The organism is Limimaricola sp. G21655-S1 (assembly GCF_027213785.1).
GTDB lineage: Bacteria > Pseudomonadota > Alphaproteobacteria > Rhodobacterales > Rhodobacteraceae > Limimaricola.
Genome location: NZ_JAPWGO010000018.1, coordinates 1 through 55,363, shown reverse-complemented (window position 1 = coordinate 55,363; position 55,363 = coordinate 1). Strand labels below are relative to the sequence as shown.

Below are 55,363 nucleotides of genomic sequence, written 5' to 3'. Positions count from 1 at the left end.
CCGCCCTGAGGGCCATCGCCGCGGTCTGGATGCTGTCGGCACCCTCTGGGGCAAGGATCTGCGCGCCCAGCAGCCGCTTGCTCCCGGCATCCGCCACCAGCTTGATCAGTCCGCGCGTGTCGCGGGCGGACAGCGCGCGCGGCACGGCGTCGAGCGGCAGAACCGAGGTGACCACCTCGTGCCCGGCAGCCCGCGCCCGTGCTTCGCTCAGCCCCACGCCCGCCACCTGCGGGTCGGAGAACACCACCCAGGGCATCGTGCCGTTGTCATAGCTGCGCGCCTCGCCCGCTACCGCGTTCCGGGCGGCGAGCTTGGCGCCATAGGCCGCCATGTAGACGAACTGGTCGCGCCCGGTGACGTCGCCCGCGGCCCAGACATCCGGGTTGGCGGTGCGCATCCGCGCGTCGACGACGATTCGGCCCCGTGCATCCATTTCGATCCCGGCCGCGTCGAGGTTCAGCCCGTCGCTGTTCGGCACCCGACCGGTGGCGAGCAGCAGTTGCTCGGCTTCGAAGCTTTCTCCAGCGGTGGTCGTCAGGCGTACGCTGCCACCGTCGCGTGCCACGCTCTCGTAGCCACTGACCCGCGCCAGGCGGATGCCTTCTCCGGACAGGTAGCCCTCCAGCGCCTCGGAGACCTCGGGCTCGGCTTCCGGTAGCACGCCGCGGCGGCTGATCAGCGTCACTTCGACACCGGCACGGGCGAAGAGCTGCGCCAGTTCCACCCCGATGTAACCCGCGTCGAGGACCAGCATGGAGGCAGGCAGCGTGGTCAGTTCCAGCGCCGAGGTGCTGTCGAGGGCGTCGACCGCCTCGATACCGGGGATCGCCGGCACATGCGGGCGGGCGCCAGTCGCGATGACGATCTTCGCCGCCGGGAAGGCATCGCCGTCCACGGTGAGCCCGCCCGCATCATCGAACCGGGCGCGGCCCTCGACGTAGTCGATGTTCTCGTGCCGGGGCAGCACGTCGGCGTATTTCGCCGCGCGCAGCTCCTCCACGAGCACCTGCTTCTGCGCCACCGTCGCGGCCCAGTCGGTGACGCCGGCCCCGGCCTCGATGCCGTCGAACCGGTTCGCGGTGCGGGCATGGTGCAGGCTCTCCACCGCGCGGATCAGCGCCTTGGAAGGCACGCAGCCCACGTTGACGCATGTGCCGCCGATGGTCCCGTCGCCGATCAGGGCAACCCGCGCCCCAGCTCCTGCGGCGGTGATGGCAGCCGAGAACCCGGCCGAGCCGGCGCCGATGACGGCAAGGTTGTAGGCACCGCCCTTGGGGGTGCAGCAATCTCTCATGGCAGACTCTCTCAGTTGGTGCTTTGGCGCCGCCAGAGCGCATAGAGGGTGATGCCGACGAACACCGCGAGCGCTGGCAGCAGCACGTAGTCGACCCAGCCCAGAAGCGCCGACAGCCCGACCGCGCCCAGCAGGACCACCAGAATCGGCGTGAAGCAGCACAGCGCCACGATCACAGTGCCGATCAGGCCGAACCTCAAGAGGCCGGTTCGGGCGGGGTCGGAGGCAGGATGCTCATTCTCGGATCTCATGACCAAGCCTTCGCCATAAGGCGGGCCGGTCCTTCGGATGCGCCTACTTGCCCAGCCTGCCGCTGCCTGTTCTCATGTCCAGATGTCATCGCTGCGCCCTTGATTGCTGCGTAGTGACCGGCAATGTAGGGTCTGTAGCCACTACAGGATCAAGGGATTTCTCGATGCCATCCGGTCACGGCGATGCGACTGTGTTGAAGCGCTCGGAACTCGCGCAGCACACCGGCTGCAATCTCGAGACCATCCGCTACTACGAGAATGTCGGGCTGATGCCCGATCCGCCGCGCAGCCCCTCTGGCCACCGGCAATATGGAGCGATGCATGTCGAGCGTCTGAGTTTCATCATACGCGCCCGGGAACTCGGCTTCACCATGAAAGAAATCCAAGGCCTGCTGAGCTTGGTTGATCGAGGCGAACACACCTGCGCTCATGTCGAAAAGATGGGGCGCCATCACCTCGAGGTGGTCCGGGCAAAGATTAGCGATCTTCAGGCCATCGAGACCATTCTGTCTGAAACGATCTCGAGCTGCACTGGAGCGGGCACGCCGGACTGTCCTCTTCTTGATGTGCTCTCGCTCAAGAGAATGACGCCTTAAACAGGGTCATTTTTCCACTTCCGGACTCCCCACTCCTCCTTACCCGAGCGGGAACTCCGCCCTTAGGCTGCTGTCACAGGCCAAATCGTACCGGACCGGTCCCCTATCCTTCAGCCCAACCTCCATTCGAAAGGGCTGGAACAACCACGGCGCATGGAGAATTTGCCTCGGGAAAACGAAGGGCGCAGTGTGGATAGCAGTCTTTCCATCAGTAGACCGGTGCTGACTGCCGCCGTTCGGGCCGTGCATTTGAGGCCCTGAGCATCCGGCAGCGCCAGTCGAAAAGCTGCGCTAGCAATGGGGCTTCCCAGTAGCAGCGGGGGTGCCTTCCTCGGCCTTTGCTGTGGCCTCTCCAGATATCGGCATCAACTTCAGGCGTGTCTTGCGCGCCGACGGCGATATCGGCCTGGACGCGTTTGTGAGGTCGAACGTTCTCGCCATTCTCTCGATGAGGGTGACAGCCTACGTTTCGATCCGCAGAACGCATATTGAAGGGCATGAAAGACATGCCGAGCACTGGCAAGCGCATCTTCTAAAGGCCGACCTCCGGGCCGTCACGCGGGCCCTCCCCTATCTGGTGATCATCGCGCTTTTCACCCCGCTGACACTACCCGCACCGTTGCGGGGCCTCTCGCCATTCGCTCGCTGGCTCCTGCTTCTTAGCTCTTTCGCATATGTCACACAGGCTCCGATGCGCGGACGCGATGAGGACGAAAAGGTAGAGTGGGTTTCGAAGGACAATCGATTGGCGGCGTCCGCATCGGGGCCAAACCAAAGTCTCCCGTCGTCTGTGGGCGCTATCCGATGCGCGCACGCGCGCACCAGCGGATAGAGCGATGGCAATGGAGCTCGCCGCCCGAACCTTGCTGAACGACCCAATCGACTCCACTCGATAGCCCTCCCGGGTGCCGCGCGAGATCAGCCTTGTTTGGCGCGGTGTCGGTGGTCAGCAATGAAGATCAGCGCGACAGGCCGAGCTTCGAGGATCGTCCCGCCAAGTTCGAGATCGAGGCAATCCTTGATCGATCGCATGAGAAATGGCCTGAATACGTGCGCTCCCATCAGAAGCGCATCGCGGCGAATGGCGAGGCTGCCAGCGGCTGAGCACGACATCTCGGGCGGCGCTCCTGAAGGCGTCGTGCCTTTGTCACCTCGTTCAGGCGTGGTGGTCCATCCCGTGCTGGTCCGGCCGATACGGGTTGCCCGCCTTCGGGTAGAGGGAGACCTTCGTGCCCAAGGGGACCTTATCGTAAAGCTCGATGATGTGGTCGTTCACAAGCCGAGCGCAGCCGTTTGAAACCGCCTGACCGATCGTCGAGGGCTGGTTGGTGCCATGGATACGCAGATAGGTGTCCCGGCCGTCTACGAAGAGATAGAGCGCCCGTGCCCCGAGCGGGTTGTCGAGACCGCCGGGCATGCCGTCCTCGGCGTATTTCTCGTATTTCTCGGGCTCGCGCCGCACCATGGCCGGGGTCGGCTTCCAGCTCGGCCATTCCTTCTTGACCTGAACGACGTAGCTGCCGGCGTGATAGAGATCCGCGCGCCCGACGCCGACGCTGTAGCGGATCGCGCGGCCTTCGGACAGCGTCCAGTAGAGCGCGAACTCGTCCGGCATCACGTGGATCTCGCCCGCGGGAATGCCCGATGCGATCTCGACCTCGCGTGGCAGGAACTTTTCGGGCAGCGCGCCCCCCGCATGCGCCTGCGCCAGGCCCGGCAATGCAGTCCCGGTCAGACCGAACCCCGCCATCCGCGTCATAAACTGTCTTCTCTGCATACCACTCGCCTCGTGATTGGTCGCCTGTGACAGACCAAGAATATTCGGGCCGATTCGGTTCGGCCAGTTCGATATCGCAAGGATATCTTTCCGATGATCGGCGCGAACGGGTCAGCCCTCGTCCGACAAGGGTGCCTTGCCGCCCATCACCTGGAGCATGAAGGAGCCGGAGGCGGTGATCGTCAGGAAGCCGTGGAATGCCTCGATCCCGGTGATGAAGCGCAGGTGGCCATCCGGGTTCAGATCGCCGCGGCCCAGCGTGGTGAAATTGACCAGCGAGAAATAGAAGTAGTCCATGAGCGTCGGGTCGGGCGCATCGGGTGAGGAAGGCTTCAAGTCGCCGATCTGCAATCCCTGCACCGCCCAGACAAAGGCGAAGGTGTAGATCAGCGCCTCGATCACATGCGCCACGGTGATCGCGCCGATCGTCAGGGAGAGATGACGGCCCCGGGCATTGGCCGGGCCGGATGCGATCGCATCCGAGACCTGCTTGAGCGTGACATAGTGAATGGCGCTGCACAGCGCCACGACGACGGCGGATATCACGATGGCCAGGATCATGCGACCTCGACGGCATGGCTTGTCGGATCGTATCGCGGATCAGTCACGCGCCTTTTCGAGCAGAGCGACCATTTCGCGGAACTTGGTGCGCTGCTCGTCCGGATTGCCCGAAAGGATCGCGGCTTCGAGGCAGTGATTGGTGTGATCCTCGATCAACAGCCGCTCGACCGCCTTCAGCGCTGAACGTACCGCCGCGGTCTGGGCCAGCACATCGACGCAGTAGCGGTCCTCCTCGACCATGCGCGAGATCCCCCGGACCTGACCCTCGAGCCGCGCCAGCCGCTTCTGGATCGCCGCCTTGTTCTGCTTTTCCTGCATGCTCATCGCCTCCAGCCAAGCCTTCTGCCTCCGGCCCATGGAACCATACGCCATCCGACCGGTTCCGAACATACCCTATGTGGGTATCTCGACGATATATACCCCACTGGGGTATACTTAGGCATCGGGGCGCCGAGTCGGCGCTTTCGGAGCAAAGGAGGACGCGCCATGGACCACGATTGCCATGCGCATGCGCATCACCACGACCTGCCCGGCGACCGCACCGCGACCGATCCGGTCTGCGGCATGTCGGTCGATGTCGAGACCGCGAAGCATGTGTCCGAGCACGAGGGCGAGACCTTCTATTTCTGCTCGGCCAAGTGCCGCGAGAAGTTCGACACAAGGCCCGAGATCTTCCTCGATCCCGCGCTGAAGGCCGCGCCGACCGAGCGCGAAGACGTGATTTACACCTGCCCGATGCATCCCGAGATCGAGCAGGTCGGTCCCGGTTCCTGTCCGATCTGCGGCATGGCGCTCGAGCCCAAGGGCATTCCGATGACCGAAGGCCCGAGCGAGGAATATCTCGACTTCCGCCGCCGCTTCGTACTGGGCGCGGTGCTGACCGTACCGCTGGCGGTGATCGCGATGGGGCGGCACTTCGCACCCCATGCCTTCGCCATCATCTCTGCGCCGATGCTCGACTGGATCGAGTTGATCCTCGCCACGCCGGTGGTGCTCTGGGCGGCGCTGCCGTTCTTCGAACGCGGCTGGGCCTCGATCGTCCGCCGCAGCCTCAACATGTTCACGCTGATCGCGCTCGGCGTCGGCGTCGCCTATGTCTACTCGGTCGTCGCCACCGTCGCTCCACAGCTGTTTCCGCCGCAGTTTCGCGGTCACGAGGGCGAGGTCGGCGTCTATTTCGAGGCGGCGGCGGTAATCGTCACGCTGGTGCTGCTGGGCCAGCTTCTGGAACTGCGCGCGCGCGAACGCACCGGGGGGGCGATCCGCGCGCTTCTCGACCTCGCGCCCAAGACGGCGCGGCTGGTCGACGCGCAGGGCGAGCGTGACGTGCCGCTCGACATGGTCCGATCGGGCGACCGGCTCCGGGTGCGGCCGGGCGAAAGCGTGCCGGTGGACGGCGTGGTGGTCGAAGGTCGCTCCTCGATCGACGAGAGCATGATCACCGGCGAGCCGATCCCGGTCGAGAAGGCGGAGGGCGACCCGGTCACCGGTGGGGCATTGAACCAGACCGGCAGCTTCGTGATGCGCGCCGAGAAGGTCGGCGCCGAGACGATGCTCAACCGCATCGTCGCCATGGTGGCCGAGGCGCAGCGCAGCCAGGCGCCGATCCAGAAGCTCGCCGACAAGGTGTCGAGTTACTTCGTCCCGGCGGTGGTCGGTGTCGCCCTCCTTGCCTTCGTGGTCTGGAGCCTCTTCGGCCCCGACCCGGCCATGGCCTTCGCGCTGGTCTCCGCCGTGTCGGTGCTGATCATCGCCTGTCCCTGTGCCCTGGGCCTCGCCACGCCGATGTCGATCATGGTGGGCGTCGGCAAGGGCGCTGGACACGGCGTGCTGATCAAGAACGCCGCCGCGCTGGAGCGCTTCGCCGCCGTCGACACGTTGGTGGTGGACAAGACCGGCACGCTGACCGAGGGTCGCCCGGCGCTGGTCGAGGTGGTAACCGAGGGCATGGCGGAGGAGGAGTTTCTCGGCCTCGTCGCCGCGCTCGAAGCGCAGTCCGAACACCCGCTGGCCCGCGCCATCGTCGAGGGCGCGAACGAGCGTGGCATCCCCCTGCCCGAGGTCGAAAGCTTCGACAGCATCACCGGCAAGGGCATCTCGGGCCGGGTCGCGGGCCGCGACGTCGCGATCGGCAATGTCGCGATGATGCAGGAAGCGGGCGCCGACACGGCATCCCTGTCCGAGCGGGCCGATGCCGCGCGTCGCAAGGGGCGGACGGCAATCCTCGTGGCCGTCGACGGTCGCGCGACCGGGCTGGTCGCGGTGGCCGACAGGATCAAGGAAACGACGCCCAAGGCCATCGCGGCGCTGCACGAGGAAGGGCTCAGGATCGTCATGCTGACCGGTGACAACGCGGTCACCGCCCGCGCCGTGGCCTCCGATCTCGGCATCGACGAGGTGATCGCCGAGGTGCTGCCCGCCGACAAGCAGGCGGCGATTCGGCGGCTGCAATCGGAGGAACGCGTCGTGGCGATGGCCGGCGACGGGGTGAACGATGCGCCCGCATTGGCGGCCGCCGATGTTGGCATCGCCATGGGCACCGGCGCCGACGTCGCGGTCGAGAGCGCCGGCATCACGCTTGTCCGCGGCGACCTGACGGCGCTGGTGACCGCCCGGCGGCTGAGCCGCGCCACGGTCCGCAACATCAAGCAGAACCTGCTCTTCGCCTTCCTCTACAACGGCCTCGGCGTGCCGGTGGCGGCAGGCCTGCTCTACCCGTTCACCGGGCTGCTGCTGTCGCCGATCATCGCCGCCGCGGCGATGAGCCTGTCCTCGGTCTCGGTGATCGGCAACGCGTTGCGCCTGCGGGCGGCGCGGGTCGGCTTCGAGACGAACTGAACCAACCGGGGCGCCGCCGGGCCACCGGTCCGGCGGCGCCCCTTCGTATGTAAACGGACCCTCCCCGGTCCGGCAGTAAAAGGAGAGTTTCCATGTCCTACTGGCGCTTCGCCGCGATGATCGCGACCTCGACGGTGGTGATGTTCGGGCTGATGTACATCAACACCTACGCCTTTGAGCACGTCTTCTTCAGCGAAACCCGGACCTACATGGCGCTCCTGATGGGTGCGGCGATGGCGGTGATCATGCTCAGCTTCATGCTGTCGATGTATTCGAGCAAGGCGATCAATGTCGCGATCTACGCGGGCGCCGTCGCGGTGTTCGGCCTGACGCTCTGGCTCATTCGTAGTCAAGAGACGGTGGACGACACCAGCTACATGGCGGCGATGATCCCGCACCATTCGATCGCGATCATGACCTCCGAACGGGCGCAGATCGAGGATCCGCGCGTGCGCAAGCTCGCCGACGAGATCATCGCCGCACAGCGCAAGGAGATCGGCGAGATGCGCCACCTGATCGCCGATATCGAGGAGAACGGCATCGCTACGGACCCGGCGCTCGGCGAATCCGAAGCGCCCGCCGAGGAAGGCACCGTCGAGGAGGCGTTGGGCTCCGCGCAACTGGCCGGCCTCGACCCGGCGGGATTGAGCCCCGAGGAGATCGAGACCGCGCTCGAACGCGACGCGACCTGCGAGTTCCGTCGCACGAACGAAGGCGAGCCGGTCCTCGCCATGGCGGGCGAGAACGGCGCGATCAAGCTGTCTGGCGTGCTGATCCCGCTGGCCGCCGGTGGCCCGATCGCCGTTGAGACGCTGGAAGACGGCGCGCGGTTCGCGGCCGAGGGCGTCGATGTCTCCGTCATGCCCGACCCGGGCGCCGACTGGACCGACACCGATGGCAGCCTGCGCCGCGCCGAGGCCGAGATGACCTTCCATCTCGAAGAGGGCCTGCGGGTGGGCTATCGCGGCTTCCTCGACTGCTCTGCCTGATCCCGGCAGAACTCCGCTTCCCCCATTTGCGCTATCACGCCGGACCTGACAGGGTCCGGCGCTTTCCCGACATCTGAGCGAAAGGACCGCCCATGAAGAGCCTGATCACCGCCCTCGCCCTCGTTCCCCTCGCCGGTGGGGCCCTCGCCGGGCCGGGCCACGGCTCCGCCCGAGGCATCGGCGAACCGGGTGATCCTTCGGAGATCGACCGGACCGTCGAGATCGCCATGGACGAGATGAGCTATACCCCCGCCTCGGTCGAGGTCACCGCTGGCGAAACGATCCGCTTCGTCGTGAGCAACGAAGGCCGGTTGATCCACGAGTTCAACCTCGGCACCCCCGACAGCTGGGCCGCGCATGAGGACGAGATGCAGGCGATGATGCAAAAGGGCATGATGAGCATGCGCCGCGTCGATCACGAGAAGATGCAGGAGATGGGCATGGCGCATGACGACCCCAACAGCGTGCTGCTGGAGCCGGGAGAGAGCGCCGAGATCGTCTGGACTTTTCCCGAGGACGGCCGGGTCGGCTACGCCTGCAACGTTCCGGGCCATCTCGAAGCCGGCATGAAGGGTGAGGTCGAGCTGGACGCGAGCTGACACGATCCCGGGGCGGTGAGGTGCCCGCGCGGCCCGGCCCGCGCGTCCGAGCGAGCAGGATGGCTTCGGCACCGGCTGGGCGCCCTGCCCCGGTTGATGCAGATCAATGCGACACTGGCCCTGTCCCCTCATGGTTCGTGGTGGAAACGAGCCATGGAGACCAAGATGAACCGCATTGCATTCGGCCTGGCCCTGATCGCGGGCCCGGCCTCCGCCGATCCGGAGGGCTATGGTCACGGGCACATGATGGGCTGGGGCGGCAGCGGCTTCGGCATGGTCTTCGGCCCGGTGCTCTGGCTGATCGTACTTGGCCTCGTGGTCGCCGGGGTGATCTGGCTGGTCCGGCGGCTCGACGACGGCGCCGGACCGGGCCGGAAAACCGGCGCGCGTGCCGAACTCGACATGCGTTTCGCCAAGGGCGAGATCGACCCGGAGGAATACGCCTCCCGCAAGAAGCTGCTGAGCGACGCCTGACCCGTGGCTGCCGGTGCGCGGAGAAGAAAGACGGCCGCCCTGGGGCGGCCGTTCAACATTCAGGCTTTGGCTTGGAAGGCCTACAGCTGATGGCGGCGTGTACCTACCGACAGATCAATGGGCAGCGCCGAGGGTGGTTGCCGCTGTGCCATGGTCCGGCACCGAATGATCGTGGTCGTGACCGTCGTCATGCACATCGCCGTGCATCGTCGCCGCCGCGACGCCGTGATGACCGACACCAATCGGCAGGCTGCTGGCATAGCTGCGCAGGGCGAGGTGAAAGACGGTCGCAAAGACGACGCCCAGCAGGATCATGAAGACCCAGTTCCGGCGGTGCAGGACATAGCCCTGACGGATCGCGAAGGCGAGCGAGGATACGAAGATGCCGATCGGCGCGATGTAGCTGGCGAAGACCGGGGTATCGTAGAAATGCTGCGCGGCCCCGGAGACCATGCCGATGCCGAGCGCGAGGAGCAGCGACACCGAGACGTATTTGAGGACGCTGTCACCGAGGATGCCGGTCTTGAAGAGCACCTCGTTGAGGTAGGAGCCGAAGGCGAACAACACCGCGCCGATGGCCATCAGGACAAGCGCATACTGGCGCATCTCTTCCTGCGCCGCGTGCACGATGGAGCCCGAGATCAGGCCCATGCCGAGGAACATCAGCAGGTAGGAGAAATAGGGTTTGAACACGTTCCAGGGCGTGGTGAAGGTCACGTCGCCCGGTTGAGCATTGATCGACATCTGGTCGAAGCTTTCTCTGAGATTGAGGTTTTGGTTCGGTCCCCGCGAGCATGCCGGGACCGGGATCGTTCTGCATGGCGCCGTCCTGCGGGCGGTGGCCGGCCCGCGCCAGCGCATGCCGGTTGGCACGGCCAAGCCGGCCGACCGCTCGCATCGGACAGACGAGAGCGCGGCCACCCGGAGGGAATGGCCGCAGCGGGCCCGCTTCAGTTCGCTGCGACGGCGAACTCGGTCATCATCCCGCTCGCGAGATGCGGCATCTGGTGGCAGTGCAGCATCCAGCGTGCCGCCTCGCCGGCATCGAGCGCCACGGTGACCGCAGCCATCGGAGGCACGTAGACCGTGTCACGCACCGCGCCCGAGAAGCGCTGGCCACCCGCCTCCACGACCTGGAACACGTGCCCGTGCAAATGCATCGGGTGACCCATGGACGACATGTTGTGGAAGGTCAGTTCGACCCTTTCGCCGGTGACGGCCGGGACCGGCTGGCGCTCGGCCCACGTCTTGCCGTCGATGGTCCAGACATAGGGCTGCATCTGCCCCCCCAGCATCACCATCTGCCGCCGTTCGGCGGCGCGCTCGGGCAGCGGCTGGGTAGCGCGCAGCGATCGCTCCTGCCCGAGATCCAGATCGAAGGCCGGCGCCGCGGTAGGTGCGGTGCCGTGTATCTTCTCGACCTGCGCCCCGGAGCTCGCCAACACGATCCCGGTGCGTTCGCGCGCGCCCTCGCGCAGCGCGAGGATCGGGAAGGCCCCGCCCGAGGACAGATTGATCTCGATGTCGAGCCGCTGCGCCATCGCCGCGCCGAAGCGACGCCCGGAGATCGGCTGCACGGCATGGCCGTCCACCGCCACCAGCCGCGCCTCTACCGCGCCGGTCTCGATCCAGAAGCTCGTCGCGGCGGCTGCGTTGATCACCCGCAGGAGCACCCGCCCGCCCCGCTCGACCTGCACAAGCTCGGGGTCCGAGAGCGTGCGATCGTTCGCCAGATAGGCATCGAAGTCGTAGTCGTTGAGATCGGCGGTCATCGCCATGCCGCCATGATCCATTCCGGCCATGGCGCCGTGATCCATCCCGGCCATGGCTCCATGGTCCATCCCGGCCATCGCGCCGTGATCCATCCCCAGCATGCCGCTCATCGCGCCGTGGTCCATGCCGCCCGTCGCGCCCATCCCGGCCATGCCGCCATGGTTCATGCCATGCATCGCCATGCCCGAGGTGATCTCATCCATCACCTGCTCGGGCGATTTGAAGGAGAAGTCGTGCAGGAACATCACCACCTCCTGCCGGTCGGCGGCAAGGTCCTCGGCGCGGCGCACGATCAGCGGCGCGGCGAGAAGCCCGAGCTCCTGAAGCGGCAGGTGGCTGTGCATCCAGTGGGTCCCAGGCAACGGCGCGAAATCGTAGTCGCGGCTCTCGCCCGGGGCGATGGGAGGCAGAGGCAGGTTCGGCACGCCGTCCTGGGCATTGGGCGGGATCTGCCCGTGCCAATGGATCAGCGTCTCGACGTCGAGTTGGTTCTCGAGCCGCACCGCGAAGCGCTGGCCTGGATCGAGCGCGAGACCGGGCCGGTCGTCCGGACCGAGCAGCCCCATGACGGTGGCGGCGCGCCCGTCGATATCGAGCGTGCGCGTCGTCGCACGCAGAAGCAGCGGCTCCAGAGCCTGTGCGCGCCCGACGACGGGCATGGTGGCATATGCGGCCGCGGCCGCGCTGGTGGCGAGGAAGCCGCGACGGGAAAGGTGATGGGTCATATGTCTGAAGTCCTTGCGGCGCATGGGCCGCGATGCGGGAGCGCCCGATCAATCGGGGGCGGTGGCGCGGGACTTCAGGCGTTCTGTGGAGGATGCCAGGGCGGCATGGGCGCCTGGCCCGCCATCAGGATCGGAGCAAAGCCCGTCTCGACCGCTGTCCGTCGGGTCAGGCTACGATAGCCCTCGGGGCGCAGGGGGCGCAATCGTTCGGCAAGGCATAGCAAGGCACACTCGGCCGATCCGGCCTCTTCCGGAGGCGGGTCACCGTGCTCGGGCATCGAGAGATGATACGCGCCATGTCCCTGACCCTCGCCAAGGGCGGTCGCGGCCCCTGCCCCCGAAAGCGCGACGGACAGCATCAGCAGCCCTCCGAAGAGGACCATCAGGAGCCGGGGAATCACATGTCGAGGTCGCATCTTGAAAGGAGAAATGGCAGGTTCCGGCCCGGATACAAGGGGCTCGCATCCGGGACGAAGCCGCGGCGGCGCTTCGCCGCCAAGGGATCACCTTCCGGCCGTCAATCGATGCCGTTCTCGCGCTGCAAGGCCCGCACGTAGGCGACGACGTTCGCCACATCCGCATCGGTCAGCCCTTCGACCGGAGGCATGTCCCCGAAGTCCCAGTGATGCGACCGCACGCCGTTGCGCACGGCGGCAAGGAAGGCGTAGTCGTCATGGTGGCTCGGCTCGTAGGTCTTGTGGACCAGCGGCGGCGCCACGCCGTTCTGCCCCGCGGCATTCTCGCCGTGGCAGTCGGCGCAAACCGCCTCGAAGGCGCGCTTGCCCATCTGCGCCTGCTCGGAGAGCTCCGCCGGCAGCGCCACCCGGACGATCGCCGCGCCCTGCGGGATTTCACCGGTGTCGGTCGGGCTCATGGAATGGCCGGCCATGTTGCTATCGTCCGGACTCGATACGACCCAGAGCAGGCCGCCGGCAAGGAGGACGCCCATGGCGCCGAGAATGATCGTCTTGTTCATCGCTTCGTCTTTCGAATGGAATGGGCCCGGCGCGCTCCGAGGGCGCGCCGGCGCGTCAATTTCGGTGCGGTCAGCGCAGCTGCGCGACTTCGTCGGTCGCGGGCGTCACGGGCCGGGGCGTGGGGTCGAGCAGATAGGCCGCAATGGCGCGGCGGTCGCTCTCGTCGAGGAAACCGGTGCCCTGCTCCACCACCTCGGCCATCGAGCCCCCGAACACATCGCCCGAAGGGGTGATGCCGGTCTCCAGCGCATAGGCGAGCGCCGAGGCGGTCCAGCCGCCCTCGCGCAGCGCCTCCGCCCGGATCGACGGCGCCGCCGAGCCGCCCGGCAAGTCGTCATTGCCACCGAAGGGTGCCGCGTCGAGGCCCCCCATGAGGCCCCGGCCGGCATGGCATGCGCCGCAATGCGCCGCGCCCTCCACGAGCTCTCGCCCCCGGTTCCATGCCTCGGAGCGACCCAGCACCGGCGCGGCATCCGAAGGCCTGAGCGCGGCCGCGCGCCAGAGCTTCAGCCCGGACCGGACGCTGAAGGGAAAGCCGATGTCGCTCTCCGCCCGGGTCTCGGCCACCGCCGGCACCGTCGCCAGCGCGGCCCAGAGATCGGCGATGTCCTGATCCGAGAAGCCCGCATAGAACTCGAAGGGAAAGGCCGGGTAATAGGGCTCGCCCTCGGGCGACACCCCTTCCCGCAGCGCCCGGGCGAGATCGTCAGGGGTCCAGTTGCCGATGCCGTGCTGGAAATCGGGCGTGATGTTCGGCGGCACGAAGCTGCCGAATGGCGTGTCGAGCGGCGCGCCGCCCGCCAGCGCCGGACCATCGGCTGCCGTGTCGGTGTGACAGGCCACGCAGCCCGCCGCCCGCGCCAGATAGGCGCCGCGCCGGGCATCCCCATCGAGGGAGATTTTCGCATCCGCCTCGCCGATCGGCCATGCGCGCAGCCCGGCATAGCCGCCTCCGGCCAAGGCGGCCGCCAGCAGGACGCTTCTGAGCAGACCACGCATGCTCAGCTCCCCGCCCGGTAGCGGCCATGACAGGCCGCGCAGGTCTCGCCGATCCGGCGGAAGACGTCGGGCGCGGCGAGCGTCGCGTAGCCGGGCGCGGAGCTGCCCTCGGCCTTCGCGGCCGTGGCCCCCGGCACCTCCTGTTCCGCGGGTCTGCGCGGTTCGATGCCAAGGAGCTGCGCCACCGAGTATCCGGCGCCTGGGCCGGCTTGGGCCGAAGACTGGCCCGGCATCGCCATACCCTCGTGCCCCGCCATGGAACCGCCCATCGCCATGCCGGCATGGGGATCGGGCGCGGTCAGTCCGTTCGGAGCGGCCTTCACGAGGCCCTCGGCATGGCGGCGCAACTCCTCGGCCAAGGCGTCGAACGTCTCGGGCTCCTGCCAAATGGCCTCCTTCGCGTAGGAGACCCCGTCGGTGCTTCCTTCCGGAAAGAGCCGGGTCATCTCGCTCCCGGCATGCGCCGCGATCGCGCGACCGGCCTCGGCCACGCGTGCCGCGTCATAGGGGGCCTCTCCCCGCATCATCGGCGTCACGTCGCGCATGGCGTCGCGCATCGCGACCATCCCCTCCATGCGTTCGCGCACCACACCCGTCGCGCCGCTATGCGCGAGCGCGGCCCCTGCCGCGACCAAGGTCGCCAGCGTGGCCATCGCCATCTTCTTTCTTGTCATACTGCCCTTGTCGACTGAGTCCGATTGTCCAGATCAGACCTTTCGACGAGGTGGAGGCAGCGCGATGTCGGGGTGTTGCGAAGGCGGTTCCGAGCCCGCGACCCCGAAGGTCATCCGGCCGGCCAGCCGCAGCGGCGGACTGGCAACTGCGCCTTCGTCCGCCGGAACTATGACGCACCGCACGCTGGGATGACAGGCCGTGGATTGAGAAGCCGGGCCGGAGAGAACGGGAACTGCGACGGAGGCGTGCTCCGCGTGTCCGTCTGCCACGTGGCCATGTTCCGGATCGGCAACCTCTCCCAGCCCCACGAGGAGCAGAAGCCAGCACAGGGACAACCCGATGATTTGCCTCAGCAGCATACGAGACGATGCCTTCTGCATGTTCAGCGCTCTGCCACGCTACGGCACCCGGTCGCGGGAGAGAAGCCGACACGTCGTCGGAAGCTGGGAAAGGGCGAGAACGCGCCGAAACTGCAACGCGGGGCATGAGGGAAGCCCGCCCCTCTTTCGAGAACAACAACCCAGGCCATCGCAGCCCGCGTTCCCTGCTGAATGGAGGACCGGCCGTGAATCCGCGCTCGGTCCGGATCCCGACCGCTGCCGCCGCCGAATGCGCTTCTCTGCGGGACGACGATGCCGCGAAAGCCCGCACTGCTGTCGCCCCCAGGCCGACATCGACCTCTACCCCGAGACGGCGCTTCGGCCTTGCAATAACTCATGTCCCCGAGACCCGGATGCGTGCCGCCTGCATGAGTGGTGATCATCCGCTCGGAACGTTTCCGTCCCTGCCCTTTCTCATTGGGACGTAGCGTTTCGCCGTGCCTCTTTTTGCAGCAGGAATTGCGCCCTATTGTCGCCCGATTGGGCAGTAGTTTGACTGCTGAACAGCAGCCATGGGACCGACCGATGAAACTTCTGACCACCGCCTCGGCGATTGCGATAAGCGCCCTTCTGTCCACCTCCGGCATGGCCACCGCCCAATCGGTGACCTTCGAGACCTATGACACCGATGGCGATGGCATGTTGTCCCGCAAGGAATGGGCGCAAGCTTCCGAAATCCGCAGCAAGCGTATTTTCCGGATGGCGTCGCAGGGCGACCGCTTCATCACCGAGGAAGAATTCGCCGAAGCCATCGACGACAGCCGCCTCACCCTGCGGCTCGCGGCGCTGCGGGACAAGGTGGAGAGCGAGGACGACGCGGAGGCGGTGGACGATCTGGAAGATGAGCTCCGCGAGATCCGCGAGATCCGCGACGAGTACAAGGATGCCATCCGCGAGTTGAAGGACGAGATCGCCGACGTCGGTGATGATGACGACGAGGCCCGCCGCGAGCTCGAGGACGCCCTCGCGGAGATCGAGGAGGAGGAGCGCGAGGCTCTGGCCGAGCTGGAGGACGAACGCCGAGGCATCGATCGGGACTTTGCAGAGGCTCTGCGCGAACTCGAGCAGGAGTTGAGGGACGCCGATCCGGGCGACCGCGCCGACGTGGAGGAGGAACTTCGCGAACTGAAAGCGGAAAAGGCCGAAGCCCTCGCCGAGCTTGAGGAAGAGAGCGAAGGCATCCTGAACGAGAAGCGCGAGGCCATCGCGGACCTGACCGAGGAACTTGCCGGGATCGACGAGGACCACGACGAGGCGCGGGCCGAACTCCGCGAGCGGCTTCGTGAATTGAAGAAGGAACAGCGCGAAGCCATCCGGGACCTCGAGGAAGAGGCCGAGGACGTGGAACGTGATCGTGACGAGGACGAAGACGACCACGACGAAGACGACCACGAGGAGGACGACCACGACGAGGACGTCCACGACGAGGACGATCACGACGAGGATGAGCGCGACGAGGACGACCACGACGAGGACGAGCGCGACGAGGATGAGCGCGACGAGAATGAGGACGACGAGGATGAGGACGACCGCGAGGACGCCACTGATGGCTCCGGCGCCAAGGCCGAGAAAAAGAGCAAGCGCGAGCTGAAGGCCGAGAGGCGCAAGCAGCGCAGGGCCAGCGAGGATGAAGACGATCGCGATGAGGAAGACGATGGCGACTCGGACGCCAAGGTCGAAAAGAAGAGCAAGCGCGAACTGAAGGCCGAGAAGCGCGAGAAGCGCAAGGCCGCGAAGAAAGAGCGTCGTAAGCGCGAGAAGGCTGAACGCCGCAACAAGCGCAAGCAGAGGGACAGCGACGACGAATAAGTTGCCATCGAGCCAAACTGACGGCGGCGGCGCTCTTGCGCCGCCGCCGTCGTTCGGGAACGTGCAGCGACGCAGCCATGCGGCAACATGATGGTGAGGAAACGGAAAGGCGCTCACCGGACGGGGGCGCTTTTCGTGCTTCGGCCAAGATCTTCGACACGCTTCAGAGCCGTAGCCCTACCCGGGACCGCCCCGGTCCGGGGCCGCATGCTTCGGAGCCCTGCACGGTCATGCCGGGGAGCGGGTCGACGGTGGCGCCGACGCGTGCAAGGTTGGCGCGAAGCCGGCGCGGTCCGGATGAGAGCCTCGGGGAGATGCGCGCGAAGATGAAGGACAGGGTGGTCGAACTCTATCGGGGCGCGACGCCGCGCGCGCATCGTTTTCGCTATTGGCTGCTCGGCTTCGACATCGTCGCGATCCTGTTCGTCGTGGTCACCTCCTTTACCGCCTATGGCCCATGGGTGCAGGGGCTCGACCTGCTCTTCGGCACGGTGATCCTCGCCGATCTTGCGGCGCGGCTGTGGATCGCACCCCGGCGGTGGCGGTTCCTGTGCTACCCCACCACGCTGGCCGATCTCGTCAGCGCAGTCTCCTTCTTCGCGCCATTGGCGGGCGAGGGCTTTGCCTTCCTTCGGATCCTGCGCACCTTGCGCCTCTTGCACATGTTCCAGACCAAGGACCGGCTCAGGGCCGATTTTCGGTTCTTCCGGGACAATGAACAGCTGCTCGTCGCCGCGACCAATCTCGGCGTGTTCATCTTCGTGATGTCGGGCTTCGTCTTCGCGACCCAGCATCGTAGCAGCGCCGATATCGGCAACTATGCCGATGCGCTCTACTTCACCGTCACGGCGCTGACGACCACCGGGTTCGGCGACATCACCCTCGCGGGCACCGGCGGGCGGATGATCTCGGTCGCGATCATGATCTGCGGCGTCACGCTTTTCCTGCGGCTGGCGCAGGTGCTGTTCCGCCCCAGCAAGGTGCGGGTGACCTGCCAGACCTGCGGGCTTTTCCTGCACGATGCCGACGCGGTGCATTGCAAGCATTGCGGCAACACCATCAATATCAAGACAGATGGCCAGGTCTGACCTCTACCCGATGGTGACGCTCAACCCTGCCGGTCGACCGCCAGGGCGTCGAGATAGATCCGCACCGCGTCCTGCACGTGCCGGAAGCGGTCGCCGCCCAGATGCTTGCCGCCATACCAGCGGGTCACGATGATGAGGTGGTCGTGCAGCCCCTCGCGCTCGAGCATGCGCAGGATCACCATGCCGGCCCCGCTCTCGCCGTCATCGTTCTTCAAGGGACCGTCCGTCGCCAGCAGGGCCCAGCTGTTATGGGTGGCCTTGGCGAATTTCTTGCGGCGTTGCAGCTCCTTCAGAAGCAGCTTGGCCTCGGCGTCGGAGGTGCAGGGCGCGCCCGAAACGGCGTATTTCGAACCACGATCGCTGATGATGTTCTCAAGGACGCGCATGGGTGGGGCGTAGTATGCGGGGACCTCGGGGATCAAGCCGTTTCACCGGCGAGAGCCCGCTTCTGTGGGGCGCGCGGCTCGCCCTTTCGGCGACCGCCGGTGAACTGCTGCGCGACGCGGGCGGTCTCGTGGTGATCGCGTCGCATCCGGGCGACGAGATCCTGGGATGCGCGGCGCTGATCCACGGCGCGGTCCGGGCCGGGCTGCCGGTTCGGGTCATCTGCTTGACGCGCGGCACCGCCGTGGCGGCCCTGCAGGACGTCTCGACCGCTCTGTCGGGCCTTGCGCCGAAAGCGGTCCTGCATTGCTTTGACGAGCGGGAGGGGATGTTGCCCTCGGGCGGGCGGCCATTCGACCTCGTCGCCGCAAAGGTCGCGGCCTGCCTTCCGGAGGAGGCTGCGGTACTGCTGCCTTGGCGCGAGGAGGCGCATCCCGACCGGCAAAGGGGTCATGCCATCGGCCGGGCCGCCATGGGCGAGACGCATCGGGCGCTGGCCTATCCGCTCGCAGGGCGGTTTCAGGCGACCGCGCCGGTGCCGCGCGCCCTGCGTGTTCTCTCGGCGCCGCCGGCGGCGCTCGCCGCCAAGCGACGGGCGCTGGGCCTGCTGTCGACGATGCCGCTGGGGGAGATCGACGGCGACGTGCCACCGCTGCGCGAGCATTTCCTGACCCAGCCCGAGATCTTCATCCTCGATTGACGCGCGAGAACGATCCCGATGCGCGGGGCTCGACCGGTTCACTCCGGCCGGGACACTACGAGATGCACCGAGACATAGCTCAGGCCGAGACGGCCATCCGGCAAGGCATGCTCGGCGCGCCAGCGCGCCTCTGCGGCGCGCAGGGCGCCCCGCCCCCAGCCGGCGCGGGCGTTGCCGGTGACGCCTGTGGCGCGCAGATGGCGCAGCAGCTGCGGCAGGTCGTCGAAACCCATCACCTCACGACGGGCCTCGATCGCGGCGATCCGCAGGCCGGGCGGCAGCAATTCCGGCCAATCCTCGGGGTCGGCATAGGAGAGCGGCGCGGGGGCGCCCAAGGCGGCGATCTCCGCGAAATGACCGCGCCCGAAGCCACCGAGCAACAGGAATCCACCGGGGGCGAGATGCGCGCAGAGCCGCGACAGCAGCGCCCGGGGATCGGCGATCCACTGGATCGTGGCGCCGGAGGCGATCAGCCCGAAACGCCCGTCGAGCGCCAGCCGCTCCACCGGCCCGGCGCGAAAACCCGGGCGCAATTCGGGCGACAGATGCGCCGCCGCCTCGGCAAGAAGATCGTTGCTCAGATAGTCGCCGATCTCGAAGCGGGCGCGCAGCGCCTGGGTCAGCAGACCGGTGCCGCAGCCGAACTCGAACACCCGATCGATGCGCGGCCCTGCCCCCTGCTCGGCCAGCATCTCGGCCAGGCGCGCGGCGCTACGGGCCTGTACCCGCGCCTCGGCGTGGTAGCTCGACAGCCCTCGGCGAAACGCCCGGGCGACACGCTCGCAGGACGGGGTCACGAAAGCACCTCGTCCCAGCTCGTCCAGCCACGAAACGGCGCATGCGGTGCCTCGACCTCGCGCAGCGGCACATCGGCGAAGGCCCGGCGCAGATTGGGGGCCGGAAAGACATGGTCGCGCGTCGCGATCAAAGCCGCGTTCCATGCCGCAGCCGGGGCCGGGCCGCGCGCCGCGACGGCGTCCAACTCGGCGCGCAGGGCGTCGATGTCGGGGGCCGCCACGGGAGGCGCGTCGGCACGGTCGAGAAACGCCGCGAGCGTCGTCTCGTCCAGGCGATCGCGGGTGCGTGCGAAGATCGCGGGCGGGATGCCGAGGCGGCGGTCGACCGGGTTCGGGCTGCCGCAGATCGCGACACGGCGATGGAACGGGTCCGCGCGCCCGGCCTGCCAATGGGCATAGGCCGCCACACCGAACGACCACGCGACGAGGCTGCGCCGCGCATAACCCGATAGCGAAGGCAGCTCGGCGTCGAGATCGCGCCAATCCTCGACGAACAGGACGTCGCGGTCATCGCCGAGATGCCGGAACAGTGCGGCCCCGGCGGCCCAGCCGCCGAACAGCACCACCACCTGCCCTGCCCGCTCCGATCCGTTGAGCCAGCGCCAACGCATCGGCCTAGAGGATCTCCGCGAGGCGGATCATCGCGGCACTCATCTGCCCGACCTCTTCCGGCGACAGGACATACGGCGGCATGGCATAGATGTTGCGCCCGAAGGGCCGCAGCCAGACCCCGGTTTCGCGCGATACCGGATGCGCGCGGTCGGCGCTGACCTCGTGGTCCATCTCGATCACCGCGATCGCGCCCAGCACCCGGACATCCGCGACGCCCGGAAGCGATCTCGCTGGCGCGAGCTCGGCCTCCATCTGCCAGGCGATGCCCGCCACGCGGTCGCGCCATTCGCCATCCGCCATCAGGTCGAGGCTGGCGCAGGCGGCGGCACAGGCGAGCGGATTGCCCATGAAGGTGGGCCCGTGCATGAAGAGCCCCGGCTTACCGGAGCCGATGCGCCGCGCCACTTCGCCCGATGCCATCACCGCGGCAAAGGACAGGTGCCCGCCGGTCAGCGCTTTGCCCAGGCACATGATGTCCGGGGTGACCCCGGCCAGATCGGCCGCGAACAGCGCGCCGGTCCGACCGAAGCCGGTGGCGATCTCGTCGAAGATCAGCAGGATCCCCAGCTCGTCGCAGAGCTTGCGCGCCCGGCGCAGATACTCGGGGTGGTAGAAGCGCATGCCCCCCGCCCCCTGCACCATCGGCTCCAGGATCAGCCCCGCGATCTGGTCGCCATGCTCGTGCAGCAGCCGCGACAGGCCCGCGACGCCGTTGGCCTCGTCGTCCTCGGGCCAGTCCTCAGACATGGTCACCGGCGGCTGCGGTACGAAATACTGGATGTTGAGCGCCCCCTCGAACAGGTGGTGCATGCCGTTCACCGGGTCGCAGACGCTCATCGCCTTCCAGGTATCGCCGTGATAGCCGCCGCGCGGCGTGGCAAAGCGTGTGCGGCCCGGATTTCCGGCGGCGAGCTGGTGCTGCACCGCCATCTTCATCGCCACCTCGACCGCGACCGAGCCGCTGTCGCAGTAGAACACGTGGTCGAGCCCCTCGGGCGTCATCTCGACCAGGCGGCGCCCCAGCTCGACCGCCGGGCGATGGGTGAGCCCGCCGAACATCACATGCGGCAGCCGGTCGATCTGTGCCTTCATCGCCGCCGTGATCGCGGGGTGCCGATGGCCGTGGATCGCGCACCACCAGGACGACATGGCATCGATCATCCGCGTGCCGTCGTCGAGCGTGATCCACGCCCCTTCGGCGCGCTCGACCATGTAGGTCGGACCCGGCGCCATGACGTTGGTATAGGGATGCCACAAATGGCGGCGGTCGAAATCGGCGTCGGTCATGCCGCCTCCATCGCGCGGCGGATCGCGGCCATGTCGATCGCCGCGAAGGCATCCCGCAGGCCGTCGCCATCGAGCGGATCGAGCGGCCCGACCCGGCCCAGATGCGTCACCTCGCCCATCTCGGCGATGGTGCGCTCGACGCGGGGCGCGGACTCGCCCGAAAAGATCACCCCGGCCACCGGCACCCCGGCCCCGCGCAGCGCCGCCAGCGACAGCAGCGAATGGTTGATGGTCCCGAGCGCGGTGCGCGCGACCAGCACCACCGGCGCGCCCCAGCGGGCAAAGAGATCGAGGAAGGTGGTCCGGTCGTCGAGCGGCACCATCAGCCCGCCCGCCCCCTCGACCACCAGCGGCCGGGGGGTGTCGGGCAGCCTCAGCGCCTCGACGTCGATCCGCACCCCTTCGGCCTCGGCCGAGATATGCGGGCTGGCCGGGAGTTCGAGCCGTACCGCCTCTGGCAGCACCGGCGCACCGGCGAGCCGCGCCACGATCTCGCTGTCGGTCTCCTCCTCAAGGCCGGACTGCACCGGCTTCCAGTAATGCGCGCCGAGGGCCTGGACGAGGCCCGCCGAGACCACGGTCTTGCCGATGCCGGTATCGGTGCCGGTGACGACGATCGGTTTCATGCGGCGGCCTTTCGGATGTCGGCGAGATCGGCGAAGAGCGCGTCGATCTCGTCCGTGCTGACATTGGGGGTGATCGAGACGCGCAGCCGTGCCGTGCCGCGCGGCACGGTGGGCGGGCGGATCGCGCGCACGTCGTGGCCGCGCGCCTGCAAGGCTTGGGCCAGCGCCAGCGCCTTGGCATCGTCGCCGATCAGCACCGGCAGGATCTGCGTTCCGAATGCGCCGAGGCCACCAAGTCGCGCGGCCTCATGCGCGTGGGTGATGTTGCGCCAGGCCGCCTCGCGCAGCTCGGGCCGCTCCGCGACGAGCCGCAGCGCCGCGCGCATGACAGCGGCGTCGAGCGGCGATGGCGCTGTCGAGAAGATGAAGTTGCGGGCGCGGTTGACCAGCGTGTCGATCAGCACCGGATCGCCGCAGATCAGCCCGCCGGCCCCGCCGAGCGCCTTGCCGCAGGTGTGCAGGCTGACCAGATCGACCGAAGGGTCGAGCCCGTGCGCCCGGCCCTGCCCCTGCGCGCCGTAAAGCCCGGTCGCATGCGCCTCGTCGACAACCAGCACCGCGCCGTCCTCGGCCGCGACGGCGGCGAGGTCATCGAGCGGCGCGAGATCACCTTCCATCGAATAGAGGCTCTCGCAGGCGATCCACGCCCGGCCGGTACCGCCGGCGGCGCGCCAAGCCCGTAGCGCGTCGCGCGCGGCATCGGCGTCGTTATGAGCAAAGCTCTGCGTCTCGGCCCGGCCGAGCCGCATTCCGTCATGGGCGCTGGCATGGACCAGCGCGTCGTGCAGCACGAGATCGCCCTGCATCGGCAGGCTCGAGAAGATCGCCACGTTGCCGGGAAACCCCGCCCCCATGTAGAGGGCAGCCGGCGCCCCGAAGAACGCCGCCGCCTCTTCCTCCAATGCCGCGTGCTCTACGTCATTGCCGCGCAACAGTCGCGAGCCGCCGGAACCCGTGGCCACGCCCCGGTCGAGCGCCGCGCGCGCCGCCGCGCGCAGCATTTCGGAACTCGCCAGCCCGAGGTAGTCGTTCGAGGAAAAGTCCCGCCCCGCACGGGGCATCAGCGCCCGCCTGCGGCCGCGCGCGCCAAGCGCTTCGAGCGCCTCGGCGTGGCGCGGAAAGCCGGGGCGGCCCCGTGAGGCCGCCGCGCTCATCGCGCCCCGGTCTCGCCCAGTTCCATCGGCTCCAGCCCGAGCCGTCCGAACAGGACGGAATCCTTGTCCTCGCCCGGGTTCTCGGCGGTGAGCAGCACGTCACCCGAGAAGATCGAGTTGGCGCCCGCGAAGAAGCACAGCGCCTGCGTCTCCTCGCTCATCGCGGTGCGCCCGGCCGAAAGGCGCAGATGCGCCTTGGGCATCAGGATACGCGCCAGCGCGATGACGCGGACGAAGTCGATCCCGTCGACCGGCTCGGCATCGGCGAGCGGCGTGTCGGGCATCGGCATCAGCTGGTTGATCGGCACGCTGTCGGGATGCTCTTCGAGATTGGCGAGCGCCAGCAGCATGTCGATCCGGTCCATCTCGGTCTCGCCCATCCCGAGGATGCCGCCCGAGCAGACCTTGATCCCGGCCTCGCGCACGCGGTTGAGCGTGTCGATCCGGTCGGCGAAGGTCCGGGTGGTGATCACCTCGGGGTAATAGCGCTCGGAGGTGTCGATGTTGTGGTTGTAGTAGTCGAGCCCCGCGCCCTTGAGCCGGATCACCTGGTCGTCGTCGAGCATGCCCAGCGTCATGCAGGTTTCCATGCCCATGGCGCGCACGCCCTCGACCATGGCGACGAGCTGGTCCATGTCGCGCTCCTTGGGCGAGCGCCAGGCCGCGCCCATGCAGAAGCGGGTCGAGCCCTGCTCCTTGGCGCGGCGCGCCTCGGAGAGCACGCGCTCGACCTCGATCAGCTTCGAGGCCGGTAGATGCGACCCGTTGCGGGCCGACTGGCTGCAATAGGCGCAATCCTCGGCGCAGCCGCCGGTCTTGATGTTCGACAGCCGGCTGCGCTGAACCTTGTTGGGGTCGAAGTTCTGCCGATGCACGGTCTGCGCCTGGAACAGCAGGTCGTTGAACGGCTGGTCGAAGACCGCCTGCGCCTCGGCGCGGGTCCAGTCGTGGCGGATGGGGCTGGCGTCGGTCAAGGCAGTTCCCGCTCTTCTCGGAAGTGTTGCCGACTTCTAGGCCCCCCTGTGCTGCGGGTCAAACGGGTTCGAGCCGCAGCACCCCGGCGCCCTGCCCGCCACGGCGGCCGATCGCGGCGCTGGGAAAGCCCTACAGCCTGCGCTAGTGAAGCGCGAAGACCCACGCTGCGGTTGAGGAGCACGCGGAGATGACCCCCAGCATCGCCCGGCCATCGCGCACCGCGCCGCTCTATGCCGCCCTGTGGATGATGGGCGCCGTGACGGCCTTCACCTCGATGGCGATTGCGGGCCGGGCCGTGTCGATCGAGCTCGACACCTTCGAGATCATGGCTTGGCGGTCGCTGATCGGCATGGCGATCGTCGCCCTCGTCCTGAGCCTTGGGCGCCGCTGGCACGAGGTAACGCCGCGCCGCCCCGGCCTGCATCTGGCGCGCAACATCGCCCATTTCAGCGCCCAGAACCTGTGGTTCTATGCCCTCGCTTCGCTGCCCTTGGCGCAGGTCTTCGCCTTCGAATTCACCGCACCGCTCTGGGTGCTGGTGCTGTCGCCGCTGCTTCTGGGCGAAAGGCTGACGCGACCGCGCGCCATCGCGGCGATCCTCGGCTTTATCGGGATCGTGATGGTCGCGCGTCCCGGCGCCGCCCCGCTCAGCCCCGCGCTTCTGGCCGCGGCGGGCTGCGCCGTGGGATTTGCCTTGACCTACATGCTGACCCGGCGTCTCACGGCGGAGGCCCCGGTGGCCTGCATCCTATGGTGGATGACCGCGAGCCAGACGGTGCTCGGCTTGGCCTGCGCCGGGGTCGATGGCGCCATCGCCGCCCCGTCGCAGTCGACTCTGCCCTGGATCGGCGTGATCGCCGCGGCTGGTCTCGGCGCGCATTTCTGCATCGCCAACGCGCTGCGCCTCGCACCCGCGACGCTGGTGATGCCGTTTGACTTCCTCCGCCTGCCGGTCATCGCGATGGTTGGGCTGGTACTCTACGGCGAACCCGTCGGTCCGCTGATGCTGATCGGCGCCACGCTGATCCTCGGAGGCAACTACCTGAACATTCGAGCCGAAGCGCGGCGCCCGACTAACGCCTAGGTAGATCCGAAGCAACTAAGCCACGGCGCATCGAAGAGCGCTCGATGGTCGACCCGCTTAGCAGCGGCTTGTCTTACGGCAGAAAAGAAAAATGGCGCACCCGAGAGGATTCGAACCTCTGGCCTCTGCCTTCGGAGGGCGATCCCAAGCCCTTGATGATGAACAGTTATTTCATCTTATCAATGACTTAATGTTCGCTCTGTGTCGCTACATGTCGCCCGAATCGGCTACCGAGTGTCCCAAAATTGTCCCAAGCGCGAGCGTGGGCGATCGCCTCTCTGACTAGTGCCGTGCATCTACGACGTAGAGATTGTCACCTGCCGCTTCGATTACCTCGTCTGGCTGATCTTCGACGACCGTTAGTGTAAGAGCGCTGCAGTCATCGCGGTCTTCGGAAAGCTGGTTCGCATCGCCGGTCAGAAACGCGGTCTTCTGACTGGGACCGAGTGAGGCCCAGAACCCATCAGTCGTGAGAACCAGGCGCTGACCAGCCCCGAATGTTTGGACGGTCTCTTGGGGAACCATGAATCCTTTTGTGCGGAAGCTCCGCGTAAGTAGGTTACGCGACGGTGACCTTGCGAGCTCATCAATCGCTACCGGCGATATGGGGTTTGCCAGGGTGTGTGGCTGTATCAACCATTCGATGTCGGACGCCTCTTGAACCAGTCCTGCAAGACAATCACCGGCGTGGAGAATGCGGGTCGCACCCTGCCTTTCGATAAGTGCTATCACGACGCTCGCCGAGTCTCGCCGATATGTGCCTGACAGTTCCGCGTGGATCACGCGCAAACGTTCGATGATGGTCTCCGGTGTCACGACTTCCGCGACGACGAACCAGTCGACTAGATTGCGCGCCACGTCGCGAGCGAAAGCGCCACTGTCTTTCCCGTTCGAGGAGCCGTCGAGCACAACAGCAAGAACGGCATCGTCACGAAGCCCAACCCCGCAACAGTCGCGATTGTCGTCGGTGCGATTTCCCTGTTCGCTACGCCACTTGATCTCTACGCCCATCTCAGGCACCGCCATCGCAGTTCGCGAGCGCGTCGATACGGTCGCGGACAATGTCGACGCGTCCGGCAGGACCTCTGATGTTCCCTTCCAAGAAATTGTCGAAGTCGGCGTGCTCTTTGAATGCCCGAAGTCTTGAAGCGATAAAGCTGCGCACGTCCTCGTCCGCTTCCTGCACTTCAGCGAGAAGTTCCTCCCGTCCGTCCACGACGATCAAGATATCTTCGAGATCGTGGCTCCCTAACGGGTCGTCGCCACCGCGCCCACCGTAGGCTTCGAGCTTCGTCGCGACAAAGAGTGGCGCAGTCAGATGCTTGATCTCCAACTCACCCGTCAACGGGTGCGAGACTGCTGTCTCGATGCCCCGCGCATACCAGCGGTTCGAGAAACCGAGGATGCTCTCATCGTCCGGCATGAAATCGACGATGAGTTCGCCAAGTCTCATGCGACAGATGACCTCGTCTTCCGCAGAAATCGTGAAGCCCTTCCCAAACAGCTGCTCCTGCAGCTCTGCCCACTCGCCGTAACCGGCCAGGTCGACGATGAGATCGACATCATTTGTAAGTCTCACGTCTTCCAGTGTGATCGGATCGGTGATGAACAGTGCCGTCGTACATCCGCCGACAAACACAAGGCGATCACGCAGATCGTCCCCGATGGCCGCGGCCACGGTTTCGAGCATGTAAAGAAGCTGCCCCTGGACCGTCATTTATTCAGGAGCCTTTGATTGAGCCTATCGACGGCGAGATTGGATTCACGCTGTTTTCCAAGTCTGATGGCGTCGACCAGTGCGAGGTATTCGTACAGGCGCTCGTCCTTTTGGACAGCCTCGGGCACAGACTTGAACAACGGTTCAACCGAAAGCCCGCGCTCCCTACCCTGCGCATAAGCCCATACATAGATGTCTTGGCCGGCACTGATGAGTTGACCTTCGAGCATCGGCGCCGCGAACCCTGTTGGTATGCCGCGCTCGGGCGCGCCGGGTTTCGCCGGAAAGACAAACTTCAGACCATTGGCGATAAACTCGCACAGGTCACGACGATTTGGCTTCACCCGCCGATAGCTGCGATCCCTTATGGCCAGGCCGGATTCTAGGCTACGGTTGAGCGAGGCGCTCACTTCCGTCTTGCTGATGCCAAGGGAATTGCCCAGGCCACGGACCGAGTAAGGCTCTTCGCGACCTGAGGACCAGTCAGGGCTATCAAGAAGATCGGAATCCTCTTGTTCTTGCAGGCTCACTAGCTTGAGCAATATGACAATATCTTGGCTTTTCATTCGCTTACACCATATGTCCTCTGTCCGCGGACTAAGGACAGTAAAGCACATCATGAGTAACCTGTCAAACAGACTGCAGACAACACGCTGAAAATATTAAGTATTCTGGAAATTTGAGAACCGGACATCTACCGAGGTGGCATAGGCGCTCACCGGAGCAAAACGGCGAGCTCAGTCGTCGTCCCTTCTGTAACCGCTACGTCCCCGAGGCCTGCCACGCTGCAATGACGCTTCGGATTCATCTCTCCACTTTTGCGCGCGCTCATCGCCCTCGTCTTCATCGACGTGATCAGCACCCTCAATGAAGCCCCCGGCATCATTAAACTCCACCTGAAGGTTTCCGTGTTCATAGTGCCGCTTCCGGGCATCTTCCCGCGAAGCGTGGAAGTGATTGGCACCCGCACTGACGAGCGCCAATGCCCGATCTTCCCGCTCCAGATTCGCTAGCTTGCGCTCCATCGCCATTGCTTCCCGCTGTTCGATCCGCGCCAGGAAGCGCTCCTTCCGTCCCATCATCTGCTTCTCGCGCTCATGGCGACGCACTAGCGCCTCGCCTTCCCGCTTGTGCCGCTCAATCGGATCGAGGCCAGTTAGCTTCTGCAGCGGCGCAAGTATGCTGCGCAGCGCCGGCGTCCTGCCAATCAGATCGGCAACGGCACGCCGCGCGCGGAAGAACAGGCCTGACTTATCTTTGGCCTGAGCGGCATGGAGCGCCATGCGCTCCTGCTGCTGGCGGATCAGAAGCTCCTGTGTCTGGCCCCGCAGCGCGGCCCGCCGCTTGTCTTGCTGCCGCTGCAGCTCGCGCGCGTATTCCTCGCGCCGCCGGACCATGGCCCCGTCATCAACATGGCCACTGTCACCCTCGCCTTGCTGCTGTGATTGATTGCGCTGCCGCTCACGGATCAGCTCCTTGGCTTGATCCACATCCGGCAGATTATCGAACTCGATGGCAGCGAGCTTTGCCTTGATGTCCTTTGCCTTGTGGCCTTTGACGTAGCGGGTCAGGCTGTGCACATCGCACTGCTCATCGACAACGACAAAGGCGCGGCGGTCACCCCGCGCAAGGACGTAGCCCTGCGCGGAAAGCGCAGCACGGAAAGCCTCGGCAGTGTCGGACTGCTCATAGGCCCGTGTGATGGCATCACGACGCTCATCGGGCGTGATGCCTGATTTCTGGGACTGGGCCTTTTCGGCGAGCGAGGGGTCGAGTTTGTCCTTCTCGAAGGTGCGGGACTTTTCTTCCCACGCCTTCAGACCCGGCGGCAGCTCCAGCCCGAATTTCCGGGCAAGCTGCACGGCGCAGTCCATCAGCCGTGAGCGGTCGTGCGAAAGATGAACCGCCTTCATGCGGTCGACATCGATGCGCGACCAGACGACATGACAATGCTCGCGGCCGATGCCCTGCCCGTCGGGTTTGACGTGAAAGACAACAGCGCGCGGCTACCCCTGCAGGCCGAGCCGTTCCTCTATCAGCGCAATCGCCTCGCCGTACTGCTCGCGGGACAGCAGCGACGGCGGATTGATCGATAGGCTGTAGAGGTATTTCGAGGCTTTCGTTCCCGACGCGACGGCCTCGAATTCGGCGAAGGCACCGAACAGATCATCGGCGACCGCGCCGTGAATTTCTGCGATCTCGACGCGCTCGTTGTCGTAGGAATTCATGAGATGGACGGCAAGATCGCTGCCGTTGCCGCGCTGGCTGCCCTTAAGGATCATGGCAACCTGCCAAGCGCTTCGAAGAGCGCGGCGCGCATTTCGGCAAGATCGCGATGGGCGGCATCGACGATGGCAGCGCACTGCATCTCATCCGCCTGGTCAGCGGCAGCGCGAAGAGCGCCTGCGACCTGACCAAGCTTGCCGATCAGCTGCGCAGCCGCCTCGCGATCGAGCGGCGGCGTGCGGGATGATTTTGGCGGATGCTGGTGCAGAACAGCATAGCGAATAAGCGCAGCAACAGAAACGCCGGTGCGGGCGGCCTGGTCCCTGATCAGGACGGCCTCCGCATCGGTAAAGCGCGCCTTCAGGCTGATCGCGCGCTGACGTTTCTCGCTGCCGCTTTTGCTCATGTCGTCCTTCTTTCTGCGCCATGCACGAAGCGGCAGCTTGCGGCATGGTCCGGTCCCAGACGGGCCGGAGCGGGTTTCCAAGGGGGGCGCCCCTCGGTGCTGATGGAACGGGCAAACGTTCCGCGATGGTTCAGGAGAGCGCCGTCTCCTGATCGTCCTCCAGCGGCGAAACGGTGGTCGTGGTCCAGGGCGCGAAAGCCCGGTCTATGGGGGCAACCGGAAAACTCACGCAGCCGCGTGAATTTCCGGATTGCGGGGAGAGAGACATCTCCCCTCGTCACCGTTCGTAGCTGTCAGCGGAGAAGGTGGCGCAGCAGCGCGGTCGCAGCCAAGGTCATGAACTGGTCACAGTGAACTGACGGCATGGCGGAGGAGCGCGCTGCGATCGTCTTTTTAGGGCTCGATGCCCGAAAAAAGACGATGACCTGGGGGATGCAACGGGGGGCGGAGCACACCCTTGCCAAGATGGCGCGGGGACCCCGCGCACATCTTGTATTCGCCCTTAAGCTTCTCTTCCTCCAGTATGCCGCATGAGGGCTTAAGGAAACCTTAACCATTACGCGCAAACTGGCTCTCACAGCTAATTTGGGCGGCTATACACTGCCTGAATTTTGCGGCTGGGTCAAATTCCCCGCCCGGAATTATCCATTCCACGCAGCAATTTAGACCGCCGATTTATGCGGAGCGCTCCTGTTCCAGGAAGCGCGCTTTTGCCTCTATGATGTAGTCCGCGAGTTCCTCGTCGACATCACATTCAATGGCGATCAGGCTCGGCCAGCGTCCCGCCTGATCAGGAAAGAAGCCTGCCCGATATTGCTCCAGCAGAGCACGGGTCAGCTTCAGATTATTGGTGCCGACGGCGATGTGCAGAGCACTCAGCCCCGTCGGCGCATCCACCATGTCGATATCGGCACCGGCGGCAAGCGCGGCCAACACCTTTTCATTCTCGCCGCGATAGGCGCAGGCGAGCATATCGTCGTCAGCATAGCGGCCACGGTCAGCGAGGATGGGACGGTTCTGTTCGTCAAACTGAAGAAATAGCACCACGAGCCCTCCCCGATTCAATCAGCACCTGTTCGGTCTTCATACAGGTGCCGTTGTCGCCCTCGACGCGGAACAAGGCTTCCGTCGCCTGCCCTTGCAGGTAGGTACCCCTATATTGCGGCGGTGATGACAGACGCTCCAGCCAATAGGTGCGCGGCAGTCCGGTGAGAGTTTCCCGCATGGCTATCAGGAACAGCACACCGGCGCGCACCAGCACACCTTCGAAATTGTAGCGCAGCTCCGGTACGACGCCGCCGCGCTGTTCCTGCACGGCCAGATAGTGTGCCGGTGCTTCGCGCACCGTCAGCACATTCTGCTCCTTGTCGGTGTCCTTCGCGTAGACATGGACGTAGGTGCCGACCAGCGGTGCAAATGCAGCCGCATCGAAGTCGCGACCTGACCAGAAGCCTGCCATCGCACCGCCGAGATCGGCGAGCGGGTCCCGCTCTTCGGGCGGCGTGAAGCCTTCGCGCTCCAGGAACTGCGCGCACATCGTGACGTAGGCATCGCCCGTCCGATGTTTGCCGCGCAGGAAGCGCTGCAGGGTCGAGAGTGGCATCTCGCGCTGGCGTGGATCACGGTCGATGACCAGGGCGCAGAGCGTCGGCACACCGATGCGATGGGCGCGCATATAGGCCTGCAGCGCCGCGCGGATACGCGCGCGCTCTTCTTCGCTGACCGTGATGAGACCGCCGGTCTCGTTCATCGCTGCGCCCCCGCAATAAGCGCGGCGCAGCGTGACCAGTCCTTGCTCAGGAATTCCGCGCGGGCGGACGGCAGGTTTGTGGGCAGCGCAATGCGCCGGCGCGAGCCGGACCAACAATAGCAAGGACGCCCGCAAATGGAAGCGATCAGACCGGACTATGTCGCCTATGCGATCATGATCATCGTCGCGCTGGTTCTGCTGTGCTGGCGCTTCGAGAACAACAACAAGACCACGCATGGTGCGGCGGCCTGGTGCCGTGTGTTCACCGCCTTCCGCAAAGGGCTGTTCAAGAAGCGCGGCCTGTATGTCGGTGACTGGACCGGCCGTCTGGCCGTGCATTATCAGGGCGCGCACGCGATCACTTTCGGCATGACCGGCTGCGGCAAGGGCACGGCGGCGATCCTGCCGAACCTGCTCACGCTCAAGCGCGCCTTTGTTGTTGATCCCGGCGGCGAGAACGCCGCCACGGCGATCAAGGCGTGGCGCAAGGACCGGCTTGAGATCGCCTGCATCAATCCGTTCGCGATGCACACGGACAAGCCCTGGGCGCTGCCGGTGCACGGCTTCAATCCGCTGTCGCAGCTTGATGCAAACAGTGCGAGCTTCGCCGCCGATGCCCTGCTGTTCGCCGAGATGTTGACACCGCGCACCGGCAAGGAAAGCGGCAGCTCCGGCTACTTCAAAGACGCGGCAGCGAGCGCCAAGCGGGCGATGCTCGTCCATATCAAGACGGCAGAGCCGGCACACCGCCAGAACATCGCGACGCTCTATGAATACGCCTATGCGGGCCTCGCCAATTGGAACGCGCTGCTGCGCGCCATGAAGACCAATCCGGCCTGCGGCCATCTGGCGAAGTTCGAAGCCGATAAGCTTTCGCGCATCGAGGCTACGGCGCCCGAAGAATTCTCGGCGATCATGTCGACGATCCAGCAGGACCTTGCTTTCCTGGCTGATCCTTTGGTGCGGCAAAACCTGTCGCGCAACGATGTCGATTTCCGGAAGCTGAAAGCAAAGGGCAAGGCCAGCAATGGCTGCATCATCAGCGTTGTCATGCCGCTCGAATATATCGAGAGCCATGCGGCGATCACGCGCCTCGCGATGGCCTGTGCCATTCTGTGCCTGCAGCGCAAGCCTTATGCGCCGGAGCCGGTGACCTTCCTGATCGATGAGGCGGCGGCACTCGGCAAGATCGTAAGGCTGCCGAACTGGCTGGCGACTCTGCGCAAGTACAAGGTGCGGGTCTGGACGATCTGGCAGAATATCGGCCAGGTGGTCGAGCTTTACGGCGCGAACTGGCAGACCATCGTCAGCAACTGCGCCCTGCTGCAGATACTCGGCGTCAGCGATCTGCAGACCGCGCAGTACACGCGCGACATGATCGGCCAGAGCACGGTCGTCACTGAAAGCGTGAATGCGCGCGGCGAGCGGTCGGTGTCGCACACAGCGCGGCCGCTGCTGATGGCCGAAGAGCTGCTGCGCACCAATGACGATGAGCAGATCGTGCTGCTCGGCAATCTGTGGCCGATGAGGCTGAAGAAGGTCGCGTACTGGAATCGGCCGGAGCTGCAAGGCCGCTACAATCCGGGTCCATTCTATGACGGCAAGATGCCAAAGCGCAGCCCGTATAACAGCATCAGCGCGTTCTGGGGGCGGCTGTATTACGCGCTCGTCTGCCTGATGGCCCCGCACCCGCTGGTCGCGCTGGCCATGACCGGTCTGATGCTCCTCTACGGCCTTCCCTACGTGCACGACGCCGGACTGATCGGAGGTTTAAAATGATCTGGCTGCTGATTGGCTGGGTGCTGATCTCGATGATCTTTGCCGAGATCGCCCCGATCCTGCTGACCGGTATCGGCTATCTGCTCTGGTTCATCGTGCTAGTGATCTGGACGGCGCTCAAGACCGTGCTGCGGCTACCGGTGCTGATCATCGTGCTGCCGTTCCGGCTGTTGGCGGACGGGCTGCTGTTTGCCCGGCTGCTGCTCAGCGAGATGCGCCGCAGCGAAGCTGATGATCGGCATGATGACGAAGAGCATCATCAGCAGGATCAGCCCGATGACCATCATGCCGGCGATGATGACGATCAGGAATTCGCGATGCGGCTGCTCGGGCTCGAAGTGGGCTTCAGCGAGAAGGAACTGAGCAAGGCCTATCGCAAGGCCATCGCGGCGGCGCATCCCGATACCCCTGGCGGCAGTGAAGAAGCTGCAAAGCAGATCAATGCCGCGCGCGATGTCCTGAAGAAAGCGCGGCGCCGCATGTGACCAGTCTGTGCTCAGGACGCGGGGTGACCCGCATCCGTAAGCTCTTCCCATCAGAACAAAAACTTCCGGTGGAAGGAGCCCGACATGAAACGCAGCAAGCCCGATTACGCGCGGATGAGCGATCCCGAGCATAACCCGCAATGGCGCAGGCGCTGGACGGAACCGCCGCTGCCAAGCTTCCCGCCGGTCCGCAATAAGATCGTCAGCTGGCGCAGCGACCAGAACGAAACCTCGAACAAGAAGGCGCGATGATCATGCTGCCTGCCATCATCAAACCGAACAAGTCCACGGCGCTGACGCGCGCCGTGGCGGCCTTCAAAGCACAGCGCCGCCCGGTGCATATCGGCATGATCATTGATGCCACCGGCAGCCGTGAGCACAGCTGGGAACAGGCCCAGACGGCGCAGCTGCGGATGTTCAAGGACCTGGCCGGACTGAAAGCCCTGCAGTTGCGGCTGCTGGAGTTCGGGGGCGGCAAGTTGTCCGACTATGGCTGGCAGGGTGATGCGCTGAAGGTCGCAAAGAAGATGACAGCGGTGCGCTGCCGCCAAGGCCTGACGCAGTTCATCCCGGCGCTCGAAGCTTTTGCGAACGACAAGACAAAGACCGACGCGCTGATCCTGATCGGCGATGCCTTCGAAGAGTGCAGCAATGTCGTCCTGATGCCGACGTGCACTCTGCGCAATCGCGGCAGCCGCGTCTTCTGCTTCCGCGAAGGCGACGATCCCGTCGCGGCCTCAGCCTTCAACAGCATCGCCGAAGCTACCGGCGGCCGGTCGATCAAGCTGGGCGATCAGCTGCCGCTTTCTGACCTGTGCAGCGGCGCGGCGCTGCTGACCGCAGGCGGGCAGGACGCGCTGAAGCGCCTTCCGAACGCCAAGGCGCGGCAGCTTTTGCTGCCGCCGCCCAAACCCTGAGAGAAGCGATGACCAATCCCAAAATTCCGAACGAACGAGAACGCGAACGCCAGCGCGAGCTGCGTGAGCAATTCATCGAAGACCCCGGCGGCGGCGTCTGGCACGTCGATGATTTTCCCGCCGAAGACGACCAACCCGAAACCAAAGATGATGGAAGGAACAAGAAATGAAAAAGCTAACTCAAGCCCGCCTCCGCGCTCTGCATCCGAGAACCGTTCCGCAGAATGACCACCGACAGATGCAGATCGAAATCACAGTGGCGATTGATCTGGGGGTTTATGAATGGCTCTCCCAAGCCGCAGAACGGACCGACATATTCCGGAATATCGAGCAGCTTGTGAATGAGTCACTGAACTTGTTTGTCGGCAGGGGTTGTCCGAGAACGCTTATGCAAAAAATGGCTGATGTAAACGGCTACTCCCTGGAAGAGTTCATATTCGGAGACATTCATGGCGGCGCTGAAAAACAGGCCGTCAGGGAGTTGTATATGGCCGCCGCTTTGCTTGCCAACCACGCGGAGTACGGATTCCTGGATGACGGAGAAGACCTGTCGGTCACAAGACTTCTGGCGATGATGAGCTTGTCTCTCCAGGGGCAGCGTGATGCTGGCGCACGCCTTATTAGTCCCAGTTTGCATGACCGACGACCCCTTCGCATACCGGTACCCGAGTATCCGCTAGAGCGGCCTCGTCCGTATGACGACGATGAAATCCCGTTCTGAAGGAGGCCTTAGGTGACGAACCACATCATCATTGACCCTGGCGCGGGCGCACCGCAGGAGCGTGCGCCCCGCCTGCAAGACAAGTCCGACGCGGAGTTGCAGGACCTGATCAGCGCGGCCACGGCGCTGCTCGAAGAGCGCGGGGCCAAGCGCAAGCAAGACGCGATCGCACAGATTCAGCGCCTTGCCAAAGAACAGGGCCTGAACGTGAAGATCGACAAGCCGAAACGGCGGCGCGGCCGTCCGCCCAAAGCAAAGGCCGCAAACAGCTGACAGGGACGCGGTTACCCGCGTCCCTGTTTCAGCGAAGGGCGCTTACGCGCCCTCCTCTTCGATCACTTCAACATCTTCATCGCGTGGTTCGCGAAGGACGATGCGACCGCCACCGGCGGGAAGCAGTTCGAGCTGCAGCGTCAGTCCGCGGGCATCTTCGTGGTCCCAGGCCGCGCCGATGCGGGTCCAGAATTTCTTCTCGCCGCGTTCGCTGACATGGTAGGCGATCAGGCTCGGCGGTGTGGTTTCACGGGCTTCGGTGCGGCGGGTGTTCTTGTTACGAGTCGTCATGGTATTCTCCTTTTCGGTTAATGTTTTCCTCGATACGCCTTCCGTCCGGCGGGGCGGCAAAGCCGTCCGGTCAATGGACAACACGGCCCGAAGGGGTGGTGCGGGCAGCCATTGACCGGCCGGCGCGCCCCGTCAGGTTTGGCGTGACCTTCGAGGGGAACAGCAGCGAAAGGGAAAACGGCGACAGTAGTGACGCACACCCTGCCGCTTGCGCGCCGTGCATCGTTACCGTCGACCCGCCGCAACACACGAGATTGCAGACGAAGAATTTCGGACGCGGCGCGGGCATCGTCACGGAAATCCGCGACATTTCGATTGCAGAGAGCGGCCCCGTCGCACTCATTCTTTCCCGAGAAACGAGACTTGATGAGCAGATCGACGAAGTTGGACGAAGCTAAGCTTTGTCCACAGAATCGGTAGATGAGCCGACCGTAGTTCTGGCGCCGTGACATGGATATTGGCAAACTGTATTGAAGCGCATCCGGCTCCGAACAAGACGCAATCACAAGGATTTACATGCCGATCTTACTACGAGACATCTGGCCAATCGAAAACCAGCGTGACTACAAAATTCACTTCGCGCGCTGAAACGGTCATTCGCAGCCGCTAGAGGTCTGGGCACGCAACCACCAGGAGTGGCAGGGCTGGCAGGAATACTGGCCGGGTCGCGATGACTTCAACAGACCGTTGATATTCTCACTGATCCAGTTCTACCACGAGACAGATTGTTGGCTGTTTGGCGGAGTTTTCCGCGTTCTTCACCGCCACGCGGATCGATATGAAGTGGAGCTGACGGATCAGGGCGTAGGTTTTTCGGGTCGCCTGAAGCTGCGATATCCATATCGTGAAAGAACGACGCGCCCCACGATGGAGAGGCACTACGAGAATTTCGAAGTCCTGAAAATTTTGCGCGAGCCCTATTCGGGAAGGAGCTTCCCCGGATACGAGGACATCGATCTCGCATTCGAGGAGCTTGAGACCCTGATCCGCAACGACCGCCTCGACTGGCGCGCTGCGCTGGAGAACGTCAAAGGCATCTACCTCATCACCGACGTGCGCACGGGACGGCGCTATGTTGGGTCGGCATATGGTGATCAGGGTCTGTGGTCGCGCTGGCGCGCTTATACCGAGACCGGACATGGTGGCAACGTTGACCTGCGCGGGTTGGTCGACCAGCAGGGCCTGGATTACTGCCGCACCAATTTTCGCTTCGCATTGCTTGAACACCGCGCAGTGCGGGTTCCCGACGAAACGATTATCGCGCGCGAGACTTTCTGGAAGCGGATACTGCTGACGCGCGGCGAGCACGGAATGAACCGTAACTAAGCAACGACTTGCGAAGAAAAAGAAGAGCGCTGAGGCGCCCTTCTTCGAGATGATGGTTTTCCAGCTACTCAGCGCATTTTCGCGCTGCGGCGTCCAGGTCGTCGGGCCGCTCGGTAATGCTGGCGGCATACCATGCTGCCGAGGAGTAGACGGAGATCGGGTGTTTTGGACTGAAGTTGAGGTCGCGCTCCACGGGCAAGCCGAGAAGGCCTTTCACTTCTTCCAGCTCGGAAATCCGCACCGTGCCTAGTTCGGGGAAGCCAACACCGAGATCGCAAAGACCGAAGGCGATGTCGTTGTCTTCGGGATCGAGCTCGGTCAGCAGCCAGGTGCAGCCCGCATCAGGCGTGAAGAGTTTGACCACCGGCAGAAAGTCGGGATCGTCCTCGCCTGCCTCGTCGGCGCTGAACCGCAGGCGACCGTTGCGCAGAAGCTGGTCGCGGATGGATTGGGTCAAGAGTTTCATGTTCGTCTCCTTTGTTCGGGTTTTCCTCAAGACGCGGAGACAAAAGACCGGACGGGTGAGCCGGCCAGTCACACGGGCAACACGGCCCTTCGCCAAGGCGGAGGGGTGGTGCGGGCAGCCCATTGACCGGACGGCGCGTTCGGCCAGACAGAGCGTCAAAGATTGAGGAAACCCGGCAAAGCGAGCGACATAACAACTACCCCCTGCTCATCGCCACCCTTCCCGCTCGGGTGCCGATCAGCGATAAGCAGGCATGCGCATCCTGTTTGTCTGCTCCAGCAACCTGATCAGAAGCCCAACTGCGGAACATCACTTTGCCGGCCGCCCCGGCATCGGGACATTGTCCGCCGGTGTCGGCAGCGACGCGATCAGGCCGCTGACCGCCGAGATGGTTGAATGGGCTGATCTGATCCTGACGATGGAAAAGGGCTACGCCGAAACAGTGCGCGAGCGGTTCGCGGAAGAACTCGGCGATACGCCGATGGTAAGTCTGGACGTGCCCGATCGCTTCAAGCGCAATGCGCCGGACTTGATCGCCTTGTTGGAACAAAAGTGCCTGAGGTGGTTTCACCCATCGACGTATTAGTGTGAAGTGACGTAAACAACGAAAAATCCGAAGAAGAGCAGCAGCATACGACATGTTTGAAGAAAAAATCCCGGCGACCTTTATTCAATACGCGACCGATATCCTGGCGGACACGAAGTCCGGCTTGAGTGGCGGCAATATCGTCAAGGAAACGGCAGCCTATGCCGTTGAATATGACGTGAACATCCCGCACCAGACCTACCCATTCGATGCCCCAAACAAGCGCACTGCATTGTTCGAGAACTTGCAGGCTTTTTCGGGTCCGCAACAGTACAGGATTATCAAAGAGCTTTGCGACCATCGCTCCTTCGCCCCGACCGGGAGCAAGAAGCGCGATGACCTGAAAATTCGCCTTGTGACGCGTTATCAGCAGTTCTCCGGAGAGGCCGACGGCGCGGATATCAACGAGACCCTGATCGAAGAGACGAAGCACTGGCTCGACCAGCACCCCGGTGCGCTGGCATCGTACAACAGCGCCCTACAGAAATATGACGGCGGCGTGTTTCTGCGCAATCTTCTGGACGATCTTCGACTGTCCCTTGAATCCCTGCTGAAATCCATTCTGGGCAATGACAAATCCCTAGAAAACCAGCTCTCAGCGCTCGGGAAATACATCACCGGCAATGGCGGGTCGAAAGAGCTTTCGAATATGTTTGTGAAGCTCCTGGACTATTACGCCAAGTATCAGAACAGCTACGTCAAACACAATGAAGGTGTGATTGAAGAAGAGATCGAGTTCATATTCGAGATCACCTCTTCCTTCATGAAACATCTCATCAGGATTGGGAAATCCGCGTAGGACGAATGAAAGCACCGACCGCCGCACTGACAAGGCGATCGGTGTTGCTGCCTCACTCGGCAGCGTCCAGCATTTCCACCGGCTGGAGCTTGTGCAGAAAATCGGCAGCACGCTGCGCATGGGCTGCAGCGGCGAAGATGGCGCGCTTGTCATCGCGCAGCACCTGCAGCCATGAGCCGAAATAGGCGACATGGTCCTGACGGTCTTCGAGCTTCAGTCCGAGATCGGCGGACAGGAACGCCGCGCCCAGCTCGGCAACGAGCTCTTCCTTGGCGTAGCCGACATCGCCGAAGCGCTGCTGCTCGAAACTGCGATCCAGCCGTGACGGATGACGGGTCCAGTGGATGCACTCATGGGCCAGCGTGGCGTAATAGCCCTGCGCATCGAAAAAGGCCTCGAACATCGGCATCTGGATGTGATCGGACGCCGGACGATAGAAGGCCGCGTTGCCGCCGTTGAGGATGCGGGCACCTGTGGAGGCAAAGAACGCCTCGGCACGGGCATCCCGTTCGTCGGGATTCACGGCACCGTCGGCGACGGCGTAGTAGTGCGTAGGCAGGTCTTCGATCTGATCGACGTTGAAGACGGTGTAGCCCTTCATGAAGGGGATGGTGACATCGACGTCTTCGCCGGACTTCTCGTCGAGTTCGGTGCGCTGGATGGTGTTGGCGTAGACTACGGGGGTGCCCTTCTCGCCCTTGCGGACATGGCCACCGAGCTCGCGGGCCTGACGGAAGGTCATCCAGATCGGGGCGGCAAAGCTGCGCTCCATCGCGGAAGCCCAGAGGGTCAGGATGTTGATGCCGCTGTAGGGATCGCCGTTGAAGCGGAGCGGCCGCGTGACAGGACCTGCGGCATGTGCGGCGTTCCAGGGCTGGGTCCAGGGTTTCACGCCTTTCTCCAGATGGGCGATGATCTGATCGGTGATGCGGCTGTAGATGTCCTGCCGCTGTGTGTCGTGGGTAGTCATGATGTTCTCCTTTCGCTGTAAGTCCCTGAGGACGCGAAAGAAGAAGGCCGAAGGCTAAAGCCGGACGGTCACCCGCTTTAGCGGGGACACGGGCAATACGGCCTTGCGCCAAGGCTTCAGGCCGCAGGCGGCAAGGGTGGTGCGGGCAGCCCGTTGACCGGACGGCGCGTTCGGCCAGACAAAGCGTCAAACCTCAAGGGAAGAAGGCGAAAGGAGTTCAATCAGCCTCGACATGAATGCCGGCAGCATGAAACATCTGCAGCATGCGGCCGACCTCAGTCGCAGCCAGCGTGGTGGTCAACCGGCTTTGAATTTCCAAGACCATATCCCTAAAAGTCAATATCGTGACAGGGTTTCCGCCGATCGCTTCACTGAATGGCGAATGAGACTCCCAGACAGCCTTGTCCCCTACGACTTTGGCAACAGCCAGGACGTAGGTAAACCGATCTGTACCGGTAGCTTCTCGGACGGCTGTGACAAAGGCTTCCGACCACTTAGGCACGGTAAGCTCGCGGAACGCCTGCCAGGCCTTCCGGCCGCGCTTGGTCTTGTCATTTTCGATTGCATCGATTTCCGACGCGGGACGAAAACCAGATTGCCAACTCTTGCAGCTCACGACGAGCACCTTCCGATCGCCTTCCAAGGTTGGATGATAGCCAATCACGTCGATGTCGCTGTGGTTGGAGTCCTTATTCTGGATGTAGTCGGGATGATCTTTTCTGGGTAAGAACTTGATGTTGTGCTGGACGAAGTACCCTTTATGGACGAGGTACTCCTCGACGATTTGTTCGAGTATGTCTTCTTTGGTCGCCACGATGATCTGTTCCCATCCCCTGATATGGTGATGGTAGCCCAGTGTGGTGCAGGCAGGAACAACGCCAATTAGGTTTATCCACTGACTTCGCCAGAAACCTCACCGTGCACTTGGCTGCTGCGCAACCAAGCATGGACTCTTTCGCCTACCTCTTCGGGAGAGCATGCCGTCTTTCCGATCAAGGCGCATTCCCAAACGACCAGAACACGCCAGCCGAGATCGATCAATCGATCGGCGTCTCGGCGATCACGCGCGACATTGGCTTCGAATTTTTCTGCCCAGAATTCCTTTCGCGATTTCGGCGTGGTGGAGCGGTAGCAACCATGCCGGTGCCAATAGCAGCCATGTACGAAAATTACTGACCGATACTTTGGCAAGACGAGATCGGGGCTTCCGGGCAACTTCCGATCGTGCAACCGAAACCTTACGCCCCTTTTATGGAGCGCCGAGCGCAGACGCATCTCGGGGCCAGTATTCTTTTGCCCGACGGCTGACATTATCCGGGAGCGAGTATCACGATCGACCGTGTCCATCTAAGCGCGGCTAAGTTGTTTAGTTGTCACTAGAGCTTCCAGGTGCCGCTGCAACTTCTGAGGTGTGGTTCCACCATCGATAAGGACACCGGCCTCCATGTTTTTCTCCATGGCATGTCCCGTGAGGTTAGCGCTCGAAATGAAGCAAAGATTTTCATCGGCCACGGCAACCTTTGCATGGACCTTTCCACCACTGAATGCGTCAACTCGATTTGCCCAGTAATACAGCTTGGCGTTCGGCACGCTCTTCTTCATCGCGCCTATGCCGTCATTGGAGACGCCACCCCCGTCGGCTTCGCTTCGCTCCAATAGGATGGATACGTTAACACCTCGCGCCGTGGATTTATTGAGCGCGTCCACAATCGATCCGACTTTGTAGGTCACAAAGCTCGTCACGAAAAGTCGATCCTGCGCGGCATTGATGACCTGCAGCAATGCCTGCTCGGTTTTCCGGGTCGGGACCATCGCGCTAGAAGGACCAGTCCATACGAGTTCGATGGATTGCTCGTTGCTGACTTTGTTGTGGACATAGCTGGCGGCACGAAGCATTGCAGACAACTCTACTGGTGAGAGTTCCGGCAAAACTTTCCAAGCGTCGATCAAGCGTTTTAGGCGAGACCTGGACTCGGGGGCCGTAGTCCAGACGTCAAAGGTTACTGCATCGAGGGGGCCAGACGACTTCGTAATCAGGCTTCCTAGCTGTTCGACTTTTCCCTGAGGCGTGTTTGTGGCGATGTCCGCAATAACTTCGAGAAGCTCCTTCACACTACCCCCTCACTCGAAAAATGCGGCGTCGCTGACATCCAGCGTTGGAAGGACCAGTGCCCGGTCGATGTAGCGATTTCCCAGCTCACAAGACGTTTCGGAAACAAAAGAACAGGCGTGGCATGCCGCGGCGTGAAGCGAGCGATCCTTTTCGGGATTATGCTCGGAGCAGAGCGGGTCCGAAGAACAGACTTGCCCGCGTTGCAGCGCTTGCCGCAAGAGTCGCCCGAGATTCTCGGGATTACCGAGGTCGACTAGACCACCCAGTGTCCCGTCGGAGTCTGCGGCCGCAGTGTAGATCAGAATCCCCGCTTGCTTTTCTTTTCCCGTCGTTTCCGCATAAATACGTTCTCGTATGCTTGCAGCGTTGTAGCCGCATTCAAGAGCCAGTTCCCTAATCAACATGTGGGAAAGCGTGTGCAGCATGGCATATCGAATACCTGGATAGTTCTCGTCGGGATCGAGACGTCTTGCTGTGCGCCAGCCACGATGCCCGGCGACGAGCAGCGCATCGCGACGCTTGACCTCATCCTTCGCTTCCCAAGCGCTTAGCGCCTTCTCGTCGAAGCGAAGGAATATGCCTTCACCGTGAACTTCGGAGGCAGGAATCCACTCCGGCGCACCTTTGCATAGACTGGCGCGAGCAGGTCTTTCATTAGGGTCACCCCCCTCTTCTGGAGCCTCCACGCGAGTGAACCCCAGCAGAGCGTTCACCTCTCGTAGGCGTTCGAGTAGAAGAACGGACGCGATTTTGGTTTCGAAGCCTTTGGGTGAATTGACTGTCTTACTCAGAAAATGAGGCCAGTCCGTCGGAGGGTTCGGATTGGTAAGCACCTTCCATTCCGGACCTTTGATATCAGACGCGTCGATAGCACCGGTGTCTTCACCAGACTTCTTGGCTTCGATGGCCTCCCAGATTTCATCGATTGTAAAGTCGTCCAGCCCTGGAATGGCTTCTCGCTTCCTGAGAGCCTTGAGAAGCCCTTTCAATTCTGCCTTGTCTTCGACGTCTTCGAAGTCATCCCAAAGTGCCTCGACGATATCGCGAGCGGAACCAACGGACACGGGTATGGCCAAAGCGGAGAGCGTCAGCGGGAACCAGCTGTTGGTAGCGCCCAGAAGCACTGCGCGGGCTTGCTGCTGGCAATTGTCGTCAAAGTCATCGAGGTGAGGATGCCGCCCACGACAAGCCGGCAAATTGTCTTTCCCAGCTTTGCCAAAAGCGTGCGCCATATTCCTCGAAGCGCCACAGGTATCGCACTTCACCCACAGGTTTTCGGTCTGCAGCGATGCACCACTTTCGAAGAAGCGCAGCGTGCCTTTGCAAGCCGAGGAGCCACTATGAACGAAATAGTGCCACGGGAAGTCGTCAAGGTGTCCCGATCGGCAAGCGAGCAAGAAGCGAGCCGGAACGGCATCCGCGTCTTTGGGCTTTTGGTCTCCCTTTGACCCCCGGCAGTCCTTGTGGACGAAACGTGTTCGCTCAGGCTTGAAGTGATCTTTGCACTCGAAGAGCCCAAGGTCGTACTCAGAGAGTAGGCCGCACTTTACGCACCTCAGCCAGCGTGGAAACGGGCGCACGGGAACGCCGATGAGCGCCTCCGCCGAGTACCTTTCTACGTTTTCTTCGCGCGTGAACGGCGGAACACGAAAAGTCTCGACCTGGGGTCCAAGAACACGCCTGACAGCTGCCAAAAGGCGCGCTTCGTCGATCGGTTGGCATCGGCTCTTATCCCAACGGTCGATACCGAGCGTCACGACCGAAAGATTCGGCAGATCGATCAACGCACCAGGGCCGTAGGTCCAAAGCAGTTGCGAGGGCCTTACCTGCCCTACAGGAACTCGATCGTTGCTCATTCATCACCTTCCCCGTCTTTGGTCTCCAGAGGTGGAGGCGTCCAATCGGGGCCCGCGCCACTCTTGACTTTACTCATCACCAGGCGAACTCCTGGCTCAACTTCGCGCATCGACATCGGTACGGTGAAGTCGTCCCAAGCTTTGATTCCTGGCTTCTTCAGAAGCGCCGCCATCGTGTCTTTGCCGGGACCCCGCTTCTCATAACCAAGAGTCCGTCCGCCCTTTCCGGCCTCCGTGCACCACTCGTCGATGCGAGATTTGATCTCGTCCGAGGCCAATGTCTTGACCTTTGCTTCCTGGGTCACGTTCCAAGCTCGATCCACGATGATTGCGGCTGCATGCTTGATCGCGTCCTTGTCGGGTCGGTCCAATGCGCCGGCGCCCGTGTTTGGGTTCAAATCGTCGTCTTCCAGTCTCGAAATACTGACGAGCGCTCCAGTCAGACCACGATCCATCGCCCGCGGTGAAAACGGTGTGACCGATTGCGCTTCGACGTGCTTATAGAACGTCGCATGATAGTGTTCGAAGGTCTCGTAGTGTGACAGATCGCGTGGCCGTGCCCATGTCAGAACGGTGCATACCAGACCGGGTGACGCACGGCCGACACGGCTTGTCGCCTGAATGTACTCGGCAGTGCCCTTCGGCTGTCCATTGACGACCATTAGACCCAGCCTGTTCACGTCCACGCCAACTGACAGCATGTTCGTCGCCAACACGACATCGATGGCGTGTGGTTCTCCGTCCTCCCATTTGGTGACGAACTTGTCTGACGCCGGATCGAACTCCGCTTTGAATTTGATCTCCAGTTGGTCGAGCTTTTTGGGAATATCGCGGCTCGAAACGCGCGATGTCAGCTCGTCGATGTTGCTTATGCTTCGCTGCGCAAGCCCCGGTCGGTCGACCATGCTCATGTTGACCCGATAAGCACGAGTCTGAACGTCATCTTCGGCAAGGCGCTTCATGCCGCCAAGTTCACGTAGAGAATTGAAGTAGCCTACCCCAGTCATATACGGATCGGCTGCTTGGCCGAAATGGTCGAACAGTGCCTGAGAAGCAGCCAGGAACGCTGTGTAGACGCGGATGAGCATCGCTGGACGCGAGCTTCCGGGGGAACAAACGCCAAGATAGCGGCGTCCCGGAATCTGGCTGATCGGGCGCTGCACGGAAAAGAAGTTGTCAACGATGTCCAAGCCATGCGGCGGAAATACCGCGACACGTCTCATGAATACATTATTGACCTGTTCGGGCGCTTTCCGAACGGTAGCCGTCGAAGCGATGATTTTCGGTTTCACGACCTTGCCGTCGAGCTTCCAACCCGAGAGTTCGTCGATTGCGGTTTCGTAGAGGCCGACCATCGTACCCAGTGGTCCGCTGATCAGGTGGAATTCGTCCTGAATTATAAGATCGGGGGGCCTGAGCGGGTTGATCGATTTCGCTTCGGTGCGCGGCAATCCCTTACTCGCCGGATGATTTCCGCTGCAATCCGAACCCGGCCAGAGCAAACCGTGACGTGGGCACTCACGGGTCGCGCGCCCGAACAAATTCCGTGCCTCTCCCCGCCAAGCCATCAGCGCGAATTTGTCGACCGTCGCGATCATCATCGACGGCGGACGGTGATAAATCTCTTCATCAACGACGACTACGGGGATACCAGGATGGGGCCGGCCGCTCGACTGCCCCTTGGAGAAAATGCAGCGACTCTTCTTGTCACCACAGTAGATTATCGTTCGCTTCTGCGGTTTATCGACGAAAATGTCGCGTTTGTCGGAAACCTCGCTGCCGCACCAAGGACAGCTTGTAAGTTGCGCGGGCGATGTGCTTCCCGCATCGAACTTATCGGGATCACGGATATCTTTGATCGCACTGTGACTTTCGTCAGTCGATCCTGGTGTCACTTTGTTTCCGACCCACAGCCCGATGGTGAATGGCGTATTCCCGAGGCTCGTGTCGCCTGACGCGATGGCCTCCAGTCTTAGCACCTCCATCGCGCAGATAAGCGCTGACGCCCGCTGAAACTGCTGAAGCGTCAGAAGCCTCAGGGTGTAGCGCATGACGACGCCAAGTCCGCGGGTGCCGTCGTAACCGCCGAGCTTTCCTTGAAGACGACGGATCGCCATCGCGAAGGCGGCCACACCCAAGTAGGCTTCCGTCTTGCCGCCGCCGGTTGGGAACCACAGAAGGTCAGCAAGGGAATCCAGAGGTTTGGTGCGATCCGCGTGAGCGGGGTCTGCCAGAGACGGAAGCGCCAGCAGGACGAAGGCGAGCTGAAACGGTCTCCAGGAACGGTTCTTCCTAATATCGAAATCAGCTAAATCCTTTGTCTCGCCACGTCGCCGAGACAAGGCATACATACTTTGGACGCGCTGCCGCGCCATCGCCAAGTTGGCAAAACGGAACGCCTTTAGTGCCTTGTCGTCGGACGGATCGGCGAGCACGGCGATGCCTTGAGCTAGTCTTGCTTCGATCTCCTTACAGCGAGCGAGAGCCGCAGCTGCTTGGGTGTCGTGGCCAAGGACATCGGCTCCGATCCTAGACCCCTGCTCCTCAATCCATGCGCGATAATCCGCGGTGAGGACTTGCAGCGCAGCGATCAACTCATCACGTTCGAGTTCCGCGAGTTCATTCATGTCGAGATGACCATCGGCGATCATCTTCTTCATTGCTGGCCGATCTTCCGCTTTCGAACCTGGGGTCTCAGTGACCGGCACCTCGTATTGGGGCATGATCACCGTTCGAACTTCGAATGCACTTTCAGGATCGTCGGTAAGTGTGTCGGCATGTACGGCTACGCCATGGCCGGCTGCAAATTCGACCTGCCGGCGATAGACCATTTCCAATGCATCGCGTTCAGGATCGTCGCCTTTGGTCGGCATCGCCAACCTACGACGAAAGATCGCGCTACTTGTGGTTCCGCCTTGAGAGCGCACGACGATCTCCGGTTGGAAAACCCATGCACTGTCCTTGTTTTCTTCTGGCTCCTCTTGGGCGTTCACCAAGAAGATCGTGACGATCCGGTCGCCATTCGCATTCTTTCCACGAACAGTTCCTTGAATGCGCACTTCGGGATTGCCGGCATCCGGTTTTTGCCCTTTGATGATCCCTTCCTTCAATGAGATCTTCACGGTCCCGCCACAAGGCACGCGTTGCCAGACCTTGGCTTTGATTTCTTCCTGACGTTTCTCTACGACATTGCCTTCGCCATCGCGTATTTTTCGGTTCACCGTTTTGGTGTGTTCGTGCTCGTACTCGCGAACGTACTTACCCCACAGGGCTTCGACCTCAATCGCTTCGACATCGCCATCGACACAGAAAGTCAGTCCCATACTCGAAGGCACGAGCGACTGGTTACTGCCGGCATCGATCTCTTCGGCCGCCTCAGCCTCGGCGTCGACGCGCCCAGTCGTTGTCTCGAACTCGGCACCGGTCTCATGGCGGCCAGTGTGAACCTGAAGATCATCAGGCTCTTCGTCTTCCTCGGCTTCTAGCTCAAGCGGCCCTTCAAGCCCCTCGACGCCACCCGATGTACCGGTCGCAGTTTGACGCGGAGCGAGTTTTCCAACGAGGTACCGATCGCGCACGCCCATATCGATAATCTGCTCGTGCGGTCCATTCGCGGGCCCGAGCAGATCGTCCATGACCGCCAACTGAAGCAGTTCCCGGATATAGGCCTGATCCTCGATCGGCTTGACGTCTGCGACGGCTATACCGAACGCTTTCGATACCGCTGCTTCGAAGTCATCCCACGCCAGGCGCGAGACGTCGCCTTTCGCCGGCGACGAAAGCCCGATACTCGATGCCGAGATCGGTTTCTCCAGTCCTTGAAATCTGTCGAGATAGACGGTCAGACCATCACGGTCCAAGCGAACGCGCATCACACGTCCAAGCCGCGTCACGTTCCAAGTTCCACCGACGAAGATAACCCAGTCACCGATCGACAAGCCCGAACGCAGCTTCGGGTCACCGTTCAAACGGAACGCAAAAGCAGGAAACGCGAAACCATCGAGCTGGACCTTCTGCTCTTGAACGATCCATGCGCTTTTTGTCTGCTTCTCGGCCTCAACACTCATCTCGCACCTCCCGAAACCGCAAACTCGCGGTCAAGCATGTCTTTGACCAACCCCGGCGTGTTGAAGCCGCTGGCCGTCAGTATGTCTGCAATGTCTTTGCCACTTAGAAAAATGATTGGGTGGCGGTCTTCCCGCACTTCTTCATAGGCCTGGCGCCCGATCACCGATGTCGTCACTAGAACACCGAACTGCCGATGGCGTATGCGGGAGATCAGACGCGAGACCTCCTTTACGCCCACAGTATTTGCTGTCGCGCCGATCAGTGGTGGTCGATAGCACTTAGCTTCCAAGGAGTACTCTGCGTACACCGGATCGTCGCTTAAACCGAGCAGATATCGCCCGACCGCGTCGCGACCCCCGTCAACGGAAGCGCGTGTCACCTCATCTACGATCACGCGAGGATCGTGCATCTGAAAGACGCGCGCTGCGAATGCCTCGAACGCCAGAGGCGTGTCTTTGAAGTGTTCCCAAACGCATTCGAGTATGGAAATTTTCGTGGCGGTATCTGGTATTTGGCTCGACACCTCACGAATGACGGTCGTACTTTCCGCTGCCAAGGCTCGGTACCGACCGCGCAAAACCCAGTCAGTCCAAGCGCTAGGCGCATTCGGAGTCAGGCTATTGCCAGCCGCGAGATCATTGAGCCACGCGCGCGAGATGACCTCAGTATCAAGGACCGTAAATGTTGCCTGATAGTTTTGGAAGCGTTGCCCCTTCGTCGTCTTCCAAACGGCGACGAGATCGCCCGTAGCGGGCAACCCCATGAAGCCTGGAACGGCAAGTCCCTTGAACTGCACGGAGCGTGCGCTGGTCGCCGTCGGATACTTCCTGAAAATGAAGAACGGCGGAACACGATCCCGCTGAGGCGGACTGGAATGAAGAAGGTCGAAAACCCGCCTTAGAATCCGATTGCCGCCGCGATCGGTATCATGAAGCTCGTGGCCCGGCGTCTTGTTGTCGCCGTAGTAGACAAACTGCCCGGTGCTGGTGTCCAACCGATCGGGCCAATCCGCATCCTCGCCACTCGTGTAGAGCACTACGGATTTCTTGTCGTCACCTCGGCCCGACGCACGGAAGCCACCAAGATTTCCTGTGCCAGGCAGTACCTTCGAAAGCGCCTCACCTGAAAGCTGGCCACCAGGTGCACCTTCGTAGACCGCATCGATCAAGAGATCGGCGATCGGCAATTCAATGAAAGGAACAACCCTTACCACTTAACCTCACTACATTCGTTCCACGATCGACCAAAGCAGCCCTCGGACAAGCTAACACTGGGCCAACAATCAAACTTTTGTCGAAAGTCGAATGCCACAAAAGGAAACTGAAAAATTTGAACGCAACCTTTGAATGCAATCCATGAGTTGAGAGTATCGAATCTAAAGTCTGTGGTCATATATTTCGCCTGTTTAGCTCGATCAGCCGACCAGCTACCTTATCCCTCACCGGCTCCGCTATGGAATACATTTCGCCCCTATCCGTAACTGCAAATTCGTAATCCAAAACTAAATCACCCCAATCATAGGCTTCGAATACCAGCTGATCCATATCCCTATGAGCTCTCCGCAAGGAGCAAATGTCCTCGTCGGAACACCCACTGGAATGAAATAAGTTATATAAGCCTGTCAGGCCAATCCCTCGATCTGACTGAATGCTATCCCTAAGATTATGATATTCTAATCCAATACGCCCGAGACTGTTAAACTGCCGATCTCCCCCGACGAAGATATCCTGAGGATCAGGAAATGTCTCAAAGCAATACTTCGGTGTATAGTTTAATGTCTTTCCCAACGTAGTATGATTTCGCAAGACCCAATCAAAATGAATTGATGATTGATAGAGAGCGAAAACAGAGTACTCCTCGGTAGGAATAATGCAAAACTTGTTGCTAAAACAGATCGAAGCATCGGCAAAAGCGAAATTGATATGCTTCGTAACGATTGGTACAACAAGTACTCGATCAAGCCCCGCGATGGCGGAGCGAAGTCCAGGCCTAACCTCAGCGAACTGCCACCATTTCTCACGGTTTGCCTTTCGGTTAACTTTGTCACGATAGGGTTTTACCCTTTCCCGAATGACTTTTAGCGGCTCGACAAATTCTTCCGCCTCTTCAATCGACATGGCGCCGAAGTCAATAATATTTTCATGACCAAGCCTATCAGTTTGCGTGTTAAAGTCTTTTCCTGTTAAGTATTTCTTTACGATCTCAATGTTCTTGCGGTCCGATTCTATGAGCGCCCTCGCCTCATCACCGTCAATTACGAAACCTTCTCCCAACGGCATGTATCCAATAAAGCTAAGCCTCGACTTTTCCGCAAGCGGCGCAATTCTACCAAGCCCTGCATCTAAGCTTAAGGAGGAATCGATGCCGGTAACAACTTCGCCATTGATACGCGATGGCAAAGATTGATGTCCTTTGGAAAAATGGACGACGCTGACCACGACAGATGCCGTGCCGGGCCAAGGAAGCATCTTATTCGCGCAGTAGATTTTTCCTCCCATCTCTATTATTGTTTGCAGACCGGCCTCCTTCGTATCGCCTTGCGATATAGACTTTGTTCCAATCAGCCCGCAAAAACCAGGATCGTTCAATATTTGCATCGCCCGAAGGAAGAATTGAACAACAAGATCGGCGCGCCCTATTGACTTCTCAAATCTGCCCGCAAGATATTTAAAGTATGCATCACCAAAGCTTTCGGAAATATATTTGCAACCCATAAAGGGAGGATTCCCAACGACGGCGTCGAACCCACGTCTATCGGTTTGAAAAACTTCAGGAAACTCAAGGGGCCAGTGAAACGGGTATCTTCGGACTCTTCCATGGGTCAGGTCGGCACCTAAACCTTCTAGTGCTTGGGTACGCAGCGCTCCGATCAAATCGCTGTCGCCTTCAATAGCGCGCCCGGCATCTATAGATATGGAAGTCGTATCTACTGCCTTTCCACGGGCTGCCAAAATTTCTCCAATCAAGGCATCGGCGATCAACTCAGGCAAGGCTAGTTTTTGGCGCGCCTGCTCATCAAGTGCGGCCATTGCTTCGACATCGCGTATGTCGCGAATTGGCCTTCTTCGAAGCTGTAACCTAAGATCGATTGCTTCCTTAACGATTTGGTCAATATTCGACGCAAATAGCTTCCTGCTACTACCCATTCCTGGCTTCATTTCCAGATAAAGGAGCTGGTCTATGTCGTGTATACCAAGCAGGCTATCACCTGATCGTAGATTGTGATCTAGAAATCCGAACGGTCGCCCCTTCGCAAGCGTGATCAACCAAATCGAGAGCTTCGCAAGCTCGACTGCAAGTGGATTGACGTCGACGCCATACAGGCAGCGCTCGCCGATCAGGCGGCGCGCGGTGAGCATCCGCTCTTCCGGATCCTCGCGGAGAGGTTCACGTCCATTGCATTTCTCGACGACGATGCCCTCAGACGAGACGGCGTTTCCGTTCGCCTCCGCCTCTCGCCAGGCCTCGACCAGACGCTCGGCAAGCCACCTGCAAACCTGCACGAGGAATGCTCCGGAACCCATCGCCGGGTCACAAATCTTGAGATCAAGCAGCTCCGAAGGTGATTTCAGCTTCCATTCTTCCCGCGGCTTTCCCTCTGCCGGCCCGACATAGACAAGCGGTTCGAGCGTCTCTTTAACGATCGCATCGGTAAGAGATTTCGGCGTATAGTGCGTTCCCGTTTCGCGGCGATCTGTTCCCGTCGTAACCATGAAGGTCCCGATCGGATAGGCCAACGGATAGCCCCAGCGGTCCGTACGCAGAAGATGCAAATATGGTTTAATACGATTTCTTAGGGCCTGATCACCATGACAAGCCGTCAACAAGCGATCGGCATCGGCGGCATCGACTGCCTTTTTGAGATCGTTCTTTACCCGGCTGTGCGAACTGCCGGTCCGCTCTTTCAATAGAGCCGCGATTGCATCCGCGCTCTTCGCAGCGGCCTCTTCCAGCTCGTCGAGCGTCACCCATGGTTTCTTGGCGCTCTTGGTCGCGTCGAGGTCCAGCGTGACTTCTTTGGCCCGAACCACGGTGCGCTCCAACAAACCTTCATACACATAGCCGATCTGCTCGACGTCCAGTTCGCGATACGACAGCGTACGCCCCTGGAATAGCTGCACTGCGTCCAGAAGCAACAGCACCGTCCGATTGTCGATTGGAAGCGGCTTCGCGGGGTCTGCGCGCCAATGTGAACCCTTCAGTCTCCCTTCCAGGAAAGGGAAGCGGTCGGGATCAAACAGCGACCCACCCAAGGCAGGCAATCGCATTTCTTCATGATCGACGCCACCATACACGGCGCGGAAGATCGCTAGAAGCCGTGACCATGCATCATAGCGGCGTTCGAGAATTTCTTCGGACTCGGCGCGCAGCTGTAAGCGCAGCGTCGATATCGCGTAATTGGTTTCGTAGGTTTCATCGCCTAGAAGCAGCAGATCGCGCTCTTCGGCCGACAGCAGAAAAACGATCCGCATCATCACGGTGAGCCCGGCTTCGTAGAGCTCTGTCGGTTCTACGCCAGCAAGCAGTTCGCGATTAATATCGAGGTCGGCGCGGTCGAGCGCTTGGATTAGGACTTCGACGGCGCGCCGAACCTGTTCGCCAAGTGCATCCGTAACCTCGTCCTGGAGCTTGAGCGACTCGTCGAGCAAAGCCGGCAACTGCTCATCGCTACCAGTAAAAAAGCGCCGAACGCCAAGGAGACTGACAAAGGCCTGCAGGGTCTTCGGCTCTTGGCTCCAGAGGCTTGCGTACCAACTAGCGAAAGTCGTCACAGCGCCGACGGGCGCATCGACCAGCATCCATTGCTCACCATTGGTGACCAGACCAAGTCTCGTACCAGTAGCCCGGCAGAGCTCCACCATTCGTTCAGCGGGGCTCGCAGCCCAACCATCGTAGTTCAACGGTTTATCAAGAGCGGCATCGTGGGCGTATGCCTTGATGAGCATAAGAGCGCTGTCGCCATTGCGATCATCGACAACGGCGTAGTCAGGACTAAGGGTAATGGCATACTCAGGCAGTCGATGTGCCAGTGCTTCGGGAAGCTCGTTGCCAGCTTTCAGGACGTCACCGGCGCCATCCTCGTCTAGCTCCAGTCCTTGCCGCAAAACGAGATCGACCCAGGCTTGGTGTATCGCCGACAAATCATCCTCGCCGAGTTCGATTGCATCGCGCCATTCTTCATATGCCTGGCGCAAGAGCCTTCTTTTCTCGACGTCGACTTCATCGAGTCCTTGGGGAAACACATCCTTCAAAACCGGTTCCGCCAAGAATGGACCGGATATGTCGATCAGCGAAAGCCACTCGCCATGCAAGCTCATCGTATTCATACGGCGCCTCCAGAAACCTGCGAGTCAGGAACGAGAAAGATGGCGGCGACGGGAAAGGTCCGCGCCGCAAAACCATCGTAGCGTCGCTCGATCGCTTCGATTTCCTGCTCCCTCTCCTTTGGAATACGGGCGAGGCGCGCCTTCAAGGCTTCATTGTCACGTCGCACTTGCGTGCGCTCGTCTTCCAGTAGCTGTTTGATCCAGTCGAGTTGCTCGGGTTTGGATTCCTTCGCGAGTTCTTCCTCGATCGCTTTGCTGAGCTCATCAAGAACAGCGCCGATATTCTTGATCTCCTGCTGCTTTCTCGTTTCCAGCGTGTTTTCGAGATTCCGGAGACGATCCCGAGAGCGAGCCTCGACCGTCTGCATGATAGAATCCTTGGCTGCTGCAAAGTTGCTGGACATCTCTGCAAGCAGGTCCTCGGGCGCCGTCAATGAGCGGGCACCATCCAGCCACTCGTTCACGAGAGATACCCGCGCTTCTCGCGCAAAGCCATTTGCTTTTAGATAACCTCCTGAGACTGTGAGCTCTTCGTGTAATCTGTGATGATTGCCGCCAGTAATAACGAGCCGCGAAACGATCACGACGGCAGGCGTATCAAGCGTATCGCCAGCTACGGTTCTGACATCAACGCGATGAAGTTTCTTTACATCATCTTGAGCCCAAACTTCGGCACGCATTAGCCTGAGGCACATCTGGACCAAGCGGTGATTGAGGTGGACGAGCACGACATCGTCGCGGTTCTTGGCGACGGCATGATCGAAAGTGATCGGCCTGATCTCTCCAGTATGGGGATGGCGCAGCCCTTCCATGCATCTCGCCCACGTTCCCGTCAGCGATGGCATCTTGAAGACCGTGCCAGACGGCGCGTCCTCCAATTCGACAGGTTCCAGTGATGGCTTGTCGGCCAGTGCCAGACCTACTCGAACAGCGGCGCATACACGATCGGGTGTAAGGTGGAAGTCCTTGCGTGTTTCAAGTAGGCGCTCATGGAGCTTGGCTATACGGTCTTTGAGTTCACGTTCCGCACGAACGTAACGCTTAGCCTTGGCTGCGCGCGCCTCGGCCTCCTGCGTGTCAAGCTCGCGCCGCGTACCTTCGATGAGGTCTGCCATTTGCGGGGCGATGACGGGGTTTACGCTACCCATATCCTCGCGCATGGATTCGAGTTTTGTAAGGGCGCGAATGATGTCGTCGGCATGCCCGCCAAGTGTGTCCCCTGCGGCCACACCGCCATCAACAGGATGCCAGATCAAGACTTCGTCGTGGCGTTGGCCATGCCGATCGATCCGGCCGTTACGTTGCTCCATCACGTTCGGGTTGTAAGGTATCTCGACGTGGATCAGGCAGTTACAATAGTTCTGCAGGTCGATACCTTCCGAGGCGGCATCGGTTGCAAGCAGAATGCGAACATCGGCATCGCGCGGGTTTGTCTGGAAGGCCGCTTTGACCTTTTCACGCTCATCATGGTCCATACTGCCATGAATGACAGCGAGCCGGTCACCACCGAACCCATGTGATGCGAGGATTTGATGAAGCCATTGATGTGTCGTGCGGTATTCCGTGAATAGAATGACACGGCGTTCGTTCCACTCGCCATCGGGCTTCAGATTCTTCTCGATCCAATCGATGATCGATTTCGCCTTCGAGTCAGGTCGGTGGGCTGCGGCTTCGGCCCAGGCTCTCATCCGCTCGATAAGGCGCTCTTCGGACTCAGTAAGGGGAGCGCTGCGCTTGCTCGCCTCTTCGACCGCCTCGTCCCGTGCGGACTCAGCCTCATCGTCATTGGTCTGCCCCCACTGAAGTGCTCCGCCCACTGAGATAGATTTATCTCGTCAGGAGGAGGACGAAGCGATGGGTGGA

58 protein-coding genes (1 of these 58 cut by a window edge) are annotated in these 55,363 nt (G+C 62.3%); 21 read left to right on the top strand and 37 right to left on the bottom strand.

Annotation, left to right across the window (positions count from 1 at the left end; all coding sequences use genetic code 11):
• Positions 1-1,294, bottom strand: the 5' portion of a protein-coding gene (merA, locus tag O4G76_RS16035; protein WP_269398264.1) for a mercury(II) reductase. It extends 122 nt beyond the left edge of the window; the window shows 1,294 of its 1,416 coding nt (coding positions 1-1,294); it begins with the start codon at positions 1,292-1,294; its stop codon lies off the left edge, out of view.
• An 11-nt stretch (positions 1,295-1,305) separates the two neighbouring features.
• Complete coding sequence (merF, locus tag O4G76_RS16030; RefSeq protein ID WP_269398263.1) at positions 1,306-1,545, bottom strand: mercury resistance system transport protein MerF; 240 nt, start codon at positions 1,543-1,545, stop codon at positions 1,306-1,308.
• A gap of 164 nt (positions 1,546-1,709) precedes the next feature.
• Here merF and O4G76_RS16025 point away from each other — a divergent pair, with 164 nt between their 5' ends.
• Both O4G76_RS16025 and O4G76_RS16020 read left to right on the top strand, forming a co-directional pair.
• A complete protein-coding gene (locus tag O4G76_RS16025) occupies positions 1,710-2,141 on the top strand; it encodes a helix-turn-helix domain-containing protein (protein WP_269398262.1) in 432 nt (143 codons plus the stop codon).
• A gap of 924 nt (positions 2,142-3,065) precedes the next feature.
• The gene (locus tag O4G76_RS16020) at positions 3,066-3,245 is read left to right on the top strand and encodes a hypothetical protein (protein ID WP_269398261.1); all 180 of its coding nucleotides are present in this window, start codon (positions 3,066-3,068) and stop codon (positions 3,243-3,245) included.
• 52 nt (positions 3,246-3,297) lie between these two features.
• Here O4G76_RS16020 and O4G76_RS16015 read toward each other — a convergent pair whose 3' ends face one another.
• From O4G76_RS16015 to O4G76_RS16005, 3 genes are all read right to left on the bottom strand, one after another.
• Positions 3,298-3,891 carry a L,D-transpeptidase gene (locus tag O4G76_RS16015; RefSeq protein WP_269398281.1) on the bottom strand — a complete coding sequence of 198 codons (594 nt, stop codon included), beginning with the start codon at positions 3,889-3,891 and terminating at the stop codon, positions 3,298-3,300.
• Positions 3,892-4,029: 138 nt separating this feature from the next.
• On the bottom strand, positions 4,030-4,479 hold the full coding sequence (locus tag O4G76_RS16010) for an ion channel (protein ID WP_269398260.1): 450 nt from the start codon (positions 4,477-4,479) through the stop codon (positions 4,030-4,032).
• A gap of 39 nt (positions 4,480-4,518) precedes the next feature.
• On the bottom strand, positions 4,519-4,797 hold the full coding sequence (locus O4G76_RS16005) for a metal-sensitive transcriptional regulator (RefSeq protein WP_085897830.1): 279 nt from the start codon (positions 4,795-4,797) through the stop codon (positions 4,519-4,521).
• Positions 4,798-4,965: 168 nt separating this feature from the next.
• On the opposite strand from O4G76_RS16005, the gene O4G76_RS16000 reads away from it, so the two are divergent.
• The 4 genes from O4G76_RS16000 (at position 4,966) to O4G76_RS15985 (ending at position 9,379) form a co-directional block, all read left to right on the top strand.
• Positions 4,966-7,317, top strand: a complete 2,352-nt coding sequence (locus O4G76_RS16000; RefSeq protein ID WP_269398259.1) for a heavy metal translocating P-type ATPase — start codon at positions 4,966-4,968, stop codon at positions 7,315-7,317.
• 92 nt (positions 7,318-7,409) lie between these two features.
• Positions 7,410-8,306 carry a DUF305 domain-containing protein gene (locus tag O4G76_RS15995; protein WP_269398258.1) on the top strand — a complete coding sequence of 299 codons (897 nt, stop codon included), beginning with the start codon at positions 7,410-7,412 and terminating at the stop codon, positions 8,304-8,306.
• 92 nt (positions 8,307-8,398) lie between these two features.
• Positions 8,399-8,905 (top strand): plastocyanin/azurin family copper-binding protein, encoded by a 507-nt coding sequence (locus O4G76_RS15990; protein ID WP_269398257.1) that lies wholly within the window; start codon positions 8,399-8,401, stop codon positions 8,903-8,905.
• Positions 8,906-9,070: 165 nt separating this feature from the next.
• Positions 9,071-9,379, top strand: coding sequence for an SHOCT domain-containing protein (locus O4G76_RS15985; protein WP_269398256.1), 309 nt, complete (start codon positions 9,071-9,073; stop codon positions 9,377-9,379).
• 114 nt (positions 9,380-9,493) lie between these two features.
• Here O4G76_RS15985 and O4G76_RS15980 read toward each other — a convergent pair whose 3' ends face one another.
• The 6 genes from O4G76_RS15980 to O4G76_RS15955 all read right to left on the bottom strand — a co-directional run bounded on the left by O4G76_RS15980 (position 9,494) and on the right by O4G76_RS15955 (position 14,506).
• Positions 9,494-10,123: a hypothetical protein gene (locus O4G76_RS15980; RefSeq protein ID WP_269398255.1), complete on the bottom strand. Its 630-nt coding sequence runs from the start codon at positions 10,121-10,123 to the stop codon at positions 9,494-9,496.
• A gap of 206 nt (positions 10,124-10,329) precedes the next feature.
• The gene (locus O4G76_RS15975) at positions 10,330-11,877 is read right to left on the bottom strand and encodes a multicopper oxidase family protein (protein WP_269398254.1); all 1,548 of its coding nucleotides are present in this window, start codon (positions 11,875-11,877) and stop codon (positions 10,330-10,332) included.
• 74 nt (positions 11,878-11,951) lie between these two features.
• Positions 11,952-12,260 (bottom strand): hypothetical protein, encoded by a 309-nt coding sequence (locus O4G76_RS15970; RefSeq protein ID WP_269398253.1) that lies wholly within the window; start codon positions 12,258-12,260, stop codon positions 11,952-11,954.
• Between the two features lie 134 nt (positions 12,261-12,394).
• On the bottom strand, positions 12,395-12,853 hold the full coding sequence (locus O4G76_RS15965; protein WP_269398252.1) for a cytochrome c: 459 nt from the start codon (positions 12,851-12,853) through the stop codon (positions 12,395-12,397).
• A gap of 70 nt (positions 12,854-12,923) precedes the next feature.
• On the bottom strand, positions 12,924-13,853 hold the full coding sequence (locus O4G76_RS15960; RefSeq protein WP_269398251.1) for a cytochrome c: 930 nt from the start codon (positions 13,851-13,853) through the stop codon (positions 12,924-12,926).
• Positions 13,854-13,855: 2 nt separating this feature from the next.
• Positions 13,856-14,506 carry a cytochrome c gene (locus O4G76_RS15955; RefSeq protein ID WP_269398250.1) on the bottom strand — a complete coding sequence of 217 codons (651 nt, stop codon included), beginning with the start codon at positions 14,504-14,506 and terminating at the stop codon, positions 13,856-13,858.
• A gap of 774 nt (positions 14,507-15,280) precedes the next feature.
• Here O4G76_RS15955 and O4G76_RS15950 point away from each other — a divergent pair.
• Together O4G76_RS15950 and O4G76_RS15945 are read left to right on the top strand one after the other, a co-directional pair.
• Positions 15,281-16,717 (top strand): hypothetical protein, encoded by a 1,437-nt coding sequence (locus O4G76_RS15950; protein ID WP_269398249.1) that lies wholly within the window; start codon positions 15,281-15,283, stop codon positions 16,715-16,717.
• A 314-nt stretch (positions 16,718-17,031) separates the two neighbouring features.
• A complete protein-coding gene (locus tag O4G76_RS15945; RefSeq protein WP_269398248.1) occupies positions 17,032-17,805 on the top strand; it encodes a potassium channel family protein in 774 nt (257 codons plus the stop codon).
• Positions 17,806-17,825: 20 nt separating this feature from the next.
• On the opposite strand, the gene O4G76_RS15940 is transcribed toward O4G76_RS15945, so the two are convergent.
• Positions 17,826-18,191, bottom strand: a complete 366-nt coding sequence (locus O4G76_RS15940) for a YigZ family protein (RefSeq protein ID WP_269398247.1) — start codon at positions 18,189-18,191, stop codon at positions 17,826-17,828.
• 14 nt (positions 18,192-18,205) lie between these two features.
• Here O4G76_RS15940 and O4G76_RS15935 point away from each other — a divergent pair, with 14 nt between their 5' ends.
• A complete protein-coding gene (locus O4G76_RS15935; protein WP_269398246.1) occupies positions 18,206-18,889 on the top strand; it encodes a PIG-L deacetylase family protein in 684 nt (227 codons plus the stop codon).
• 38 nt (positions 18,890-18,927) lie between these two features.
• On the opposite strand, the gene O4G76_RS15930 is transcribed toward O4G76_RS15935, so the two are convergent.
• From O4G76_RS15930 to bioB, 6 genes are read right to left on the bottom strand one after another with little or no spacing between them, the layout of a single operon-like run.
• The gene (locus tag O4G76_RS15930) at positions 18,928-19,686 is read right to left on the bottom strand and encodes a methyltransferase domain-containing protein (RefSeq protein WP_269398245.1); all 759 of its coding nucleotides are present in this window, start codon (positions 19,684-19,686) and stop codon (positions 18,928-18,930) included.
• Entirely contained in the window at positions 19,683-20,297 is a 615-nt protein-coding gene (locus O4G76_RS15925; protein ID WP_269398244.1) for a pimeloyl-ACP methyl esterase BioG family protein, read from the bottom strand. The genes O4G76_RS15930 and O4G76_RS15925 overlap by 4 nt, the downstream gene beginning before the upstream one ends.
• Positions 20,298-20,301: 4 nt before the next feature.
• On the bottom strand, positions 20,302-21,585 hold the full coding sequence (gene bioA, locus O4G76_RS15920; protein WP_269398243.1) for an adenosylmethionine--8-amino-7-oxononanoate transaminase: 1,284 nt from the start codon (positions 21,583-21,585) through the stop codon (positions 20,302-20,304).
• A complete protein-coding gene (gene bioD / locus O4G76_RS15915) occupies positions 21,582-22,211 on the bottom strand; it encodes a dethiobiotin synthase (RefSeq protein ID WP_269398242.1) in 630 nt (209 codons plus the stop codon). The genes bioA and bioD overlap by 4 nt, the downstream gene beginning before the upstream one ends.
• Entirely contained in the window at positions 22,208-23,365 is a 1,158-nt protein-coding gene (locus O4G76_RS15910) for an aminotransferase class I/II-fold pyridoxal phosphate-dependent enzyme (RefSeq protein ID WP_269398241.1), read from the bottom strand. The genes bioD and O4G76_RS15910 overlap by 4 nt, the downstream gene beginning before the upstream one ends.
• On the bottom strand, positions 23,362-24,339 hold the full coding sequence (gene bioB / locus O4G76_RS15905) for a biotin synthase BioB (protein ID WP_269398240.1): 978 nt from the start codon (positions 24,337-24,339) through the stop codon (positions 23,362-23,364). Before bioB ends, O4G76_RS15910 begins: the two co-directional genes overlap by 4 nt.
• 188 nt (positions 24,340-24,527) lie before the next feature.
• Here bioB and O4G76_RS15900 point away from each other — a divergent pair, with 188 nt between their 5' ends.
• Positions 24,528-25,424, top strand: a complete 897-nt coding sequence (locus O4G76_RS15900; protein ID WP_269398239.1) for a DMT family transporter — start codon at positions 24,528-24,530, stop codon at positions 25,422-25,424.
• A 282-nt stretch (positions 25,425-25,706) separates the two neighbouring features.
• Here O4G76_RS15900 and O4G76_RS15895 read toward each other — a convergent pair whose 3' ends face one another.
• The 8 genes from O4G76_RS15895 to O4G76_RS15860 form a co-directional block, all read right to left on the bottom strand.
• Positions 25,707-26,450 (bottom strand): protein phosphatase 2C domain-containing protein, encoded by a 744-nt coding sequence (locus tag O4G76_RS15895; protein WP_269398238.1) that lies wholly within the window; start codon positions 26,448-26,450, stop codon positions 25,707-25,709.
• Positions 26,437-27,114: a hypothetical protein gene (locus tag O4G76_RS15890; protein ID WP_269398237.1), complete on the bottom strand. Its 678-nt coding sequence runs from the start codon at positions 27,112-27,114 to the stop codon at positions 26,437-26,439. Before O4G76_RS15890 ends, O4G76_RS15895 begins: the two co-directional genes overlap by 14 nt.
• Positions 27,115-27,137: 23 nt before the next feature.
• On the bottom strand, positions 27,138-27,707 hold the full coding sequence (locus O4G76_RS15885; protein ID WP_269398236.1) for a hypothetical protein: 570 nt from the start codon (positions 27,705-27,707) through the stop codon (positions 27,138-27,140).
• Positions 27,708-27,878: 171 nt separating this feature from the next.
• Entirely contained in the window at positions 27,879-29,054 is a 1,176-nt protein-coding gene (locus O4G76_RS15880) for a hypothetical protein (RefSeq protein WP_269398235.1), read from the bottom strand.
• Between the two features lie 93 nt (positions 29,055-29,147).
• Positions 29,148-29,423: a hypothetical protein gene (locus tag O4G76_RS15875; RefSeq protein WP_269398234.1), complete on the bottom strand. Its 276-nt coding sequence runs from the start codon at positions 29,421-29,423 to the stop codon at positions 29,148-29,150.
• Positions 29,420-29,773 carry a hypothetical protein gene (locus O4G76_RS15870; RefSeq protein ID WP_269398233.1) on the bottom strand — a complete coding sequence of 118 codons (354 nt, stop codon included), beginning with the start codon at positions 29,771-29,773 and terminating at the stop codon, positions 29,420-29,422. Before O4G76_RS15870 ends, O4G76_RS15875 begins: the two co-directional genes overlap by 4 nt.
• A 675-nt stretch (positions 29,774-30,448) precedes the next feature.
• Positions 30,449-30,817 (bottom strand): ankyrin repeat domain-containing protein, encoded by a 369-nt coding sequence (locus O4G76_RS15865; protein WP_269398232.1) that lies wholly within the window; start codon positions 30,815-30,817, stop codon positions 30,449-30,451.
• Complete coding sequence (locus O4G76_RS15860) at positions 30,798-31,523, bottom strand: hypothetical protein (protein WP_269398231.1); 726 nt, start codon at positions 31,521-31,523, stop codon at positions 30,798-30,800. The genes O4G76_RS15865 and O4G76_RS15860 overlap by 20 nt, the downstream gene beginning before the upstream one ends.
• 135 nt (positions 31,524-31,658) lie before the next feature.
• Here O4G76_RS15860 and O4G76_RS15855 point away from each other — a divergent pair, with 135 nt between their 5' ends.
• The 7 genes from O4G76_RS15855 to O4G76_RS15825 all read left to right on the top strand — a co-directional run bounded on the left by O4G76_RS15855 (position 31,659) and on the right by O4G76_RS15825 (position 35,698).
• The gene (locus O4G76_RS15855) at positions 31,659-33,302 is read left to right on the top strand and encodes a type IV secretory system conjugative DNA transfer family protein (RefSeq protein ID WP_269398230.1); all 1,644 of its coding nucleotides are present in this window, start codon (positions 31,659-31,661) and stop codon (positions 33,300-33,302) included.
• Entirely contained in the window at positions 33,299-33,787 is a 489-nt protein-coding gene (locus O4G76_RS15850; protein WP_269398229.1) for a J domain-containing protein, read from the top strand. The genes O4G76_RS15855 and O4G76_RS15850 overlap by 4 nt, the downstream gene beginning before the upstream one ends.
• An 84-nt stretch (positions 33,788-33,871) precedes the next feature.
• Positions 33,872-34,039, top strand: coding sequence for a hypothetical protein (locus O4G76_RS15845; protein ID WP_269398228.1), 168 nt, complete (start codon positions 33,872-33,874; stop codon positions 34,037-34,039).
• The gene (locus O4G76_RS15840) at positions 34,036-34,704 is read left to right on the top strand and encodes a hypothetical protein (protein WP_269398227.1); all 669 of its coding nucleotides are present in this window, start codon (positions 34,036-34,038) and stop codon (positions 34,702-34,704) included. Before O4G76_RS15845 ends, O4G76_RS15840 begins: the two co-directional genes overlap by 4 nt.
• Positions 34,705-34,712: 8 nt before the next feature.
• Positions 34,713-34,874: a hypothetical protein gene (locus O4G76_RS15835; RefSeq protein WP_269398226.1), complete on the top strand. Its 162-nt coding sequence runs from the start codon at positions 34,713-34,715 to the stop codon at positions 34,872-34,874.
• 68 nt (positions 34,875-34,942) lie between these two features.
• The gene (locus tag O4G76_RS15830; protein WP_269398225.1) at positions 34,943-35,425 is read left to right on the top strand and encodes a hypothetical protein; all 483 of its coding nucleotides are present in this window, start codon (positions 34,943-34,945) and stop codon (positions 35,423-35,425) included.
• A gap of 12 nt (positions 35,426-35,437) precedes the next feature.
• Entirely contained in the window at positions 35,438-35,698 is a 261-nt protein-coding gene (locus O4G76_RS15825) for a hypothetical protein (RefSeq protein WP_269398224.1), read from the top strand.
• 42 nt (positions 35,699-35,740) lie between these two features.
• On the opposite strand, the gene O4G76_RS15820 is transcribed toward O4G76_RS15825, so the two are convergent.
• On the bottom strand, positions 35,741-35,989 hold the full coding sequence (locus O4G76_RS15820; protein WP_269398223.1) for a hypothetical protein: 249 nt from the start codon (positions 35,987-35,989) through the stop codon (positions 35,741-35,743).
• Between the two features lie 98 nt (positions 35,990-36,087).
• Here O4G76_RS15820 and O4G76_RS15815 point away from each other — a divergent pair, with 98 nt between their 5' ends.
• Complete coding sequence (locus O4G76_RS15815) at positions 36,088-36,387, top strand: hypothetical protein (protein WP_269398222.1); 300 nt, start codon at positions 36,088-36,090, stop codon at positions 36,385-36,387.
• Positions 36,388-36,676: 289 nt separating this feature from the next.
• Positions 36,677-37,315 carry a GIY-YIG nuclease family protein gene (locus O4G76_RS15810; protein ID WP_269398221.1) on the top strand — a complete coding sequence of 213 codons (639 nt, stop codon included), beginning with the start codon at positions 36,677-36,679 and terminating at the stop codon, positions 37,313-37,315.
• A 64-nt stretch (positions 37,316-37,379) separates the two neighbouring features.
• Here O4G76_RS15810 and O4G76_RS15805 read toward each other — a convergent pair whose 3' ends face one another.
• On the bottom strand, positions 37,380-37,781 hold the full coding sequence (locus tag O4G76_RS15805) for a DUF2958 domain-containing protein (protein WP_269398220.1): 402 nt from the start codon (positions 37,779-37,781) through the stop codon (positions 37,380-37,382).
• Positions 37,782-38,034: 253 nt separating this feature from the next.
• Between O4G76_RS15805 and O4G76_RS15800 the strand changes: the two genes are divergently transcribed.
• Entirely contained in the window at positions 38,035-38,367 is a 333-nt protein-coding gene (locus O4G76_RS15800; RefSeq protein ID WP_269398219.1) for a hypothetical protein, read from the top strand.
• Positions 38,368-38,419: 52 nt separating this feature from the next.
• A complete protein-coding gene (locus O4G76_RS15795; protein ID WP_269398218.1) occupies positions 38,420-39,166 on the top strand; it encodes a hypothetical protein in 747 nt (248 codons plus the stop codon).
• Positions 39,167-39,218: 52 nt separating this feature from the next.
• On the opposite strand, the gene O4G76_RS15790 is transcribed toward O4G76_RS15795, so the two are convergent.
• The 9 genes from O4G76_RS15790 to drmD form a co-directional block, all read right to left on the bottom strand.
• Positions 39,219-40,136, bottom strand: a complete 918-nt coding sequence (locus tag O4G76_RS15790; RefSeq protein ID WP_269398217.1) for an ArdC family protein — start codon at positions 40,134-40,136, stop codon at positions 39,219-39,221.
• A gap of 217 nt (positions 40,137-40,353) precedes the next feature.
• On the bottom strand, positions 40,354-40,950 hold the full coding sequence (locus O4G76_RS15785; protein ID WP_269398216.1) for a hypothetical protein: 597 nt from the start codon (positions 40,948-40,950) through the stop codon (positions 40,354-40,356).
• Between the two features lie 74 nt (positions 40,951-41,024).
• Complete coding sequence (locus O4G76_RS15780) at positions 41,025-41,447, bottom strand: very short patch repair endonuclease (protein ID WP_306467342.1); 423 nt, start codon at positions 41,445-41,447, stop codon at positions 41,025-41,027.
• 36 nt (positions 41,448-41,483) lie between these two features.
• Positions 41,484-42,248, bottom strand: coding sequence for a DISARM system phospholipase D-like protein DrmC (gene drmC / locus O4G76_RS15775; RefSeq protein ID WP_269398214.1), 765 nt, complete (start codon positions 42,246-42,248; stop codon positions 41,484-41,486).
• A gap of 9 nt (positions 42,249-42,257) precedes the next feature.
• Positions 42,258-44,105, bottom strand: a complete 1,848-nt coding sequence (gene drmB / locus O4G76_RS15770) for a DUF1998 domain-containing protein (protein ID WP_269398213.1) — start codon at positions 44,103-44,105, stop codon at positions 42,258-42,260.
• Positions 44,102-48,172 carry a DISARM system helicase DrmA gene (drmA, locus tag O4G76_RS15765; protein ID WP_269398212.1) on the bottom strand — a complete coding sequence of 1,357 codons (4,071 nt, stop codon included), beginning with the start codon at positions 48,170-48,172 and terminating at the stop codon, positions 44,102-44,104. Before drmA ends, drmB begins: the two co-directional genes overlap by 4 nt.
• On the bottom strand, positions 48,169-49,386 hold the full coding sequence (locus O4G76_RS15760; RefSeq protein ID WP_269398211.1) for a restriction endonuclease: 1,218 nt from the start codon (positions 49,384-49,386) through the stop codon (positions 48,169-48,171). The genes drmA and O4G76_RS15760 overlap by 4 nt, the downstream gene beginning before the upstream one ends.
• Before the next feature lie 175 nt (positions 49,387-49,561).
• The gene (locus O4G76_RS15755) at positions 49,562-53,500 is read right to left on the bottom strand and encodes an Eco57I restriction-modification methylase domain-containing protein (protein WP_269398210.1); all 3,939 of its coding nucleotides are present in this window, start codon (positions 53,498-53,500) and stop codon (positions 49,562-49,564) included.
• Positions 53,497-55,317, bottom strand: coding sequence for a DISARM system SNF2-like helicase DrmD (gene drmD / locus O4G76_RS15750; RefSeq protein ID WP_269398209.1), 1,821 nt, complete (start codon positions 55,315-55,317; stop codon positions 53,497-53,499). Before drmD ends, O4G76_RS15755 begins: the two co-directional genes overlap by 4 nt.
• Positions 55,318-55,363 lie beyond the last annotated feature (46 nt).

What these genes read in the sequence shown, in the direction of transcription:
- merF (WP_269398263.1), bottom strand. Translation starts at nt 1,545, where the DNA reads ATGAGATCCGAGAATGAGCATCCTGCCTCCGACCCCGCCCGAACCGGC.
- O4G76_RS16025 (WP_269398262.1), top strand. Translation starts at nt 1,710, where the DNA reads ATGCCATCCGGTCACGGCGATGCGACTGTGTTGAAGCGCTCGGAACTC.
- O4G76_RS16015 (WP_269398281.1), bottom strand. Translation starts at nt 3,891, where the DNA reads ATGGCGGGGTTCGGTCTGACCGGGACTGCATTGCCGGGCCTGGCGCAG.
- O4G76_RS16010 (WP_269398260.1), bottom strand. Translation starts at nt 4,479, where the DNA reads ATGATCCTGGCCATCGTGATATCCGCCGTCGTCGTGGCGCTGTGCAGC.
- O4G76_RS16005 (WP_085897830.1), bottom strand. Translation starts at nt 4,797, where the DNA reads ATGCAGGAAAAGCAGAACAAGGCGGCGATCCAGAAGCGGCTGGCGCGG.
- O4G76_RS16000 (WP_269398259.1), top strand. Translation starts at nt 4,966, where the DNA reads ATGGACCACGATTGCCATGCGCATGCGCATCACCACGACCTGCCCGGC.
- O4G76_RS15995 (WP_269398258.1), top strand. Translation starts at nt 7,410, where the DNA reads ATGTCCTACTGGCGCTTCGCCGCGATGATCGCGACCTCGACGGTGGTG.
- O4G76_RS15990 (WP_269398257.1), top strand. Translation starts at nt 8,399, where the DNA reads ATGAAGAGCCTGATCACCGCCCTCGCCCTCGTTCCCCTCGCCGGTGGG.
- O4G76_RS15985 (WP_269398256.1), top strand. Translation starts at nt 9,071, where the DNA reads ATGAACCGCATTGCATTCGGCCTGGCCCTGATCGCGGGCCCGGCCTCC.
- O4G76_RS15980 (WP_269398255.1), bottom strand. Translation starts at nt 10,123, where the DNA reads ATGTCGATCAATGCTCAACCGGGCGACGTGACCTTCACCACGCCCTGG.
- O4G76_RS15975 (WP_269398254.1), bottom strand. Translation starts at nt 11,877, where the DNA reads ATGACCCATCACCTTTCCCGTCGCGGCTTCCTCGCCACCAGCGCGGCC.
- O4G76_RS15970 (WP_269398253.1), bottom strand. Translation starts at nt 12,260, where the DNA reads ATGGTCCTCTTCGGAGGGCTGCTGATGCTGTCCGTCGCGCTTTCGGGG.
- O4G76_RS15965 (WP_269398252.1), bottom strand. Translation starts at nt 12,853, where the DNA reads ATGAACAAGACGATCATTCTCGGCGCCATGGGCGTCCTCCTTGCCGGC.
- O4G76_RS15960 (WP_269398251.1), bottom strand. Translation starts at nt 13,853, where the DNA reads ATGCGTGGTCTGCTCAGAAGCGTCCTGCTGGCGGCCGCCTTGGCCGGA.
- O4G76_RS15955 (WP_269398250.1), bottom strand. Translation starts at nt 14,506, where the DNA reads ATGGCCACGCTGGCGACCTTGGTCGCGGCAGGGGCCGCGCTCGCGCAT.
- O4G76_RS15945 (WP_269398248.1), top strand. Translation starts at nt 17,032, where the DNA reads ATGCGCGCGAAGATGAAGGACAGGGTGGTCGAACTCTATCGGGGCGCG.
- O4G76_RS15940 (WP_269398247.1), bottom strand. Translation starts at nt 18,191, where the DNA reads ATGCGCGTCCTTGAGAACATCATCAGCGATCGTGGTTCGAAATACGCC.
- O4G76_RS15935 (WP_269398246.1), top strand. Translation starts at nt 18,206, where the DNA reads ATGCGGGGACCTCGGGGATCAAGCCGTTTCACCGGCGAGAGCCCGCTT.
- O4G76_RS15925 (WP_269398244.1), bottom strand. Translation starts at nt 20,297, where the DNA reads ATGCGTTGGCGCTGGCTCAACGGATCGGAGCGGGCAGGGCAGGTGGTG.
- bioA (WP_269398243.1), bottom strand. Translation starts at nt 21,585, where the DNA reads ATGACCGACGCCGATTTCGACCGCCGCCATTTGTGGCATCCCTATACC.
- bioD (WP_269398242.1), bottom strand. Translation starts at nt 22,211, where the DNA reads ATGAAACCGATCGTCGTCACCGGCACCGATACCGGCATCGGCAAGACC.
- O4G76_RS15910 (WP_269398241.1), bottom strand. Translation starts at nt 23,365, where the DNA reads ATGAGCGCGGCGGCCTCACGGGGCCGCCCCGGCTTTCCGCGCCACGCC.
- O4G76_RS15900 (WP_269398239.1), top strand. Translation starts at nt 24,528, where the DNA reads ATGACCCCCAGCATCGCCCGGCCATCGCGCACCGCGCCGCTCTATGCC.
- O4G76_RS15895 (WP_269398238.1), bottom strand. Translation starts at nt 26,450, where the DNA reads ATGGCGGTGCCTGAGATGGGCGTAGAGATCAAGTGGCGTAGCGAACAG.
- O4G76_RS15890 (WP_269398237.1), bottom strand. Translation starts at nt 27,114, where the DNA reads ATGCTCGAAACCGTGGCCGCGGCCATCGGGGACGATCTGCGTGATCGC.
- O4G76_RS15885 (WP_269398236.1), bottom strand. Translation starts at nt 27,707, where the DNA reads ATGAAAAGCCAAGATATTGTCATATTGCTCAAGCTAGTGAGCCTGCAA.
- O4G76_RS15880 (WP_269398235.1), bottom strand. Translation starts at nt 29,054, where the DNA reads ATGAAGGCGGTTCATCTTTCGCACGACCGCTCACGGCTGATGGACTGC.
- O4G76_RS15875 (WP_269398234.1), bottom strand. Translation starts at nt 29,423, where the DNA reads ATGATCCTTAAGGGCAGCCAGCGCGGCAACGGCAGCGATCTTGCCGTC.
- O4G76_RS15870 (WP_269398233.1), bottom strand. Translation starts at nt 29,773, where the DNA reads ATGAGCAAAAGCGGCAGCGAGAAACGTCAGCGCGCGATCAGCCTGAAG.
- O4G76_RS15860 (WP_269398231.1), bottom strand. Translation starts at nt 31,523, where the DNA reads ATGAACGAGACCGGCGGTCTCATCACGGTCAGCGAAGAAGAGCGCGCG.
- O4G76_RS15855 (WP_269398230.1), top strand. Translation starts at nt 31,659, where the DNA reads ATGGAAGCGATCAGACCGGACTATGTCGCCTATGCGATCATGATCATC.
- O4G76_RS15850 (WP_269398229.1), top strand. Translation starts at nt 33,299, where the DNA reads ATGATCTGGCTGCTGATTGGCTGGGTGCTGATCTCGATGATCTTTGCC.
- O4G76_RS15845 (WP_269398228.1), top strand. Translation starts at nt 33,872, where the DNA reads ATGAAACGCAGCAAGCCCGATTACGCGCGGATGAGCGATCCCGAGCAT.
- O4G76_RS15840 (WP_269398227.1), top strand. Translation starts at nt 34,036, where the DNA reads ATGATCATGCTGCCTGCCATCATCAAACCGAACAAGTCCACGGCGCTG.
- O4G76_RS15835 (WP_269398226.1), top strand. Translation starts at nt 34,713, where the DNA reads ATGACCAATCCCAAAATTCCGAACGAACGAGAACGCGAACGCCAGCGC.
- O4G76_RS15830 (WP_269398225.1), top strand. Translation starts at nt 34,943, where the DNA reads ATGCAGATCGAAATCACAGTGGCGATTGATCTGGGGGTTTATGAATGG.
- O4G76_RS15820 (WP_269398223.1), bottom strand. Translation starts at nt 35,989, where the DNA reads ATGACGACTCGTAACAAGAACACCCGCCGCACCGAAGCCCGTGAAACC.
- O4G76_RS15805 (WP_269398220.1), bottom strand. Translation starts at nt 37,781, where the DNA reads ATGAAACTCTTGACCCAATCCATCCGCGACCAGCTTCTGCGCAACGGT.
- O4G76_RS15800 (WP_269398219.1), top strand. Translation starts at nt 38,035, where the DNA reads ATGCGCATCCTGTTTGTCTGCTCCAGCAACCTGATCAGAAGCCCAACT.
- O4G76_RS15795 (WP_269398218.1), top strand. Translation starts at nt 38,420, where the DNA reads ATGTTTGAAGAAAAAATCCCGGCGACCTTTATTCAATACGCGACCGAT.
- O4G76_RS15790 (WP_269398217.1), bottom strand. Translation starts at nt 40,136, where the DNA reads ATGACTACCCACGACACACAGCGGCAGGACATCTACAGCCGCATCACC.
- O4G76_RS15780 (WP_306467342.1), bottom strand. Translation starts at nt 41,447, where the DNA reads ATGTCAGCCGTCGGGCAAAAGAATACTGGCCCCGAGATGCGTCTGCGC.
- drmB (WP_269398213.1), bottom strand. Translation starts at nt 44,105, where the DNA reads ATGAGCAACGATCGAGTTCCTGTAGGGCAGGTAAGGCCCTCGCAACTG.
- drmA (WP_269398212.1), bottom strand. Translation starts at nt 48,172, where the DNA reads ATGAGTGTTGAGGCCGAGAAGCAGACAAAAAGCGCATGGATCGTTCAA.
- O4G76_RS15755 (WP_269398210.1), bottom strand. Translation starts at nt 53,500, where the DNA reads ATGAATACGATGAGCTTGCATGGCGAGTGGCTTTCGCTGATCGACATA.